The sequence below is a fragment of the Microbacterium sp. Ld4 genome (assembly GCF_045066555.1).
In the GTDB taxonomy this organism is placed as follows: domain Bacteria; phylum Actinomycetota; class Actinomycetes; order Actinomycetales; family Microbacteriaceae; genus Microbacterium.
Map to the genome: position 1 here is coordinate 1 of NZ_JBISHE010000003.1, position 44626 is coordinate 44626.

The window sequence follows — 44626 nt, forward strand, 5'->3', positions numbered from 1 at the left end:
ATGGGGACCACTCCCCATTGGCGGATGGGGCGGGGTGCGGTTGACTCTTGGTATCGGCCCGGTCGGGTCGGGTTTCTTTATCTAACGGAGGTGTGGACGATGGCCGATTTCGGTGCGTCTTACGGAGAGATGGAGCAGGTTGCGTCGTCGCTGTCGCAGGCTCGTGATGACATTCAGGGCCAGCTGGACACGCTGAAGTCGCAGGTCGACACTCTTCTGGGTGATGACTTCAAGACGCAGCACGCGTCGGGCAAGTTCGGTGAGGGTTATGGCGAACTCACCACGGGTCTGAAGAATGCGGTCGATGGCATCAACGACATGTCTGAGGCTCTCCTCGGCATGATGCGTGCGATCCAGGACCTCGACCAGCAGCTCGCCGGCGGCTGATCCGTCGCGCACAGCTTCTTCTCGAGAGGGTCGGCCTGAGGGCCGGCCCTCTCTGTCGTTGCCGGGCGGGGTGACAGGGTGCCTCCGTTCTGGACGGACGTCCCATGGGGCATGGGGAGAGGGTTTGTCAAGTGGGGACCACTCCCCATTGGCGGATGGGGCGGGGTGCGGTTGACTCTTGGTATCGGCCCGGTCGGGTCGGGTTTCTTTATCTAACGGAGGTGTGGACGATGGCCGATTTCGGTGCGTCTTACGGAGAGATGGAGCAGGTTGCGTCGTCGCTGTCGCAGGCTCGTGATGACATTCAGGGCCAGCTGGACACGCTGAAGTCGCAGGTCGACACTCTTCTGGGTGATGACTTCAAGACGCAGCACGCGTCGGGCAAGTTCGGTGAGGGTTATGGCGAACTCACCACGGGTCTGAAGAATGCGGTCGATGGCATCAACGACATGTCTGAGGCTCTCCTCGGCATGATGCGTGCGATCCAGGACCTCGACCAGCAGCTCGCCGGCGGCTGATCCGCAGGACGGCGATGAGGGCGGGTGCCATGACGGCATCCGCCCTCATCGGGCTCCGGGCCGCAGGCTCCGGAGATCGACAGCGTGGGTTTCGCGGATGAGTGTCAGGGAGGGCACACGTGGGCAAGGACATCGACATCCCGATGAGCGACCTCGAGTCGCTCGACCGGGCACTGCGCAACATCATCACCGAGTTCGAGAACGCCGGTGGACGTGCCGACCAGCTGCAGGCGTGGATCGGGCGTCCCCACGGGGAGAGCGCGCTGCGCGATGAGATCGACCGTTTCGAGAGCGCGTGGAACGACAAGCGCGACACGTTGAAAGAAGACGTCGCGGCCGTTCAGGAGCAGGTCGCGGCGGTCGCGCAGGCGTGGGCGGACTTCGATTCCGAGGCCGCCGCGAGCATGGACAACACGACACGCACCCCGCAGGTAGAGAGCTGAGAGCGACGTGGACCGGACACCGAGCAAGAACTACGAGATCCTCGAGATCGAGGGAAGCGCCTTCGACATCGAGCGCCGCGGGATCGAGATCGAGACCCTCGGCGACGAGATGGTCGCCGCGGCAGACCTCCTCGACCGCATCAACCTCGGTGCGCAGTGCCGAGGCAAGAGCCTCGACGCCATCAAAGACAAGGTCGGCGACATGACCGGCGACCTCCGCACCGCCGGAGAGCGCTACAGGCCCAGCGGAACCGCGATCCTCCAGTACGGTCGCGCGCTCGACGGCGTGCAATCCTCCCTTCGTGCGCTCATGCCCGACCTCGAAGAGGCGTGGCGCGAGTACGAATCGGTGCGGAGCGATTTCTCGAGCGACTCGCAGCTTCCGGAGCCGGAGGAAGGTGCGACCGACACCCGCACGAACGAGGGCGACGTCGACACCGCGCGCGAAGACTGGGAAGCCCTCGCCCTCCGGTACGAGGGCGTGTACGACACCTGGTGGAGCGCCTACGACGACGCTCGACAGGGAGTGAAGGACGCCAACGACGACGGTGTCGAGGACGGATGGCTCGACAATGCGATGCCGTTCCTCGAGGTCTTGGGCGACATCCTCTCCTACGCGGGCATCGTGCTCGCCATCGCCGCCTGCATCATCGGCGGTCCCTTCATCCTCGCCGCAGCCCTGGTCGGCCTCGCCGCACTCGCGGTGACCTGCCTCAAAGTGGCGGGCGGTCGCGGCACGGGTGTCGACATCCTCGTCGCCGCCATCGGCGTCTTCCCCTTCGGCAAGGCGTTCTCCGCGTTCAAGGCCGTGCGTGCGGCCAGTGGCGCCGGCCGGTTCAGCGAACTCGGCCAGGGCCTGCTGTCCATGGGCGGCGATGTCGTCGGAGCAGGATGGCGTAACGGCTCCCGCATCACCAGCGTTCTCGCCGACGGCCGTACCGCGCGTGTCTTCCACGATGCGGCGAGCACGCAGCTGAACAAGAACGGCAGCCGCGTCCTGCGGCAGTTCTTCAACGGGATCGACGGCCCGTCGATCGGCTCCCGTCTGCTCCGCGGCAACGAGGGGGCGATGACGCAGAACTTCACCGACGCGACATCCGCCCTGTCCGCGACGGCGCAGAGCAATCTGCGCCAGTTCCTCGGGCGCAACCCGAACGGGAGCCTGCTCTCCGACGGCGGCAACGCCGCGCTCGACTTCGCCGACAACCTCGGCAAGAGCGGCGCGGGCTTCGCGTACGACCGGGCCACCGGCGGCTGGGGCATCGGCGGCTGGGGCAACGGCTGATGCCGTCGACGGTGGAGATCACCCTCGACGACCGCTGGTTCCTGCCCATCCCCGGTGACGGTGACATCGCGCAGTGGGCGCGGGAGGCGGCGAGCACGCGGCAGCGCGAGCCCGACCTGGACGACGACGTCGACCAGGTGATCGCGGCCCTCGTCGGCTTCAGCGAGTTCGCCGACCCCGACGCGGCGGCCAACCTCCTGTTCTGTCCGGAAGGGCTCCCCGGACGCGCGATCGTCTCCGTCTTCGCCGGTCGCACCGACCTGTCGTCCCTCGACGATCTCGAGGACGACGCTCCCGCGGCGCTGCCGCGACAGGTGCTGCCGTTCGCCGACGACGACCCGGCCGTCGCTCGCACCGTGAGCACCGTCCGGCAGCTGCCCGACGGTGGCGTCCTCGGCGTCCTCCAGCTGCAGCGGCTGCACGAGGGAGTGCTCATCGAGACCGTCGCGATGAGCCCGAGCCTGCACCACCTCGGACTGGGGCTGCCCTGGTTCGAAGAACTCACATCTCGCGTCACCGTCGTCTCCGACGACGCTCGTCCGGAGGGGACCCATGTCCAGTCTGCGTAGCGAGATCCTCGGGCTCCCCGACGGCTCGCCCGCCTTCCGACTCCTGCTCCCCGAGGGCTGGACGGCGAACAAGATCTCCGAGGAGACCGCGGAGTCGTTCGAGGAGCAGGCGCGCGCGGTCTTCATGCGGGCCGGCCGCCCCGACCTCGACGGCGCCTTCGCGAGCATGATGCGACGCGGGATGCGGGACCTCGAGCGCTCCGGCGCGAGATACGTCCTCCTTCCCGGGGCATCGTCGGACGGCACGGTCCCCCCGATCTCCCTGATCGTGTCCGTCGTCTCCGGCGAGGGTGGAGCGACTCTCGACGGCTGGGTGTCCGCCCGCTTCCGCGAGGGTGCGCAGATGCTCGACGAAGGCGGCCGCATCGTCCACTGGCGCGCGCGGAAGCCCGGCACCGAGACCGGTGTCGAACAGGTCCAGTCCTCGTACGTCATCCCGATGCCCGAGACGAACCGCACCAAGGCGCTCATGCTGACCGGAACCGTCATGGTCGACGCCGATGCCACCGACGACGCCGACATCATCGTCGCGGGAGGCGCCGTCTTCGATGCGATCGCAGCCACGGTGACGTGGATGGCGCCCGTCGACACGTCTCCCGTGCGCTGATGGCGAGGCCGGTGCAGATCGTCGGAGACCACGGCGACGTCGCGCGGATCGTCGAGGCCGCCGTCGAGACCGTCCCCGCGGCGACCCGACGGGACTGGTTGTTCGACGTCGGAGGTGTCGTCACCACCCGGAGGCGGCCTGCGGCGGGCAGTCCGGCCGGGCGTCCCGATCGCCGCGGAGCGGCTGTCACCGCGCCGCAGGCACCGCATCCGACGGGATGGTGGGTGCTGGTCGTGGCCGCGGTCGCCGCGGTCTTCGCCGGGGCGACGGTCCTCCTTCCTCCGCGCAACGAGGGCAATCAAGACCCCGTCCTGGCGATGGCCGTCGCCGTGCCGGCCATCGTTCTCGGCGCCATCGCGCTCGTCGTCGTGACGGCGATCCGGCTTCCGGAACGTGCGAAGGGCAACATGACGGCGATCGGGTGTGCGGCGATCGCCCTGATCGCCGTGCTCGCCGGAGCGGTGTTCGCCGGCATCCGACGAGACATCCTTCTCGACGCGGCAGGCGCCGCCGCCTACACCGCATGGTGGATCGCGGCGATCGTCGCGGCTGCTGCCGCCGTGGGCCTCATCGTGCGGGTGCATCGGGCGCGTCCGGCATCGCCACCCGCCCCGCGCCGCACGCCCCAGGCGGACCCCGCGAGGGATGCCGCGCAGACGGCGGGCGCGGCCGCTCAGCGGAACCCGTACGGAGCGGAGCTCCGCACCCGGTGGCGGGCCGCGCTCGAGGGCCTCGCCCTGGACGACCCGCAGACGGCGGCTCAGGCCGAGAAGCTCGGGCCCTACGCGTACGTCGTCTGGGCCTACTACGACGGCGCGATCTCCCTGCCTGCCGTCGACGACCTGCTGTCGCGGAAGTGACCGATCACCGGGGCGGATGTCAAGAGGGGAGTCCTCTCCATCGACCATCCCCGCTCCGCTGGATAGCCTGACCACAGACAGAGAAACCCGTCACCGACGGGTTCACCGGGGAGGAGAAGTCGATGACGGATGCCGTCTGGATCAACTTTTCGACGCTGCAGCACACGAGCACGCGGCTGGAGAACATCGTCGGCGAGCTGGAGGATGCGGGCGATCTCGCCGACGAGCTCGCCGACGCGATCGGCTCGCCCTACGGCAAGGGCGCCCTCTCCGACAAGGTGAGCGACTTCGAGGGCCGCTGGAACGATCGGCGCAGCGACCTCGTGCGCGACATCACGAAGATCCAGGAGCACGTCCAGGGCGTGCTCGACGGATTCAAGGACTGGGATGCCGAGACGGCGGCCGAGATGGACATCGACGCCTCGGGCACGACGGATGCGACCCGCCCGAGCGCGGTCTGACAGCGGGGGAGACCATGGAGAGTTCACCGGCAGGACGCACGATCGAGAACCTCGAGGGAGAGGCATCCGTCATCAAGCGACGGGGCCTTCGCATCGAGTCCATCGGTCGCCAGATGATCTCGAGCGCCGATGTGCTCGAGCAGCTCGTCAGCGAGGGCGACGATCAGCGAGGCAAAGCGATCGAGAAGATCCGCGAGATCGTCGGCGACACCCACCAGGAACTCCGTCGCGCGGGACGCATGTACGAGCCCACCGGGCCCGTCATCCACACGTACGGGGTCGCCGTCGAGGAGTGCAAGCCCCGCATCCGCGCCGCCGTCGACGCGAGCGTGGAAGCGTGGATCCGTTACGACTCCGCACCAGGCCAGCGCTTCGAGCGCTTCGGACCGCCGCCGATCCTCGAGGACGCCGCCGAGCAGCAAGCCGAGGACGACGAGCAGAAGCGCGAGCTGTACGACGAGTGGGTGATCGAGGCGCGCGCGTTCGACCGTGAGTACGACACGTGGGAGGACGCATTCGACACCGCCGTCGACGGCATCGGCGACGTGCTCGACGGATCGATCGAAGACGGCTTCTGGGACAACGTCGACGGTGTCGTCGCGGTCGTCCTGCAGGTGCTCAGCGTCGTATCGATCATCGTCGCGATCGCCGGAATCATCATCGGCGGGCCGATCTTCGCTCTCATCGGCGCGGTCATCGGCGTCGCGACCCTGCTGCTCACCGCGTACCAGGTGCTGCGCGACGACGCGGGCATGGAGCAGCTGGTGATCGCCATCATCGGGGTGATCCCGTTCGGCAAGGTCGGCTCCCTGTTCCAGGGCAAGCCGGGCCTCGTCGCCTTCGGATCGGAGATGGTCACCGCGTTCCGGCCGTCGGCATGGTCGGCCGCGGCGGGCCAGGTGCGGTCGCTCTCGAGCGTGGCGACCTTGAGCGGCGGGGGCCTCCCCGGTCTCATGAACGCCGGCCGAGGGCTCTACACGATGAACAACCCCGCCGGTTTCGCCGACGCGATGACCCGGTTCATGTTCGGCAAGAACACGGTCGAGCTCACCGAGCTCGCCGGATCGGTGGCAGGATCGGCGAACGGGTGGTGCAACTCCACCGTGCTGTCGGCGGCGTGGGAAGGGACCTACATGATGGCTTCGGGCGCATGGGGTGTCGTCGACAACATCTCGTCGTGGACGGGCAACTCCGGCAACAAGTCGAGCGCGGCGATGCCGTGGATCGGAGCCTTCCTGTGACCGACCTCGCCGATGTGGATGCCGCGGCGCTCCCGACCGGGCCCACGATGCCCGAGGGGTGGGCGGCCGGGATGTGGCGGCTCACCGGTCACAGCGACGTCGGTGGATGGCTGCTGATCCCCGCCGCGGTGGACGACCCCGCGGCATGGGTCGAGGCGCAGCGATCCGAGATGCGCGCCGCGTGGGGCGAGGGGTGGGAGGACGAGTGGGCCGACGTGATCAGCGGCCTTCTCGCGGCCGGTCTCGAGGCGCGACCTGAAGACGCCGCGCTCGCCTTCCAGCTGTGGCCCGTGCCCGGTCCGCTCGTCGCACAGGTGAGTGCCTCTTTCGGCGCTCGTCCCGATGTCCTCCCGAGCGTGCTCGATGACGGCCAGCTGTACCGCACCGAGCGGCTCGGCGACGGCGTCCTCCTCGTTCGCACCGTCGACGACGAGGCGACCGGTATCCGGCTGTTCGGCACGGACATCCTGTTCGCCTCCGACGACGCGGTGGTTCTGGTCCGCCTCGAGCCGACCCTTCCGGAGCTCCACGCCATGCTGATCAGTCAGTTCCACGCCTTCGTCCACACGCTGCAGTTCGTGGGCCCCGACGGCACTCCGGTACGAGCGACCGCGCCCGAGGGCATGCTCGCCGCGCGATCCGACGCCGACTGGTCCGAGACCGCAGGAGCACGATGACATTTCCGCACGCCAGCGCCCAGGAATGGGCGGAAGATCACTCGCTCGCCGCCGATGTGCGATTCGGGCGACTCGAATCGATCGCCTTCCAGCGGCATCCCGACATCTTCCGGTGGTTCGGCGTCGACGGGGCGTCGGCCGCCGAACGCGTGTCGCGACCCGCACCGACGGCTCCCGGTCGGATCCTGGTGTGGCTGACCGCCGTCGCCGCCATCATCGGCATCATCGCGCCGATCGGCGCCGTGGCCGCGCTCGGCGGTGACCGCTTCAACTTCTTCCGGATGGATGCCGAGAGCTCCGTGCCCCTGGCCGGGGTGCTCTTCATCGTCGCGGCGCTGACGCAGGCGGTCGTCCTGGTCCTGTGGGCGGTCCGCGGGGCGCGATGGGATCCCCTCGTCACCGCGATCGTCGTCGTGGCACTGATCTTCTCGGGCTTCGGGCTCTTCGCGATGCCGAACAGCGCGGCCTACGACGGTTTCACCGGGTGGCAGGTCTGGTATCCGGCGGTGATCGCCTCGTTCGTCATCTCCCTCGTGTCGACCATCGCGATGTTCGTGCGGTTCCGGGTGCGGACTCCGGAGAAGGTCGCCGAGTCCGCGCCCACTCCGGCTGCGGGGGAGTCGTTGTCCTCGGCGGGAGCGGCCATCGACGCCCTGCCGACGGCCGAGCGCGACGCGATCCGGACCGATCGCGACAACGCACTCGAGATCCTCCACTCCCGAGGCATCATCGACGAGGCGATCCTCGAACGCGCGCTCGCGCACGACCTCGGCACCCTCTTCCTGCTCGACGACGCGACCTCTGGAGGTCCCCGATGACAGACCGCGACGACCTCCAGCCCGGACTCGAGCGGGTGAGCCTGCGCGCGCAGCTCGGCGGCCGCACCGACCCGTCCTTCGCGCTCGCGCTGCCGACCGGCTGGGTGCGCCGTGATGCCACGGCGGCCGAGGAGGAGAAGCTGACCGGCGAGGTGCGCCGGCGCCTTCTCGAGGCGCACCGCCCCGACCTCTTCGCCCGCATCCGTCCGATGCTCCAGGACGCGTTCACGCAGATGGCCGATGCCTCGGTCATCGCCTTCTTCGCCCCGGCGAGCGGCGACGACACCGCACTCGCGCTGCCCGCATCGCTCGTCGCGTCGCTGCGCACGCCCACGACCCCGGGGGACACCCTCGACTCGCTCGTGCAGGCCCTGATCCGTCAGGAGGGCGCGACGCCGCTCCTCGGCGACAAGCGGTTCCTCCGCTTCGAGCGCGACACCCGACAGGTGTTCGAGGACGCGCCGGTGCGGGTGACGCAGGTCGTCTACCTCACGCCGATCCCCGGGACCGGGCGACGCCGGGGGCTTCAGCTGACGGCATCCGTCATCCGTCCCGACGACGCTCCCGCCGACGACCGTCCGAACGTGCTCGTGAAGGGCCTGCTGGACATGTGCGTCTCGTCGCTGGAGTGGCGTGTGGAGCCCGCCGTCGTCTGAGCTGAGCTGAGCTGCACGGTGCAGGCCGCCGGGCCCGCGGGTGGGCCGTGACCTTCCGCTGTCGTGTCCGATTTCCGCGAGTCGGTGTCGGCGGCCCGTGACAGGCTGGAGGCATGACGATCGCGGCGATGACGTTCGACGAGCGGTACCGCGCGATCGACGCGCGCGACCGCCGCTTCGACGGTCAGTTCGTCACCGCCGTGCGCTCCACCGGCATCTACTGCCGGCCGAGCTGTCCGGCACGGACGCCTAAGGCCGCGAACGTGACCTTCTACCCGACGAGCGCCGCGGCGCACGAAGCCGGGTACCGCGCCTGCAAGCGCTGCCTGCCCGAGGCGACCCCGGGGTCGCCGGAATGGAACATCCGCAGCGACGTCGCCGCTCGGGCGATGCGCCTCATCGCCGACGGCGTGGTCGATCGCGAGGGCGTCCCCGGGCTCGCGGCGCGTCTCGGATACTCCTCGCGCCATCTGACCCGCCTTCTCGCCACCGAACTGGGTGCCGGGCCGCTCGCCTTGGCCCGCGCCCACCGCGCACACACCGCCCGGGCGCTGCTGGTCGACACCGACCTCCCGATCGCAGATGTGGCCTTCGGCGCGGGCTTCGCCAGCATCCGACAGTTCAACGACACGATGAGCGAGGTCTTCGCCGCACCTCCCGGGCAGCTCCGCGCGAGCAGGAGAGCGGGGCAGCGGCCGGCGGGGCGCATCGACCTCGTGCTCCCTGTTCGCGAGCCCTTCGACGCGGTAGGGCTGTTCGGCTGGATGCGGGCTCACGCGATCCCGGGGGTCGAATCCGGCGACGAACGGTCGTTCTCCCGGGTGATCCGGCTCGCCGGCGGACCGGCCTGGTTCGAGGTGCGGCAGGACGACGCCGGGCGGGTGCGCCTCCGCGCCGAGCTCGCGGCACTGTCCGATCTGTCGACCCTCATCGCGCGCGTGCGGCGTCTGTTCGACCTCGACGCCGATCCGCTCGCGATCGACGAAGCGCTCGCCGGGCATCCCGAGCTCGCGCCGCTCGTCGCCCGCATCCCCGGGGTACGTCTCCCGGCCGCGATGGACGCCGACGAGATGCTGATCCGCGCGATGATCGGCCAGCAGATCAGCGTCGCCTCCGCACGCACCGTGATGGGGCGACTCGCCGCCGAACTCGGCGAGGTCGTGCCGACGTCGGCGGGCAGCGCGACGCTCTTCCCGACGCCGGAGGCGATCGCCGAGCGCGGGGGCGACGTGCTCCGGGGGCCGGGCGCGCGCATCAGGGCGATCGTCGGCGCAGCGACCGCCCTCGCCGGCGGCACCCTCCGGCTCTCGCTGGGTGATGACACGCACGAGCAGCGAGCGGCCCTCCTGGCGCTGCCGGGCATCGGGCCGTGGACCGCCGATTACGTGCGGATGCGAGTGCTGGGCGACCCCGACGTGCTGCTGCCCGGCGACGTGGCCGCGCGCGCCGGCGCCGCAGCAGCCGGCATCCCCTCGGCCCCTGCCGACCTCGTCTCATGGGCGGAACGCGTCTCGCCATGGCGCAGCTACGTCATGGCGCACCTCTGGTACGCCGCGCCCGTCACCCAATCCTGGCGGGAGAGCCCGCCGAACCCGGCCGATCCGACCCCGAGCCCTGCAGATCCGACCCCGAGGAGCCGACCATGACCGCGGTCATCCAGACCATCGCCACGCCCGACGGCCCCTTCACGATCCTCGAGGCCGACGACGGGCACGTGCTGTCCTCCGGATGGAGCGACGACCGTGACGCCATCGTCGCGAGGCTTCGCCCGGCCGCCCGACCGGATGGCATCCGGCTCGGGGAGGCCCAGGCGGCCCCGGCGGTCGCGTCCTTCTACGCGGGAGATCTGTCGGCGATCGACGCCGTGCCCGTGCGCCAGTCGGGCAGCGTGCTGCAGCTCGCGGGGTGGTCCGCGCTCCGTCGGATCCTCCCGGGGCAGCCGCTCACCTACACCGAGTTCGCCGACGCCCTCGGGTCGCCTCGGGCGGTGCGCGCCGCGGCATCCATCTGCGCCCGGAACGCCCCCGCGCTGTTCGTCCCCTGTCACCGGGTGCTCCGCACCGGGGGAGCGCTCGGCGGGTTCGCGTGGGGCGTCGAGGTCAAGCGCAGTCTGCTCGCCCGCGAAGCCGCCCGCTGAGCAGTCCGATATCCAGAAAGCGCTTGCACACAGCGAACCCACAGGGATACTCTGGAAGGCTCCCGCGCACGATGCGGGCGCCACGTCCGGCCCCATCAAGGAGGAAGCCATGTACCCGGAGATCATCATCACGGAGTCCGTCGCCGACCTTGCCGCCGGACGCCCCGCCCGACAGGGGTAGTGCCGCGCGGAAGGTTCCCGCGCTCTTCCACGTTCTCCCTCCGTGGGCCGTTCCGGTCCCGTTCTCCCGCGCCCTGCTGCGCTCCTCGCCGCCTCGGCATCCGCTCCCCACCTCTGCAGGAACATGACTTCATCGACGCGTCCCCGTCTGTCCACCGCCCGCTCGCTCGCCCGGCTCATCCCGTTCGCGCGCCCCGTGCTGCCCCGCCTCGGCCTCGGTGCCCTCAGCGCCCTGGTCGCCAGCCTCCTCGGCCTGAGCATCCCGCTCGTCCTCGAGCGGATCGTCGGCGAGAACGGCCCGATCGCCTCGGGTGAACCCTGGCTCATCGCGCTCGGCGCCGGTGTCGTGCTCGTCCTCGGCCTGCTCGAGGCGCTCATGGTCTGGGCGCGCCGGTGGTTCGTCCTCGCACCGGCCACGGCTGTCGAATACGAGCTGCGCACCGACTTCTTCTCGCGCCTGCAGCGCCTGCCGGTGTCGTTCCACGACCGGTGGCAGTCGGGGCAGCTGCTGAGCCGCATGATGCAGGACATCAGCCTCATCCGCCGCTGGCTCGCCTTCGGTGTCGTGCTGCTCGTCGTCAACGCGATCACGATCGTCGTCGGGTCGGCCATCCTGTTCAGCTGGCACTGGCTGCTCGGCACGATCTTCGTCGTCGTCTCGGCGCCGCTGTGGATCGCGGGCTACATCTTCGAGAACCGCTACGGCGCGCTGTCGCGCCAGAGCCAGGACCAGGCGGGCGACCTCGCGACCTCCGTCGAGGAGTCGGTGCACGGCATCCGTGTCCTCAAGGCGTTCGGACGCGGCGCGCACGCGCTGAAGAAGTTCACCCGCCAGGCCGAGACCCTCCGCGAGACCGAGATCAACAAGGCCCGCGCGGTGGGCTGGATCTGGTTCTGGCTGGTGCTCCTTCCCGACATCGCCTTCGCGCTGTGCCTCGGTGCCGGCATCTTCCTCGCCCAGGCCGGCGAGATCGACACCGCGGCCCTGATCGCCTTCTTCGCGATGGCGACCATCCTGCGGTGGCCGGTCGAGTCGATCGGCTTCCTGTTCTCCTTCCTCGTCGACGCGCGGACGGCGACCGACCGCCTCTTCGAGGTGTTCGACGAGCAGAACACGATCGTCGACCCCGCCGAGCCGGTCACGATCGACAGCCCCCGGGGCGAGCTCGTCTTCGAGGACGCCCACTTCCGGTATCAGGATGCCGCGGACTCCGAGCCCGATCTGCTCGACGGCATCGATCTCGCCCTCCGCCCGGGCGAGACGATGGCGCTCGTCGGGCTCACCGGCTCGGGCAAGACCACCCTGACGACCCTTCCCGGCCGGCTCTACGACGTCACCGGCGGGCGCGTGCTGCTCGATGGCGTCGACATCCGCAACCTGTCGCTGCGCGATCTGCGTCGCCACATCGGCATGGCCTTCGAAGATGCGACGCTCTTCTCGCAGACCGTGCGCGAGAACGTCCTCCTCGGACGCGAAGACCTCGAGCGTGGCAGCGAGGAGGCCGAGCGCGTGCTTCGCGAAGCGCTCGACGTCGCCCAGGCCGGGTTCGTCGAAGACCTGCCGAACGGCGTGGACACCGTCATCGGCGAAGAGGGGCTCAGCCTGTCGGGCGGCCAGCGCCAGCGTCTCGCCCTCGCTCGCGCCGTCGCGGCGCGACCGGCCGTGCTGGTGCTCGACGATCCGCTGTCCGCGCTCGACGTCGACACCGAGGCGCTCGTCGAAGATGCGCTCCGCCTGGTCATGGCCGAGACCACCGCGCTCATCGTCGCTCACCGCCCCTCGACGGTCACCCTGGCCGACCGGGTCGCCCTGCTGCAGGACGGCCGGGTCACCGCCGTCGGCACCCACTCGGAGCTGCTCCGCACCAACGAGCACTACCGACACGTCATCTCGAGCCTCGAAGACGAGGAAGAACGTCAGCACCAGAGGGAGGTGTCCCTGTGAGCACCGTCACCGGGACCAGCGGCGAGGACCGCTCCGATTACACCCGCGACGAAAGCCGTGAGATCCGCCGACGCTCGCTGCGCCTGCTCGGCTCGCTCGTCACGCCGCTGCGCATGCAGCTCGTGCTCGCCGCGATCGTGCTCGTCATCTCGACCGCGATGCGCGTCGCCGGTCCGGCGCTCGTCGGCTGGGGCATCGCCAACGCACTCCCCGCGATCCAGCAGGAAGCCGATTGGATGCCGACGATCATCGTCGTCATCGTCTTCCTCGTCACGGCGATCGGCGGCGCAGCCCTCATCGGCTGGTACGCGGTCGTCGCCGCGCGGCTGACGCAGGCCGTGATGTTCGACCTGCGCAAGCGCATCTTCCTGCACACGCAGCGACTGAGCCTCGAGTTCCACGAGTCGTACACGTCGGGCCGCATCATCTCGCGCCAGACGAGCGACCTGGACACGATCCGCGAACTCCTCGACGGCGGGTTGAACGAGCTCGTCTCGGGCCTCCTCTACGGCGGGTTCACCCTGATCGCGCTGATGCTGCTCGACTGGCAGTCGGGCCTCATCCTCGCCGCGATGGGCCTCCCGCTCTTCTTCCTGATGCGCTGGTTCTACCTCCGCTCGCAGGTCGTCTACCGCGAGTCGCGCGTCATCAGCGCGAAGGTCATCGTGAAGTTCGTCGAGTCGATGACCGGCATCCGCGCGGTGAAGGCGTTCCGCAAGGAGCCGGCCAACGACGCGGAGTTCGGCGCCCTGTCGAGTGACTACCGCGACGTGAACATGCGGTCGATCCGCCTGTTCGGCACGTTCGAGCCGGGGATGATGGCGGTCTCGTCGCTCGCGCTCGCGCTCGTCGTGTTCTGGGGCGGCTTCCGGGTCGTCGACGGCACACTCGCCCTCGGGTTCCTGTTGTCGGCGGTCCTGTACGTGCGCAACTTCTTCGCGCCCATGCAGGAGGTGGCGTTCTTCCTGAACTCCTACCAGTCGGCGACAGCGGCCCTCGAGAAGGTGTCGGGAGTGCTCGAGGAATCGCCCACGGTTCCCGACCCCACCGACCCCGTCGACCTGCGCGAGGCGCGTGGTCACCTCCGGTTCGAGGACGTCACCTTCGGGTACTCCGACGACCGGACGATCCTGCCCGACTTCGCGCTCGACATCCCCGCCGGGCAGACGATCGCGCTCGTCGGGACCACGGGTGCGGGCAAGTCGACGCTCGCGAAGCTGATCGCGCGCTTCTACGACCCCACCCGGGGCAGGCTGACGCTCGACGACGTCGACCTCCGGCAGCTGCATCCGAAGGACCTGCGACGGGCGATCGTCATGGTCACCCAGGAGGCGTACCTGTTCAGCGGGACGGTCGCCGACAACATCGCGCTCGGCAAGCCCGACGCGACGATGGCCGAGATCGAGGCCTCCGCCCGCGCCGTCGGCGCGCACGCCTTCATCGAGAAGCTGCCCGACGGCTACGCCACCGACGTCAACAAGCGCGGGGGACGCGTGTCTGCGGGGCAGCGCCAGCTGATCTCGTTCGCGCGCGCCTTCCTCGCCGACCCGGCGGTGCTGATCCTCGACGAGGCGACGGCGTCGCTCGACATCCCCAGCGAACGTCAGATCCAGGAGGCGCTCAGCACCCTTCTCGCCGACCGGACCGCGATCATCATCGCGCACCGTCTGTCGACGGTCGCGATCGCCGACCGGGTGCTCGTCATGGAGCACGGGCGCATCATCGAGGACGACACCCCTGCCGCCCTCATCGCCGGCACCGGCAAGTTCTCCCAGCTGCACCGGGCCTGGCGCGAATCGCTGGTCTGACCGCCATCACGACGGATGCCGGGACCGAGCCATGTGCTCGGGTCCCGGCATCCGTCGTATCGGGCGCGGTGTCAGGTCAGCCGGTGACCTCGGCCAGGGAGACCTCGAACGTCTCCGACCGTCCCTCCGGCGTGGTCACCGTGACCTGCCGGTCGCCCTGCCCTCCCGAGAAAACCCGCAGCTGCAGGCCGTCGAGGTAGTCGTAGTCGGGGCGGTCGGTGCGAGCGCCCCACGGGATGACCGCCCCGGCCCGGGCGTACAGGGGCAGGGAGAACACGTCATGCTGCTCCCGCCGCCAGCGGCCCCCCTCGACGGTCTCGCCGGTGAGCAGGTGCGTCCAGGTGCCCTCGGGCAGGTAGACGTCGACCGTGCCGTCGGGTGACATCACCGGCGCGACCAGCAGCTCCCCGCCGAGCATGAACTGGCGGTCGAGGTGGAGGACGGCCGGATCGTCGGGGAACTCCAGCTGCATCGGACGGAACACCGGCACACCCGTGGCGGCAGCGTCGATCCCCACCTGGTAGAGGTACGGCATGAGCCGCATCTTCAGGTGGGTGAAGCGGCGGGTGACCTCCACGGCCTCCTCATCGAAGTTCCACGGCACCCGGTACGAGCTCGATCCGTGGAAGCGGCTGTGCGTGCTGAGCAGGCCGAAGGCCGTCCAGCGCTTGTAGACGGTCGGGTCGGGCGTTCCCTCGAACCCGCCGATGTCGTGACTCCAGTGGGCGAAGCCGCTGAACGCGAGTGACAGCCCGCCGCGGAGGGTCTCGGCCATCGAGGGGAAGGTCGAGGTGTTGTCGCCACCCCAGTGGACGGGCATCTGCTGTCCGCCCGCCGTGGCCGACCGGGCGAAGAGCACGGCATCGCCCTCACCGCGCGCGGCGACGAGGACGTCATGGACGGCGCGGTTGTAGAGCTGGGTGTAGAGGTTGTGCATCCGCTCCGGGTCGGACCCGTCGGCCCACACCACGTCGACCGGGATCCGCTCGCCGAAGTCGGTCTTGAAGCAGTCGACGCCCTGGTCGATCAGCGTCTGCAGCTTGCTCTGGTACCAGGAGGTGGCGTCGGGATTCGTGAAGTCGACGAGCCCCATGCCCGCCTGCCACTTGTCCCACTGCCACACGTCGCCGTCCGGACGGCGCACGAGGTACCCGGCCGCGGCCGCCTCTGCGAACAGCGGTGACCGCTGCGCGATGTAGGGGTTGATCCACACCGACACCCGCAAGTCCTTCGCATGGAGGCGCTCCAGCATCCCGTCGGGGTCGGGGAAGACGCGGGGGTCCCACTCGAAGTCGCACCAGTTGAACTCGCGCATCCAGAAGCAGTCGAAGTGGAACACCGACACCGGCAGCTCGCGCCGGGCCATCTCCTCGACGAAGCCGGTGACGGTCGCCTCGTCGTAGTCGGTCGTGAAGCTCGTCGACAGCCACAGACCGTACGACCAGGCGGGCACCACGGGCGGCCGTCCGGTGAGGCCGGTGTAGCGCGACAGCACGTCCTTGGGGGTGGGCCCCGCGAACACGAAGTACTCGAGCGCTTCGCCCGACACCGAGAACTGCACGCGCTCGACCGCCTCGGAGCCGACCTCGAACGACACGTGGCCGGGGTCGTTCACGAGCACGCCGTATCCGGCGCTCGAGAGGTAGAAGGGCACGTTCTTGTAGGCCTGCTCGCTGGAGGTGCCGCCGTCGGCGTTCCAGATCTCCACCGTCTGACCGTTCTTCACGAGCGGTCCGAAGCGCTCGCCGAGTCCGTAGACGAGCTCGCCCACTCCGAGGTCGAGCTGCTCGCGGACGTAGCTCGCCGCACGGGGGAGGTCCATGCCGGTCTCGCGCTCTCCGGCGATGCCGGAGTCGACCTGCGCGTCGTCCGCGACACCGAACCAGGCCGGTGCGCGGAAGCCGCTGCCGGTGATGCGCGTGCCGTCGACCTCGAACGCGAGGTCCCACGGGGCGCCCTCGGCGATGCGCGCGGTGAGCCCGCCCGTGACCAGGGTTCCCGCTCCGGCCGTGACGGATGCCTGTCCGGCGCCGCCGGGGACGGCACCGGGCAGGTCGAAACCGCTGTGCCCGCGGCGGCCGGTGTGGCGCTCGATCCGCACGCGCACGACACCGGCCAGCGGAGAGGAGAGGGTGGCCGTCAGCACGGGCCGGTTGAGGGTGTCGCCGCGCGAGGTGATCACGGCCGTCGTCGCCGTGACCACGATCGCCTCGCCGTCGAGCGGGTGGCTGCCGGTCTCGACGTCGTACGCCTCCTGGGCGAACAGAGGGCTGACGCCGGGGCGCAGCTGCCAGAAACCATCGGTGAACTTCATTTGACTGCTCCTGCGGTGATGCCGCGCGTGAGGGTGCGCTGGAAGATGAGGAAGAAGATGAGGGTGGGGATGATGCCGAGAAGCGCCGAGGCGCTCGTCGTGGTGACGTCCATGAGCCGGTCGCCCTGCAGCACGCTGATCGCGACCGGCACGGTCTGGTTGGCGTTGGAGGCGAGGAAGGTGAGCGGGATCAGGAACTCGTTCCAGGTCCAGATGAAGAAGAAGATGAGCAGCACCGAGAGCGTGGGCCGGCTGATGGGGAACACGACCCGCCAAAGGATCTGCCAGCGGCTCGCGCCGTCGAGGGATGCCGCTTCGAGGACCTCCTTGGGGAACGTGCCGTACACGGACGACAGCAGGTAGGTGCCGAACGCCGCCTGGATCACGGTGAAGATGATGATGACGGACCAGACGCTGTCGTAGAGCCCGATCTCCTTGAACATGTAATAGAGCGGGTAGAGCAGCGCCTCCTGGGGGAGCAGGTTCGCCAGCAGGAAGAGCAGGACGATCGATGTGCGCCCCCGCACGCGTCCGATGCCGATGGCGAACGCGTTCAGCATCGAGATCAGGACGGCGAGGACGGCCACGACGCCGGAGATGAGTATCGAGTTCCACACCTTCTCGGGGAAGTTCACCCGTTCCCAGAACTTCTGGATGCCGGTGAAGTCGAGCGCTTCGGGGAAGGCGAGCGGGCCCGAGGTGGCGTAGTCGACGGGCGACTTGAACGAGTTGACGAGCACGAGGTAGAACGGCGCGATCACCGCCAGCGCCCCGATGCCGACGAGGCCGATCACGAGCCAGTCGCGGCCCGTCTTCCGGGTCATCCCGCCGCGCGGGCGCGCGGTGCGTGCCGAGGCGGGAGGAAGCAGCGTGGTCGCCATCACAGGCCCGCCCTTTCTTTGCGTTCGAGGGAGTTCTGCACGCGGACGAACACGATGGACACGATCACGACGACGATCGTGAGGACCGTCGCGATGGTGGCGCCGTAGCCCACGTTCCGCTTGGTGAAGAACTCCTGGTAGGCGTAGTAGGCGGGGACGAGGGTCGCGCCCGCCGGCCCGCCGCGGGTGATGACGTACACCGGGCCGAAGACTTTGAGCGCCGCGATCGTGCACGTGAGTGTCACGACGAAGATCTCGGGTCGGATGATGCTCATCGTGATCGCGGTGAACCGCTGGCCCCAGTTGGCTCCGTCGAGCTCGGCGGCCTCGTACAGCTCGGGGTCGACGCGCTGGAGGGCCGCCATGAACACGACGACGGGATAGCCGATCTGCACCCAGACGAGCACCGCCATCAGCACGAGCAGAGCCGACGGCATCTGACCGAGCCAGTCGACGGGACCGAGCCCGACGGACGCGAGCATCTGGTTGAGGGCGCCGTCTCCGCCGGGGCGCACGATCCAGCCGATCACGATGCCGGCGACGGCGACGGGGAGGATCTGCGGCAGGTAGTAGGTGGCGCGGAGGAAGCTGGCGATGCGACCGCCGAACTTGCGTCCGATGACGTCGAAGAGCGCCGCCGCGACGAACAGTCCGATGAGCGTGGGCAGGACGACCATCGCGAGGACCATCCACACCGAGTTGGCGAACGACGTCCAGAAGTCGTCGTCGGTGAGGATCTTCGCCCAGTTCTCGAGCCCGACGATCTCGGGATCGCCGACGCCGCGCCAGTCGGTGAAGGTGAGGAAGAGGTTCCAGATCAGGGGGACGATGACGATCACCAGGAGCAGCACGAATCCCGGCAGGAGGTACAGCCAGTACCCGGCTGTCCCTTTCCCCCGTTGGGGGATCGAGGGCTCTTCGGGGGGAAGAGCGATGCGCAGTGCGCGCGTGGCGGTGACGGTCATGTCAGGGGCTCCAGGGGTGGGGGAGGGGCGGCGGTGATCGCCGCCCCTCCTGTCGGACCGAGAACGGGCGGGTCAGCGGAAGTCCGCAGTGCCCTCGTCGTACTGCTCGCCGAGTGCCGTCGCCGTCGCGGCGGCATCCTGCGCGCCGGTCACGAGGCCCTGCAGCTCCTGGACGAGGACGTCGTAGAAGCCGGGCGCGGGCCAGTCCGGGTAGAACGACAGACCGTCGTCCTCGAGGATCCCGTTGAATGTCTCGATGAGCTCGCTGCTCTTCTCGTCCGTGATGTCGGCGGGGTCCGCGGCGACGGGGACGCCGCCGCTGTTGCCGATGATGGCCTGGATCTCGGGGCGCATCGTGATGTCGATGAACTCGTAGGCGAGGTCGGCGTTCGCGGCGTTGGCCGGGACCACCCAGAGGTTGCCGGAGGATCCGAGCGAGAGAGTCGACTCGGGGAAGGCGCCGAGCGTCCAGTCGAATCCGGTCGCCTCCTCGACGAACCGGCCGTACCACCACGAACCCGACACGAAGATCGGCGAGGTGCCGTTGATGAACGACACTCCGGCATCCTCTGCCTTCACCGAGGAGACGTCCTTCGCGATGTAGCCCTTGTCGACGTAGTCGGCGAGCGTCTCGGTCGCGTAGGTGACCTCCGGTCCGCTCCAGTCGACCGGGTTCTCGTAGAGCTGGTAGTCGTCGACGAAGGAGCGGTCGGCCTGCGAGAGGGCGAGCTGGTACCAGAGCTGGCCGAGCGGGTACTCGGCGCCGGCCTCGGCCAACGGGGTCACGCCCTGAGCGACGAAAGCGTCGAGGACGTCGACGAACTCGTCGTAGGTGGTGGGGACCTCGAGGCCCGCCTCCTCGAATGCGTCGAGGTTGTAGTACACACCCACGAACTCGCCGTAGTTCGGGATGCCGTACCAGGTGTCCCCGCCCATGACGCCCTCGTCGCTGTACTTGGCGGTCGTCTGGAGCGACGGTGCGAGCTTGTCGGCCCAGCCGTGCTCCTCGACGGCGTCCGAGATGTCGGCGATCAGTCCGGTGCTCGCGAGGAATCCGGCGGTCGCGTTGCCCTTGTTGAACTCCATGAGGTCGGGGGCGGCATCCGTGTCGAGCACCTGGCTGGCGGTCTTCTGGATCTGCTCGAACGACTTCTCCTCGAACTCGACTGTGGCGCCCGTCTCCTCTTCGAAGATCGTGATGGCTTCGGCCCAGGCCTTCCCCATCGCGCTGTCGGCTCCCTCGTAGTGCCAGAGTCGGAGCGTCTCGCCGTCGCCACCCGATTCGGGGGACCCTCCTCCCGCGCACCCGCTCAATGCGAGCCCTGCGGCGGAGAGCGAGGCGACTGCGGTCAGAACCGCGGTGCGTCGTGTCATGCGTGCCATCGTCGGCACTCCTTTCTCAGTGACCAGGACGGTCGATTTCTCTTGTGGGCAAATCTGTCGAAGCGCTTCGACGGGCGGCCTGCGAAAGGCCGGATGTGACGGTCATGGCCGTGAACCGACCGATCCGACCGCGCGGTATTCGGGAGCCACCAGGTGGACGACCGGTTCCCGCGCCGGATCATCCAGGCGGGCGAGCGCGAGCTCGACCGCCACGTCGCACGAGGCGGAAGGGACCAGAGGGATGGTGTCGATCGGGATGCCGAGCCGCGACTCGTCGAAGCTCGTGGCGACGGAGATGAGCGACACATCGCGCCCGACGGTCAGGCCCCGGGAGGAGAGGACGGCCAGGACGGCCTCGTGCACGTCCTCGGCGGCGTGGATCAGGATGCCGGTGGCCCCGCCGTCGAGCGCAGCCGCGGCCGCGGCGGTCACCGCTGCCAGGTCTGTCGTCGTCTCGCCGCTGACGGCGAACGTCTGCGTGAGTCCGCGGGCGGCGGCCTGCGCCGCGACACCGGCGCGCAGACGCGGGGGGAAGTTGGAGGTGCGGTAGGTCAACGCCGCCTGCCCGATCACGGCGATCGAGGTGTGTCCGGCGTCGGCGAGGACATCGACGGCGCGCGCGGCGGCACCCTCGAAGTCGAGGTCGACGCAGTCGAGCCCGGCGTGGTCGTCGGGGATGCCGATGAATACTGTGGGAATGCGGATCGACCGCGCGATCTCGACCCGGGCGTCGTCGGGGGCGACATCGAGCACGAGGACGGCGTCGACGAGGTCGCTGGCCGCGACGCGGCGCATCCCCTTCGATGCCTCCTCGTCGGTCAGGAGCAGGATGTCGTAGTCGCGCCGACGGGCCGCGACCGACGCGGCGAGCACGAACGCCATGTGGGTCGGGGCGTGGGTGTCGGCGCGGAGCGGCTCGGTGAGCGCGAAGATCTGGGTGCGGCGTCCCGCGAGCGCCCGGGCGCCGGCGTGCGGCTCGTAGCCGAGCCGGGCTGCGGCGTCCTCCACGCGTTTACGCGTGTCGGGCGAGATCGAGCGCTTGCCGCTCAGGGCGTACGAGACGGTGCTGATGGAGACGCCGGCTGCTGCGGCCACCTCATCGATTCTCGCCATCTCAACCTCATCGTCGGATCGTCTGCGACTCGGCCGTCCGGGTCGAAACCCGTTCTCGAAGCGCTTCGACGCGAGCATAAGCCCGCGCTGTGTCGCCCCGCAAGACTTTTGTCGGAGATGTCAACAAACTGGTGCGCGTTCGTGCCCGGCCGCCTCGCGGATGACCGCCACGCCCCCCGGGGCAAGGGTGACGGTCGCGCCGGCATCGCCTCCGCCGACCAGGTCGACGCCCGTCGCGGGCACCTCGGCCGGGGCGTCCGAGTGGTTGATGAGGAAGAGCCACGATGCGTCGCTGCCGACGCGCCTCACGGCCTCCACGTCGGGGACGACGGGGACGTCGGCGTCGACGCCGGCGTCCGCGACGACCTGGTCCACGACGGCGGCGAAGCCTTCGGCGACGTCCGCCGACACGTACCAGGCGCTGCCCTCGCCGACGGCGCGTCTCGTGATGGCCGCGAGGCCGGTCAGCGGCCCCGACGCGTAGGCATCCTGAATCTCCGCGCTCGCCGGCCGCAGTCGCTCGGCCCAATCCGCCACGACCGCGCCGGACGTGAGCACCACCCGCTCGTCGGCGAGCAGGGGATGGAACTCCTCGCTCACGACCCCGAGCAGGTCACGGAAGGCGCCCGGGTACCCGCCGAGCCGGACGCGGTTCTCGGCGTCGACGATGCCCGACAGGTGCCCGACGACGACGGTCGCCCCTCGCTCCGCGGCCGCGTGCAGCCGAGGGGCGAAGGAGTCGTCCACGGCGTACAGGCCGGGCACGACGATCAGGTCGTACCCGTCGAGCTCGGTGCGAGCGGGCACCACATCGGGCACGAGGCCCCGGGAGGACAGCGCGTCGTGCCATCGACGTCCCGACCTCTCGATCGGGTAGCCGTTCAGGGGCTTCTGTCCCTCTTCCCAGGCCCAGTTGGCGGGGATGTCGGCGACGATCGCGGTGCGGCCCGGCGCCACGAGGCTCCCCGCCGTCTCGCGGATGCGTTCGAGGATGCCGCCCAGCTCGACGACCTCGCGCCACTGCCGGGTGTCCGCTCCGGCATGCGGGACCATCGCGGAGTGGAACTGCTCGGCGCCGGTGGCGGAGGCCCGCCACTGGAAGAAGAGCGCACCGTCGGAGCCGTGGGCGATGTGCTGCAGGCTGTGGCGGATCATCTCGCCGGGAGCCTTCGGCCGGTTCCGCTCCTGCCAGTTCACCGCGCCCGCGGCGTGCTCCATCAGCAGCCAGGGGCGGGTGCGGTCGAGCCCCCGCGCCCTCGAGGCGACGAAGGCGAGTTCGCGCTCCCGATGCGGGTCGGCCGCGTGGGTGTAGTGATCGATCGCGACGACGTCGAGGTCGGGAAGCCAATCGGCATAGTCGGCGACGCTGCCGCCCACCGTGAGCATCAGGTTGGTCGTGATGGGGGCCGTCGCCCCCGCCTCGCGGAGGGCGTCGCGCTCGCGACGGTACTGGTCGCCGAGGGCATCGGAAGAGAACCGGTCGAACGCGAGGAGGAGCGACGGGTTGTGCCCCGCCTCGCTCGCCGACGGCGCGGCGATGTCCTCGAAGTCTCGGTATCGCAGCCCCCAGAATGCCGTCCCCCAGGCGTGGTTCACAGCCTCGATGTCGTCGTACCGCTCACGGACCCATTCGCGGAATGCGGCGCTGGAATGCTCGCAGTAGCAGAGACGGTTGCCGCCGCCGAGTTCGTTGCCGACGTGCCACATCGTCACGGCAGGGTGCCGGCCGTATCGTGCGCCGAGGGCGCGCGCGATGCGCGTCGAGTACTCCTGCCACACCGGCACGCTCGGGCACCAGCCGAGACGTCCGCCGGGGAAGAAGCGGATGCCGCGACGGTCGACGGGGAGGATCTCGGGGTGGCGCTGCTGCAGCCATCGCGGGGGTGCGGCGGTGGGCGTCGCCAGGTCTATGCCGATACCGGCATCCGACAGCATCCCGATGACGCGGTCGAACCACTCCCAGTCCCACACGTCGTCGTCGACCTCGAGGAAGGCCCACGAGAACACCCCCAGGGTGACGGTCGTGACGTGGGCGTCGCGCATGAGCGTGATGTCGTCGCGCCAGACCGACTCGTCCCACTGCTCCGGGTTGTAGTCGCCGCCGAACAGGAGGCGCGCGGTCATGCGGCGCCCGCGCGGTGCACCGCCGAGCCGAGCGGGTGACCGACCGCGAGATCGGCGAGCGCGAGCGCCCCGTCGATCCCGACGCCGGACGGTGTGACGAGCCGGATGCCGCTCGTGCCCTCGTGCACCGCGGCGTCGAAGGCGGCGGCGAGCGCGGGGGAGCCGAAGACGCCGCCGATCGCGCACACCGCGAACTCCTCCTCATCGGTGCGGACCCGTTCGATCGCGGTGCGGGCGCTCCGGGCGAGCTCCCGCGCCGCGCGGGCCGAGATCTCGAGCGCGACGCCATCGCCGGCGGACGCCGCCGCGGCGACCTCGCGCGCGAGTCCGGCGACCACGCGGACCCGATCGTGGTCGGCCTGCAGGGCCATGTAGGCCTGCGACAGATCGGGCCAGCGTGAGAGCGCGGCAGCGGTCAGGGCCGTCGCAGGGCCGCGACCGTCGTACGCGCGCATGACCGCGTCGAGGGCCTCACGGCCGATCCAGTAGCCGCTGCCGGCATCGCCCATGATCCAGCCCCAGCCGTCGACCCGGGCGATCGCGCTGGCCCCGACCGCGAGCGTGACGACGCCCGTGCCGGCCGCGACGACTGCGCCGTGGCGGTCGCCGAGGGCGCCGAGGAACGATGTGGTCGAATCGTGCGCGAGCATCGTCGCCCGCACGCCGCGGTCGTCGACGAGCGAGAGCAGTTCGCCGGCATCCGAGTCTCGATCGGTCAGGCCTGAGATCCCCGCCGTCACGACATCGACCCCGTCGCCGGTGCGCTCGAGGGTGTCGCGGACGACCTGGGCGAGCTGGGGGAGCAGGGGCACGCCGGTGTGGATGCCGTGGAACGACAGGTCCCGGCGGTGACCGCCGGCATCCACTCGCACCTTGATGTCACTCTGGCCGGCATCGATGGCCAGCACGCGGCGCGCGCTCATCGTTCTCCTTCGGTGGCGGCGAGAGTGAGCGCGCGATAGTGCTCGCGCATCAGTGTCCCGGCGGGTTTCCCATAGGGACAGTAGTCGTCCGACGCGGCCGCGTCGGACGCGTCGTAGAGCCGGGCGGGCCAGTCCCAGAGGAAGAAGCCCGACACCCAGTCGCGGCCCGCGCAGGCGTCGAACATGGTCCGGTAGTACTCGAACTGAGCCTCGCCCGACGGTGCTCCGGCGAGCTGCCAGTCGTTCGGCCTCGCGGGCGACCCCTCGCGGGAGGGACAGCCCGCCTCGAGGAAGACGAAGGGCTTGCCCGTCGCGGTGACGACCGCCTCGATGCGGTCGAGGTTCTCCTCCCACCGGTCGATCGGGTAGTACCCGCTCGAGGAGACCACGTCGACGGCGTCCCACCAGGTCACGCGATCTTCCTGGTACTTGTCGCAGTTGTAGGTGACGAGGCCCGAGTAGACCTCGCGCACCTCGCGGATGAGATCACGCCAGTGCGAGTCCTGTCCGTCGGCGCGCACCATCTCGCACCCGACGCAGAGCATCGCGCAGCCCTCGGTCTCCGCGATGCGGGCGGCGTGCAGGATGAAGGCGCGGTACGAGGCGAACCAGTCGGTCCAGCTCGGCTCGCCCGGGACGTCCCAGTCGAAGAAGCCGATGAAGGCGCGCCAGGTGCCATCGGCCACGTTGACGACCGGCTTGAGGCACACCTTCATGCCGCGCTCGTGGGCGGCGCGGATCGCCCAGACGATCTCGTCGTCCGTGACGGTCGGCTCGGCATCGAAGGGGATCTCGGTGGAGAACGCGGTCGCCTGCACGGCGGCGTACGAGAGCGCCGTCCAGGTGACGGCGTGATCGGCCATCGCGTCGAGCGATGCGGATGCCTCCGGGGTCGCCCAGGTGCCGCGCACCCCTGTCCAGCCCCACGTCATGCCGCACACCGGTGCGGCGAATGCCGTCATCGGGTCACCAGCTGGTTCGCCGAGCGCAGCACCCGCGGATCCGAGAGCGCCGCGGCATCGAGCGGCGCTCCCGACGGATGCCGGACGACCACCGTGCGGCTCTCGCCGGGCAGCAGGGTCATCAGGCCCTCCTCCGCATGGGCGTCGGGATGCACCTTGTCGACCAGCAGGGTCACGTCGCGGGCGAGGCCTGCCGCCGTCAGCGTGACCTCGGTGCCGCCTGCGACCGCCCGGACCTCGAGCGTGAGCCCCGGATCGCCGAGCCCACTGTTTCGCGGTTCGGCGAAGTACCAGAGGCCTCGCGTGTCGCCGGCATCGGCGACGAGGACCTCCGTGGCGGGGTCACCGGTGACGGCGACCGATGCGTCGATCTCGACGGCGAGCGAACCGCGCGGCGGTACCGACACCGGGGCGGTCGTCTCGGCGCGGCTCTCGCCGGTGAAGCCGAGTCGGCGCACCCGGAGCGTGGTCTCCCATGCATCCGCGGTGTCGTTTCCCAGCACGGCGACGAGCACGTCACCGCGCGGCTGGATCGTCACGACCCGCGGTGCGAACGCGTTCCGCAGCGCGTGGAAGAGCGGCTTCGGCCGCTCTTCGCCGTCGATCGCCGCCCACGAGGTCACCGGCCAGCAGTCGTTCAGCTGCCAGACGATCGCCCCCATGGTGTGCGGTGCCCACGACCGGAAGTGATCGAGCGCCGCGCCCACCGCGAGCGCCTGGTTGAGCTGCATCGCCCAGTGCCACGTCTCCATGTCCTCGGGCTGACGGAAGTGGGGGAGCAGCCCATTGGACAGCTTGACGTTCCCCTCCATGGCCTTCTGGTGGACGATCATCCCCGGCGACTCGGGAGTCAGCGGGTCGTCGTCGAGCGCGTCGCGGAGGGTCGTCCAGGTGGGCGGCGCCTGCCAGCCGAACTCAGCGACGAACCGCGGCGTGTGGTCGCGGTAGGTCGGCCAGTCGAGCCGGTTCCACTGCTCCCACAGGTGCATGCTGCCGTGCTGCTCGTCGTTGGGGTGTGCGCCGGTCTGCTCACGAGTCCCGGCATCCCACCCCGCGCCAGGGCTGAACGGGCTCCCGGGCGAGTACGGCACGTGCGGGGCCACCTCGGCGACGATCGCCGGCAGCAGGTCGTAGTAGTAGGCGGCGCCCCACGTCTTGCCGTCGAGGCGGAGCTTCCAGCCCCAGTCCTCGTACCCCCACAGGTTCTCGTTGTTGCCGACCAGCTGCGCGAGCGAGGCGTGCGGAGCGAGGCGGACCGTGTTCTCCCTCGCCTCCGCGACGATCTCGGAACGGAGCGGCTCCTCCTCGGGGTACGCCGCGCAGGCGAAGAGGAAGTCCTGCCACACCAGCAGGCCGAGCTCATCGCAGAGGTCGTAGAAATCGTCGCTCTCGTAGATGCCGCCGCCCCAGACCCGGATCAGGTTGAGGTGCGCCGCGCGGGCCTGGCGGAGCCGCCGGCCGTAACGGCCCCGGTCGACGCGCACGGGCAGGGCGTCGTCGGGAATCCAGTTGGCGCCCTTGACGAAGACGGGCTGGTCGTTGACGACCAGGGTGTAGGGCGTGCCCGCCTCATCCGGCTCGGTGTCCCAGTGGAGGGTGCGGAAGCCCACGCGGCTTCCGGTCGCGTGGAGCGCAGCGCCGTCGGCGCCCTCGAGGACGACATCGACGACGTACAGCGGCTGCTCGCCGTAGCCGGCCGGCCACCACCGCTCGACGCTCGTCAGATCGAGCTCGATCCGCTGCTCGTCGCCGGTGACCGGCGCGCCGGCGACCTGCGACGGGTCGATCCCGGGGCCGCTGACGACGAGCCGCGCGCTCAGCGGCGCGGCACCGGCATCCGCTCGTTCGACGCGGAGATCGACACGGACCGTTCCGCCGGCGCCGTCGGGGGTGGCGACGACGCGTGCTTCCGCGATGCGGGCCGTCGACCACGACTCGAGGTGCACGGGCTTCCAGATGCCGCTCGTGTAGGTCGCGATGCCCCAGTCCCAGCCGAAGCTGCACGCGGACTTCCGGATCGCCTCGTAGGGCAGTCCGTACGGGCGGGGACGCACGCCGAGCTCCACGCTGGCCCCGTTCGCGTAGGGGACCGGTGCGCGGAAGGCGACCTCGAGGTCGTTGGACCCCTCCTGGAGCAGGGCGGTGACGTCGAAACGGTAGGAGCGGTGCTGATTGGCGACCTCTCCCACGACCTGGCCGTTCACGCGGATCGTGGCGACCGTGTCGAGACCGTCGAACACGAGGTCCTGGCGGTCGTGGCCGTCCGGGCTCCAGTCGAAGGTGGTCCGGTACGTCCAGTCGACGAGCCCGATCCAGGCCAGGAGGGCCTCGTTCACGCCCTGGTAGGGGTCGGGGATCAGATCCGCATCCAGCAGGTCGACGTGGACGCAGCCGGGCACGGCCGCGGGGATCACGGCCTCGGCTATGTCTGCGGGGGCCGGGCCGGAGGCGGCGCGGACGGTCCACCCCTCGGTCAGGGGGCGGCGGGAGAGGTGGGTCACTTGACTGCTCCTGAGGTGAGGCCCTGGTAGATCCATCGCTGCAGCAGCAGGAAGGCGACCAGCGTCGGGATGATGACGACCAGCGTCCCGGCGGCGATCACCTCCCACTGCGCGCCGAAGGGGCCCTTGAAACGGAAGAGGGAGGTGGAGATCATGCCCTCGGACGGCAGGTAGAGGAACGGCGCGTAGAACTCGTTGTAGACGGCGATCCCCTTGATGATCACGACCGTCGCGATCGCGGGACGCAGCAGCGGCAGCACGACCCGCCAGTAGATGGTCCACCGGTTCGCGCCGTCGATCATGGCCGCCTCGTCCAGCGAGATCGGGATCGACTGCATGAACTGGATGAAGAGGTAGATCGCGATGATGTCCGTGCCCATGAACAGCAGGATCAGCGCGGCCTTCGTGTCGTAGAGGCCGAGGCCGTTCACGAGCTGGAAGGTCGCCACCTGGCTGGTCACGCCCGGGATGAGCGTCGCGAGCAGGAACAGCGCCATGACGATCTTCTTGCCGCGGAACTCGAACCGGTCGAGGGCGTAGGCCGCCATCGTGCCGATCGCGATGGTCCCGACCAGCGAGACCGCCAGGACGATCGAGGTGTTGATGAACCCGTCGAGCATCTTGCCGCTCGTGAAGGCGGTCACGAAGTTGTCGAAATTGAGCCAGTTCGAGGGCGGGTCGAAGGGGCCCGTCGTCGCGTACTCGCTCGAGCTCTTCATGCTCGCGAAGACGAGCACCGACAGGGGGAGGAGGGTCACCACGGCGGCGATGACGAGGCTCGTGTACTTCGCGGTCGTGGCGCTCATGCTGCCGAAGCGCTGGAGCGGCGTGCGGCCGGAGACCCGGCGCGGGTGGCGCGGCGTCGTCGCCGGGCCCGTGGGGGCGAGTGTCGCGGTCATGTCAGGTCGACCTTCTCGTCGGGGAACACGCGCCGCTGGACGAAGGTGACCACCAGCACGATGAGGAGGAGCACGACGGCCATCGCCGAGGCGAGACCGACCTGCCGGAAGGAGAACGCGGTCTGCAGCGTCTGGATGACGAAGGTCGCCGAGCCGTTCGCGCCGCCGGTCATGATGAACGGCACCTCGAACACCGACAGGCTGCCGGCGATGGCGAGGATGAACGACAGTCCGATGATGCGGCGGATGCCGGGGGCGATGATCGACCAGAACTGCTGCCACTTGTTCGCGCCGTCGAGGTCGGCCGCTTCGTAGAGCTCCTTGGGGATCGACTGGATCGCGCCGAGGAAGAGCACGAAGTTGAGGCCGGTGTAGCGCCACACCGAGGTGCCGGCGAGAGACCAGTTGACGACGTCGGGGTCGCCCAGCCACTGCGGCGGGTCGGCGAGGCCGAACCACGACAGGGCGGTGTCGAGCGTGCCGCCGGGCTGGAAGAGGTAGAGGAAGACGAAGCCGATGGCCACGCCGTTGATGAGGTACGGGAAGAAGAGGATGCCGCGGAAGAGCGAGGAGAACCTCGTCGAGAAGCTCAGGAGCGTCGCGAAGTAGAGGGCGATGGCCATCTGCGCGAACGACGCGACGAAGTAGTAGAGGCTCACCCAGAACACGCTGAAGATGCGCGGATCGGTGAACACCTGGACGTAGTTGTCGAGGCCGACGAGGTTCTTCGTCAGGTCGATGCCGTCCCAGTCGGTGACCGAGTAGTAGAACAGGTTGACCGCAGGCCAGTAGGTGAACAGCAGCAGGAGACCGAGGGCTCCCGCGAGGAAGAACCACGGTGTGAGCCGCTGCAGGGTGCGGCGGCCGGCCCCCCGCGCCCCGGAGGCCGGGCGGCCGCCGGCCGCGCGGCGTGAGCCGCGCAGCCGACGGGCCCGGACGGGCGCGGACAGGACCGCTGGGGCATCCGCCGGAGCGGAGCCGGGAGTAGCGATCGCCATCGTCAGCGCCGTCCTCAGCCGAGCTTCTCGACCGATGCGCCCCAGCGCTCGTTCAGGTCGGCGAAGAAGCCCTCTTTGTCGCCGTCGGCGGCGCCGCGAGCGGTGTCGACGAGCTTCTGCCGGTAGATCGGGCCGTAGAGATCGATCTGCGAGTCGTCGGCGATCGAGTTGATGAGACCTTCCTTGCCCGCGGGGGCGGCGTTGATCTCCATCAGTTCGACACCGGCCTCGGTGAACCCGGCGAGGTTGTCGGGGAGCGGCTTGTCGATGACCGGTGAGATCATGCCCTGCGCCTCGGTGTACCCGGAGTCCGCGACGACCCATTCGATCCACGCCTTCGCGGCGGCCTTCGACGTCGAGTGCTTGCTGATCGCGAGGTTGTAGTCGCCGCCGACGACGGCGTACTGCGTCCCGTCGACGTTGGCGGGGAAGGCCATGTATCCGATGTCGTCCGCCGAGCCGCCGTTGTCCTCGGCCGCGGCCTGCATCTGCGAGATGGCCCACGATCCGAGGGTCATCGTCGCGATCTTGCCGGTGGCGAGGTCGACCTTGGACTGCTCCCAGTTGGTGGTGAGCGGGTCGGGCTCGGTCAAGCCGGCGGCGACCGATTCGTACAGCAGCGAGTCGATCGCGTACATGTCGGTGCCCTCGGTCCACGGCGCCTTGTCGCCGGCCATCGTGATCGGCGCGTCGGGGTCGTTGGTGACGACGCCGAGGTTGCCGAAGCTCTGCGTGAGCGGCCAGCCGTCTTTGTAGTTCGTGTAGAGCGGGACGGCGTCGGTTTCGTCGGCGATCGTCTGGAGGGTGTCGAGCCACTCGTCCTCGGTCGTGGGAAGGTCGGTGATCCCGGCCTCCTCGAACACGGCCTTGTTGTAGACGACGCCGTTGGCGTTGCCGCCGAAGGCGATGCCGTACTGGGTGCCCCCGAAGCTCGCCGCGGGCAGGAAGCGGTAGGTGTCCTCGAAGGACGAGGTCTCGCCCATCGGCTCGAGGAACTGCTCGTACTGCTCGGGCTTGATGGCCGGGATGCCGATCACGTCGCCGTAGTTGGTGGTCGACATGCGCGTCAGCATCTCGCCCGCGTAGTCGGTGATGCCCTCGAACGTCACGGTGACGTCGGGGTACTTCTTGTTGAACTCGTCGGCGTACTTCTGGAAGGTGCCGTCTTCGACCAGGTCGGTGCGCCAGGTGACGACCTTGATGTCGCCTGCCACTTCTCCGTCGATGGTGTTCTCGGCGGCGTTGTTCGCGCCACCGCCGGCGCAGCCGGCAAGGGCGATGCCGGCGACGGTCAATACCGCCGCGGCGGTGATGATCCGTGTGCGTGCCATGGGTGCCTCTCCTGTCAGGTTCGTCTTCGAAACCACTCGGGTGCGGGTCGGCGTCTTCGCCGATTGGCCTCACAGTAACCGCGTCACGGGGTGCTCACAAGAGCGCGATGTCAGCGCTGTCTCTCCCTGTCCTGATTCGCAGTTTCCTCATCGATATGTCGCTGATCTGGGTTTTCAGGTCCAACTGCGCTGCATGAGGTGACGGGGATGTCTCTGAAATGTCTATCGTCGTCATTTCCCTATCGCGGTGCTACTGTCGCAGGAGGGAGGGCCGATGACGGTTCAACAGCGCGCCACGCTCGACGATGTCGCTCGACTCGCGGGCGTCAGCTCGAAGACCGTCTCGCGCGTCTTCGCGCAGCGCGAACTGGTCGCTCCTCAGACGGTCGAGCGCGTGCTCGGGGCGGCCAAGCGCCTCAAGTTCCGCCCCAACAGTCTTGCGCAGGGACTGCGTCGCGGCGGAAGCCGGACGGTCGGCTTCATCATCGGCGAGCTGAGCAACCCGTTCTACTACAAGGTCGCGGCGGGCATCGAGAAAGAGCTCTCCGCGCACGGCTTCAGTCTCGTCGTCGCCACGACCGACGACACCGAAGAGGGCGAGGGCCGCGTGGCCGACGCGCTCCTCGCTCAGCGCGTCGGAGCGCTCCTGCTCATCCCGGTCGGAGAAGACCAGTCCTATCTCGAAGGCGAACGTCAGCTCGGCACCCCCGTCATCGCGATCGACCGGCCGGCCCGCAACCTCGTCGCCGATTCGATCGTCCTCGACAATCGCGCCGCCGTCCTCGAGGCGACGCGTCGGCTGATCGGCCGCGGCCACCGGAAGATCGCCTACGTCTGCAATCCCGCGTCCGTGTACACGCAGGCCGAGCGCCTGGCCGGCTACCGGCAGGCGATGGCGGAGATCGGCGTCGACACGGCGCCCTGGGAGATGCTCGGCGACGACCTCACCGTCTCGCCGACGGACCTCGTGAGCGAGTTGTGGCGCGATCGGTCGGCTCCGACCGCGATCATCGCGGGCAACAACCGCGTCACGATCGGCGCGCTCCGGGCGCTTCGCGAACGAGGCGACGGAGGCAGGACGGCACTGATCGGCTTCGATGACTTCGACACCGGTGATGTCCTGGGAGTGTCGGTGATCTCCTACGACCCCCTCGAGCTCGGTCGCCGGGCAGCTGCTCTCGCGATGGAGCGCGTCTCCGATCCGTCGGGGTTCGTGCAGCAGATCACGCTGCCGACCTGGATCATCGAGCGCGGCACGGGTGAGCGCCCGCCCGCGTTCGACTGACTCAGCTGCGCGCGGCCACGAACTCCGCCTGGTTCGCCCACTGGTAGGCCTGCCCACCCTCGTGCTCGTTGAAGGGGAACACCTCGATGGTCTTGTCCGAGCCGGCGTAGGCGTTGAAGGCCGCGAAGACCGTCGACGGCGGGCAGATCGGGTCGAGCAGGGCGACGGAGAAGAGCGATGCCGCGCGGGCCCGTGCGGCGAAGTTCACCCCGTCGAAGTACGAGAGCGTGTCGAAGACCCGCTCCTCCGCGCCGCGGTGCACCGAGAGATACCGCGCGACCTCCTCGTAGGGGTCGCGTCCGGTCATGCCGACGGCGCGTTCGAAATGGCAGAGGAAGGGCACATCCGGCATCGCGGCGATCAGCCCGTCCGAGAGGCCTGCCGCGGCCAGCACGATCCCGCCACCCTGGCTCCCCCCGACCACCGCGACGCGGTCGGCGTCGACCGAGGGAAGGCTGCGGACCGCGTCGATCGCGCGGACGGCATCCGTGTACACCCGCCGGTAGTAGTAGGTCTCGGGGGAATCGATGCCCCGCGTCATGAAGCCGGGAAAGGCCGGTCCCGATCCGTGAGGGTCGGGGGTGTCGCCGCCCGCGCCCCAGGCGCTGCCCTGCCCGCGGGTGTCCATGAGCAGATGCGCATATCCGGATGCCGCCCATCCGAGTCGCTCGGTGGGGAGCCCTCGGCCCCCGCCATAGCCGTTGTACTCCACCACGGCGGGAAGGGCTCCGTCGCGGTGCGCCGGGAGAAGCAGCCACGCCTTGACCGGGTCGCCGCCGTAGCCGGGGAACGTCACGTCGAACGCGTCGATCGTTCGCAGGGGCGTCGCGACCGGGGTCACGATGACGTCGCCACCCGCGCTCCGGGACGACGTCAGCGTCGTGGCCCAGAACTCGCCGAAGTCGGCGGGCTCGCGGACCTCCGGTCGGTAGTCGCGGAGGTCGGCGAGGGGCAGGTCGAAGCGCGGCACGCGCTCACACTACAACGCGGCGCGCCGTGATCCGGTCACCGCGGAGATATCTCGATATCGAGAGAAACGAGGGCTGTGCGATACGCTGAGGACCGATCCGCGACGCCCTTTTATTGGAGACGACACGTGCCCGACTCGACCATCATCTACACGTACACCGACGAGGCGCCGGCGCTGGCGACCGCGTCCTTCCTCCCCATCGTCGAAGGCTTCGCCCGCAAGGCCGGAGTCCACATCGACACGCGCGACATCTCGCTGGGAGGCCGCATCCTCGCCGCGTTCCCCGAGAAGCTGACCCCCGAGCAGCAGGTGGGCGATGCGCTCGCCGAGCTCGGCGGCCTGGCGACGCAGCCCGAGGCCAACATCATCAAGCTGCCGAACATCTCGGCATCCATCCCCCAGCTCAAGGCCGCCATCACCGAGCTGCAGTCGCAGGGCTACGACATCCCCGACTATCCCGATGAGCCGACCGACGCCGCGGCGAAGGACGCCCGCGCCCGGTACGACCGCATCAAGGGTTCCGCGGTCAACCCGGTGCTCCGCGAGGGCAACAGCGATCGCCGCGCCCCCCTGTCGGTGAAGAACTACGCACGCAAGCACCCGCACCGCAATAAGCCCTTCGCCGAGGGATCGAAGACGCGCGTCGCGACGCTCGGCCACGACGACTTCAAGGCGAACGAGACCTCGACGGTCCTCGACGAGGATGACGTCCTCTCGATCCGCTTCACCGCCGAAGACGGCACCGTCACCGATCTCAAGACCGGTCTCGCCGTGCTGGCCGGTGAGGTCGTCGATGCGACCTTCCTCTCGGCGGCGGCGCTCGACGCCTTCCTCGCCGACACCCTCGCTGAGGCGAAGAACGACGACGTCCTCTACTCCGTCCACCTCAAGGCGACGATGATGAAGGTCAGCGACCCGATCATCTTCGGTCACGTCGTGCGGGCGTTCTTCGCCGACGTGTTCGCGCGCTACGGAGACGAGCTGGCCGCGGCCGGTCTGACCGCCAACGACGGCCTCGGCGCGATCCTCGGCGGCCTGGCCGGCGTCTCCCGTGGCGACGAGATCCGTGCGGCGTTCGAGTCGGCGATCGCCGCCGGCCCCCGGCTGTCGTACGTCAACTCCGACAAGGGCATCACGAACCTGCACGTCCCCTCCGACGTCATCGTCGACGCGTCGATGCCGGCGCTGATCCGCAACGGCGGCAAGCTGTGGGGCGTCGACGGGGGAGAGGACGACACCATCGCCGTCATCCCCGACTCGTCCTACGCGGGCGTGTACCAGGCCACGATCGACGACGTCATCGCGCACGGTCCGCTCGACCCCGCGACGATCGGCTCGGTTCCGAACGTGGGCCTCATGGCGCAGGCCGCCGAGGAGTACGGCTCGCACGACAAGACGTTCGAGCTCTCCGCCGCCGGAACCGTGGACGTCGTCACTGCCGCCGGTGACGTGCTGCTCTCGCACACCGTTCAGGCAGGCGACATCTGGCGCGCGACGCAGACGAAGGACGTGGCGATCCGCGACTGGGTGAAGCTCGCCGTTACGCGAGCGCGCGCCACGGGCGTCCCCGCGGTCTTCTGGCTCGACGAGACGCGTGCACACGACGCGAACCTCATCGCGAAGGTGAAGACCTACCTCGCCGACCACGACACCGAGGGGCTCACGATCGAGATCCTCACCCCGGCCGAGGCGACGCGGTACTCGCTCGAGCGCATCCGCCGCGGCGAGGACACCATCTCGGTCACGGGCAACGTCCTGCGCGACTACCTGACCGACCTGTTCCCGATCCTCGAGGTCGGCACGAGCGCCAAGATGCTCTCGATCGTCCCGCTCCTCGCGGGTGGCGGACTCTTCGAGACCGGCGCCGGCGGATCCGCGCCCAAGCATGTCCAGCAGCTGGTCTCCGAGAACTACCTGCGCTGGGACTCACTCGGCGAGTTCTTCGCGCTGGCGGCATCCTTCGAGCACCTGTCGGACTACACCGGCAACGCTCACGCGAAGGTTCTCGCCGACACGCTCGACGCCGCCACCGGGACGTTCCTGGAGGAGGACAAGTCCCCGGGCCGTGCGCTGGGCACGATCGACAACCGTGGCAGCCACTTCTACCTCGCGACCTACTGGGCGCAGGAGCTCGCGGCCCAGACGGTCGACGCCGACCTCGCGGCGGCGTTCGCGCCCGTGGCGGAGGCCCTGACCTCGAACGAGGACGCGATCGTCGCAGAGCTCGTCGCCGTGCAGGGCTCGCCCGCGGAGATCGGCGGTTACTACCGCCCGAACCCCGAGCTGGTGACGGCTGTCATGCGCCCGTCGACGACGCTCAACGGGATCATCGACGGGCTCTGAGCCCGAACGCACGAATGCCCCGGCCGCGTTGCGGTCCGGGGCATTCGTGCGTTCGGGGGTGTCAGGTCAGAAGCGGATCTCGGCGACGACCTCGCCGTACTCCGTCTCGTCGACGGGCGTGAATCCCACCCGACGGAAGAAGGCGTCCGGGCCGTCCTCGCCCGCCTCGTAGATGACCTCGAGTCGGTCGAGGCCGCGGTTGCGGGCTTCCTCCACGAGCTTCTCGACGGCGAAGCGTCCGACGCCGCGGCCCTGGTCGTCGGCGTCGACGTTGATGCGCCACAGAACCGAGCGGAAATGCTCGTGGGGCGCCTCCGGGTCGAAGCCCGCGCTGACGAATCCGACGACTTCGTCGCCGTCGAGGATCACGCGCTGCCACGAGGTGGACGGATCCACGACGGTCGCGGCGATCGCGTAGCTCTCCGGCGCGATGAAGCGCTCCTGGCCGGGCTTGAGCGACAGGGTGTTCACGGCGACGATCGTCGACGCCGACAGTTCTTCCACGCGGAGGTCAGCCATGACCACAGGCTAACGGATGCCGCCTCGCAGCCGCACGGCTGGGTTCAGGAGTGGATCCACACGTCGGCGCCGTTGGGGAGCCAGTCGTAGAGCTTCTTGGCGAGGTTCGGGGGCATGTTCACGCATCCGGCGCTCATCTGGCTGCCGAAGTTGTTGTGCCAGTACGCACCGTGGAACGCCTGGTTGCCGTTGAAGTACATGACCCAGGGCACGTCGGGCTGCGTGTACTTCGAGCCGGTGTCGCGGGACGTGCCGCTCATGTCCTGGAGCGGGGTGCGCCAGCCGATGGAGTAGCGACCGGTGAAGGTGACCGCACCGTCGCGTCCGCTCGAGATGAGCCAGGTGTCGACGACCTTGTCGTTCTCGCGGAGGTAGATGCGCTGCTCGCTCAGGTCGACCTCGGCGAGACGCGTCGTGGCGGCCGTCTTGTGCGCGGTGACATCGACGGGGAGAGCGAAGGACGCGTTGCCGCCCGCGACCTGCGCCGCGTAGTCCTCGCCGAGCCCGGAGGTCTCACCGAGGACGCGCCCGTCCTGGCCGGCCGCGACGGTGACGAGCTCGGTTCCGGCCTGGTTCGTGATGACCTGGGCCGAAACGGGGTCCTGGTCGACCTTCTCCGCGAGTCCGTCGAGCGTCTTCTGGATGCTGGCCGCGTCGGCCGTGACCGCGAATGCGCCGGCGTCGTCGGTGTCGACCGTGACCCACTCCGCGAACTGCTTCGCGGAGACCGGGACCACGCGCTCGTCGCCGACGTAGAAGCCGGCCGCCTTCGCCATCGCGTTGAGGGAATCGGCGGTCGCGGTGGCGAGCTCGGTGGTCGTGGCGGAGGGAACGGCCTGCGGCTCCGCGGCGACGGTCGCGGTCGGTGAACCGTCGGCGAACGCGCTCTGGACGGCGGCGCGGACGGAATCGACATCGATGCCGCTGCCGTCGACCGCGGGAGCGACCTCGTAGCGCGAGCCGTCGAAGGTGACCGACGCCGGGGTGGGGTCGGTGTACGCCTCGGGCAGGGCGTCGCGGAGGGCGGCGGTGGCCTGCGCCGGGTCGAGCGAGACTTCGGCGCCGTCCATCTGTGCGAACCACGAGGTGACGTTCCACGTGGGGCTGGCGGCGAACGCCGCGTCGGCGAGGCTCGCGGCGTCGACCGACGCGCCGAGGTCGGCGGCGCTGACCGTGGGGCCGCCCTCGCCGAGCGACACGGAGATGCTCGACAGCTGCGACGAGATCGAGTCCGCGGCCATTCCGGCAGTCTGGAAGCCGACGGGAACGCCCGCGACGGCGGTGCCGGGGGCGATGAGGACGAGGGAGGCGGCGACCGCGCCGGCTGCGACGACGGCGACCGGGATGCCGATCTTCAGGCCGAGGTGCCGTCGACGAGGCGCCTCTTCAGCCGGTGCCCAGCGGACATCGGGCGATTCCGATGACCCGTCGGCGTCGTTCCGTGTGATGACTTCGGACATCGTTCTCCCCCGAGTTGCGTCCCAACGCTGCCGGGAGATCCCCCTCGCGTACAGGGAAATGGTACGCGACCTGGCCGGGAATGCGGTCAGGGACCGCAGAGCGTGGAGAACTCCGCTCCCGCGGCACCGATGGCATCCGTCACCTGGGTCAGCGTTCCGACGGCTGCGAGGTCACCCTGCGACACGGATTCCACCGCGACGCGGAGATCCTCGAACCCGGTGCCGAGGTCGGTGAGAACCGCGTCGAGGCGACCGTTGTCGATCTCGCTCCCGGCGGTGCGCAGCTGCTCGACGACCGATTCGAGCGCCTGACCTGCGGCAGCGGGGTCGGCCGGGTCGATCTTCTCGAAAGCCCGCATCGCGTCGTCGACCGATGCCGTCGCCGCCGCGCAGGCCTCGCCGAGGGGCTGCGAGCCGGCGACGTCGGAAGCGTCGGGCGATGGAGTGCATCCCGTGAGGAGGGCGACGGCCAGCGCGGCGATCGCGAGAAGACGGAGGTCGCGCACGGTGCTCCTTCTTGAGGACGGACCTCCAGCGTGTCATGCGCACCGCGTGAGAATGTGCTCACTCGCCGGGGGTCCGGCGACGGCGGACGACGCACGGGCATATGGTGTGGCCATGCAGCGCACAACGGTGTGGTCGTGGCTGGTCGGGGGAGTGCTCCTCGTCGGGCAGAGCGCCCTGACGCTCACGGGCGCCCCCGCGGCGGGTCTCGGAGCAGCGGTGTTCACCATGGGCGCATGCGTGGTCTACGCGTTCGGCCTGCGTCCGGACGAGAGCGCGGTGGGGCGGCGTCCCGGCGGGGTCGCGCTCCTTCTCGGACTCGGGGCGCTCGCGTTCCTGCAGGCGATCTGGTGGGTCGGCCCGAGCGGATTCCGGGTGGGCGAGCGCGCTGCGGTGACGGCCTCGCTCGGTAACGTCGCGATCTATCTGCTCGCCATCGCCGCCGCCGTGGCGATCGTCCGCGCCGGGGTGATCCCCGCGCCGTGGAGCTGGGTGCCGCTCGCGGCGGTCGCCTTCGGTCTCGGGCTCGCGGTCTTCTTCGCCGTCGTGGTCCCGGTGCTGGCCCCCGGGTCGCCCGCGGCGGGGACGGCCACTCTCCCCGCCACGGTGCCCGCAGTGGTCGGGATCGTCTCGATCGTGCTCGCCGTGACGACGCAGCCGGCGACGCCGCGGCCGCGCGTGTCGAGCGCCGCCGCGGTCCGTCACGGCTGAGGGTCGAACACCTTCCCCGGGTTGAGGATCCCGGTCGGGTCGAAGACGGCCTTGATGCCGCGCTGCAGGTCCCACTGGTCGGCGCCGAGCTCGTCGGCCAGCCACCGGCGCTTGAGCACACCGACGCCGTGCTCGCCGGTGAGGGTGCCGCCCAGGCGGATCGCCGACCGGAACAGGTCGTCGGCGGCCTGCCAGATCACCGCCGGCACCTCGTCGCCGTCGAAGATGAAATTCGGATGCAGATTGCCGTCGCCCGCGTGACAGACCACCGGGATGGTCAGACCGTAGGTCCGCTCGATGCGCTCGATCTCATCGAACATCGCGGGAAGAGCGCTACGCGGAACCGAGACGTCCTCGATGAGCGCCGTTCCGAGCGATTCCATCGCAGGATGCATCGCCCGGCGCACCCGCCAGAGCTGTGCCGCCTCGGCGTCATCCGCCGCGAGCCGGACGTACCCTCCCGCGCCCGCCAGCACATCGGCGATCGCCTGCTGCTCCAGCGCGGCGCCCGTGCCGTCGGTCTGCACCGTGAGCTGCGCAGCGGCCGGCCCCGGGTCGGGGAGCCCCAACAGGGCATGGACTGCCCGGAGGCTCGTCGCGTCCATGAGCTCCATGATCGACGGCTGCCACCCGGCCGCCGTCACCGCGGCGGCGCCCGCAGCGGCATCCCGGATGCTCGAGAAGGTCGCCGTCAGGGTGCGCGTCTCACCGGGGATGAGCCGCCGCAGCTTGAGGGTGGCGCCCACGACGACCCCGAGCGTTCCCTCGGAGCCGATCATGAGCGCGGTCAGGTCGTACCCGGTCACACCCTTCACGCTTCGGTGTCCGACGGAGATCAGCCGCCCGTCGGCGAGCACGACGTCGAGCCCGAGCACTGCGTCGCGCACGACGCCGTACTTCGCGCAGAGCAGGCCGCCCGCACCGGTGGCGATGTTGCCGCCGACGGTCGAGATGTCACGGCTCGCGGGGTCGGGAGCCCACCACAGCCCGTGGTCGGCGAGTCGGGAGTTGAGGTCCGCGTTCAGGATGCCGGGCTCGACGACGGCGAGCAGATCGTCGCTGCGCACCTCGAGGAGGCGATCCATCGCGCGGAGCGAGAGCGAGATCTCGCCGTCCCCGGTTCCCGCGCCGCCCGCGAGTCCCGTGCCTGCTCCCCGCACGACGACCGGGGTGCCGGTGTCGTGCGCGATCCGCATCGTCTCCTGCACATCGGCGACCGACCGGGCACGGACGACGGCGATCGGCGTCCCTGCGGCCCGGTGTCCCGACTTGTCGGCGCGAGCCTCGGCGAGCGACGGCGCGCTGGTGTCCACTCTCTCGCCGAGCGCGGCGACGAGCCGGGCGAGGACCGACGTCACAGCCGCTTGCGTCCCGCGAGAACGCCGATGACCACGGCGACCACGCCGAAACCGAGGCCGATCCAGGCCTGGCCGGCGCTCCACCAGATGATGGTCGCGGACACGAAGATCAGAAGCTCGATGAGGCCCCGGGCGAAGGGGTGCACGGGGAACACGGCGCGCGGCGACACGAACAGGCCCCACAGGACGAGCGTGACGAGCGGGGCGCCGATGCCGATGACGATGTTCCACGGGAGATCCCACGCGGTGAAACCCCAGACCGCCAGCGTGCCCACGGCGACGAGGGTGCACAGGAAGCTCAGGATGTCGAGCGCCGACAGTGGAGCGCGGACACCGGCGGGGATGCCCGGTTCGGCGGGCGTCGCGGGGCGCACGGTGGGGAGGTCGGACATGCCCCGATTCTACGCGGCACGCTCCCGCCGGCCGCCGCGCAGCGCGGGCTCCCTGCGCGAGGAATCCGGGTCAGACCCGGCCCACCATGACGCGGCGGACGTGGAGCGCCTCGTCGAGGAGCACCGCGTCGGCGGTCGACCCCACCGCGAGCGAGCCGAGCTCCGGGCGGCCGATCGCCCGCGCGGGCGTGCGCGTGAGAGAGGTGATGGCCTCGCCGAGCGGCACGCCGGCCGCCACGGCTGTCCGCAGCGCGGCATCCTGTGTGAGGGTCGATCCCGCGAGCACTCCGTCGGCCGCCCGTGCGACCCCGCCCGCCACGCGCACCGCTCGCCCGCCGAGCAGATGGTCGCCGTCGCCGTGACCAGCTGCCGCCATCGCGTCGGTGATCAGCGCCACGCGGCCCGGGGCGAGGCGGAAGGCCAACCGCACGATGTCGGGATCGAGATGGATGCCGTCGGCGATCAGCTCCCAGGTGACCCGCCCATCGGCGCTCGCCGCCCCGAGCGGCCCGGGAGCGCGGTGGTGCAGCCCGGGCATGGCATTGAAGGCGTGCGTGAGGATCGTCGCCCCCGCGTCGAAAGCGGCTCGCGTCGCCGCGGCGCCCGCACCGGTGTGGCCGACCGCGACCGTCACGCCGCGCTCGACCGCGTGGCGGATCGCATCCAGTGCGCCGGGGAGTTCGGGTGCCAGGGTGAGCTGCGCGACGGTCCCGCGCCCGGCATCCAGGAGCAGGTCGATCGCCGCGGCGTCGGGGTGGCGCAACAGATCGCTGCGGTGCGCGCCGCGGTGGGCCGGTTCGAGGAAGGGGCCCTCGAGGTGCGATCCCAGCACGGTCGGATCGCCGGCGACCGCGTCGGCGACCGCCGCGACGCGCTCGGCGAGTCGATCGAGCGGCGCCGTCACCAGTGAGAGCACTGCGCGCGTCGTGCCGTGGGCCAGATGTGCGCGGCGCGCCGTGACGATCGCCGCAAGACCGTCGTCGTACGAGGCGCCGCCGCCGCCGTGACCGTGGATGTCGATGAAGCCGGGCGCGAGCACCGCGCCCGGGCCGGCGACAGCCGCGGCGTCGATCGGTTGCGCTCCGGCATCCGCTCGCCAGGTGTCGCCGGTGCCGGATGCCGAGACCCGGCCGTCGTCGATCCGCACCCATGCGTCAGCCGTGTCGTTCCCGTCGGCGACGAGCCGCGCGGAGTGGATGACGGTGCCGTGCGGGGGCTCGAGGGGGCGGGTGAGGGGCATCGGGACCGCCGATCTGTCGGGGCTCGGGCGACGGGGATCGCGCCAGCGTAGCAACGCGGCATCCGATATGATCGGAGAGTCGCGACTGGCGTTGAGGTGGGCCACCACCGGGGAGCGATTGACACGGCATTCGACCGCGCGCCTGGGCCGATGCGAGATTCTCGTCCCGAAAGCCGTCGTCAGGAGATCGCTATGACCGATTCACTCTTCACCGCCCCGCTCGCCGAGGTCGACCCCGAGATCGCGGAGGTCCTGGAGCGCGAGCTCAACCGCCAGCGCGGATACCTCGAGATGATCGCCTCCGAGAACTTCGTCCCCGTCTCGATCCTGCAGTCGCAGGGGTCCGTGCTGACGAACAAGTACGCCGAGGGCTATCCCGGGCGCCGCTACTACGGCGGCTGCGAAGAGGTCGACGTCGCCGAGGAGCTCGCGATCTCTCGCGCCAAGTCCCTCTTCGGCGCCGAGTACGCCAACGTGCAGCCCCACTCGGGTGCATCGGCCAACGCCGCCGTCCTGCACGCGATCGCCCGCCCCGGCGACACTCTGCTCGGGCTGTCCCTCGACCACGGCGGTCACCTGACGCACGGCATGAAGATCAACTTCTCCGGCCGCCTCTACAACATCGTCGCCTACGGCGTCGATGCCGAGACGTCCCTCGTCGACATGGACGAGGTCCGCCGTCTCGCGCTCGAGCACAAGCCGAAGGTCATCATCGCCGGCTGGTCGGCGTACCCCCGTCAGCTCGACTTCGCCGCGTTCCGTGCGATCGCCGACGAGGTGGGCGCCCTCCTGTGGGTCGACATGGCGCACTTCGCGGGCCTTGTCGCCGCGGGCCTGCACCCGTCCCCGGTGCCGCACGCGCACGTCGTTTCCTCGACCGTGCACAAGACGATCGGCGGCCCGCGCTCGGGCTTCATTCTGAGCAACGACCCCGACATCGCGAAGAAGATCAACTCCGCCGTGTTCCCGGGTCAGCAGGGCGGCCCGCTCATGCACGTGATCGCGGCGAAGGCGACGGCGTTCAAGCTCGCGGCATCCGACGCCTTCAAGGAGCGTCAGCAGCGCACGATCAGCGGCGCGCAGATCCTCGCCGAGCGTCTGTCGCGGCAGGATGTGACGGATGCCGGTATCTCCGTCCGCTCGGGCGGCACCGACGTGCACCTCGTGCTCGTCGACCTCCGGGAGGCCGCGATCGACGGCAAGCAGGCCGAAGACCTCCTCCATGAGATCCGCATCACGGTCAACCGCAACGCGGTGCCGAACGACCCGCGCCCCCCGATGGTCACATCGGGGCTCCGCATCGGCACGCCCGCGCTCGCCACACGCGGGTTCGGCGATGCCGAGTTCACCGAGGTCGCCGACGTCATCGCGCTCGCGCTGCAGCCCGGAGCCGACCTGGAGGGCCTCCGTGCCCGGGTCGCCGCGCTCGCAGAGCGCTTCCCGCTGTACCCCGGTCTCCAGCAGTAATCGGCCCCCGACCACGGGTGGCCTCTCGGCTGCCCGTGGTCGCTCCCGGCGCGCTATCCGCGATCGACGAAGAGGAACGACATGACCGCGAAGATTCTCGACGGCAAGGCGGCATCGGCTGCGATCAAGACCGAGTTGGCCGAGCGGGTGGCAGCCCTCGCGGCGAAGGGCATCACCCCGGGCATCGCCACGGTGCTCGTGGGTGCCGATCCGGCATCCGAGCTCTATGTGGGGATGAAGCACCGGCAGTCCGAGGCGATCGGGATGAACTCGATCCAGCGGTCCCTTCCCGCGGATGCCTCGCAGGAGGAGGTCGAGGCGCTCATCGACGAGCTCAACGCCGACCCGACCTGCCACGGCTACATCGTGCAGTTGCCGCTCCCGAAGCACCTCGACACCGACCGGATCCTCGAGCGGATCGACCCGGACAAGGACGCCGACGGCCTCCACCCGACCAATCTCGGGCGACTGGTCCTGAACGTGAACACGCCGATCACGTCGCCGCTGCCGTGCACGCCGCGTGGAGTGATCGAGCTGCTTCTCCGAAACGGGTACGACCTGAACGGCGCGCATGTCGTCGTCGTCGGGCGCGGCGTCACGATCGGGCGCTCAATCGGGCTGCTGCTGACCCGTCGCGAGTACAACGCCACCGTCACCCTGACCCACACGGGGACCACCGACCTCGGTGCGCACCTGCGCCAGGCCGACGTCATCGTGGCAGCAGCAGGGGTCAAGCACATCGTCCGACCCGAGCACGTGAAGCCCGGTGCAGCGGTTCTCGATGTCGGTGTCACCCGCGAGGACGACCCGGCGACAGGCAAGAGCCGTGTCTACGGTGACGTGCACCCCGACGTGGCGTCGGTCGCCGGCTTCGTCTCTCCGAATCCCGGGGGAGTGGGACCCATGACGGTCGCCCTTCTGATGACGAACGTCATCGAAGCGGCCGAACGTCTCGCATCCGCGTGATTACGCGGTTCTCCGGCGCGACACGCCCGCGCGTCGCGCCGGATTTGCCCGTCTCCCCGGTCTGACGTAGATTCTTTCTTGTTCGCCCCACAGGGTAGAGCGAGAGGCCGAGAGGCCCGCCGCCCTCATGCTGGTGAACACCTCCACTACTGAGAAGAAACAGCCTTACGGCTGGGTCTGACCTCGTGTCTAGGTGATGGAGCAGGATGCCGTCCGAAACGGTCATTCGATGCGAAGATCCGGCTTCCGGGTCACGGCGTGTCGGATTTGACAAATTCGAGACACAGCCTACGATAGAGAAGTTGCCCCGCAGCGAAGCCCGAGAGGGTGGTGGTGGGAGTATCCGATCCTTGAGAACTCAACAGCGTGCACTTGTCAAATGCCAAATAACCTCGCCTCGGCTTTTTGCTGGGGATGAGATTCCT

General features: G+C 69.7%; 40 protein-coding genes and 1 riboswitch. Of the genes, 21 read left to right on the forward strand and 19 right to left on the reverse strand.

What is annotated here, in order from left to right; all coding sequences use genetic code 11:
- The 16 genes from ACJJV7_RS01025 to ACJJV7_RS01100 all read left to right on the forward strand — a co-directional run.
- Positions 1-387: WXG100 family type VII secretion target (locus ACJJV7_RS01025; protein WP_405373044.1), on the forward strand; the 387-nt coding region annotated here is incomplete at its 5' end.
- Positions 388-617: 230 nt separating this feature from the next.
- The gene (locus ACJJV7_RS01030) at positions 618-905 is read left to right on the forward strand and encodes a WXG100 family type VII secretion target (RefSeq protein WP_405373045.1); all 288 of its coding nucleotides are present in this window, start codon (positions 618-620) and stop codon (positions 903-905) included.
- Between the two features lie 119 nt (positions 906-1024).
- A complete protein-coding gene (locus ACJJV7_RS01035; protein WP_405373046.1) occupies positions 1025-1348 on the forward strand; it encodes a hypothetical protein in 324 nt (107 codons plus the stop codon).
- 7 nt (positions 1349-1355) lie between these two features.
- Positions 1356-2633 (forward strand): hypothetical protein, encoded by a 1278-nt coding sequence (locus ACJJV7_RS01040; protein ID WP_405373047.1) that lies wholly within the window; start codon positions 1356-1358, stop codon positions 2631-2633.
- The gene (locus ACJJV7_RS01045) at positions 2633-3202 is read left to right on the forward strand and encodes a hypothetical protein (RefSeq protein WP_405373048.1); all 570 of its coding nucleotides are present in this window, start codon (positions 2633-2635) and stop codon (positions 3200-3202) included. Before ACJJV7_RS01040 ends, ACJJV7_RS01045 begins: the two co-directional genes overlap by 1 nt.
- The gene (locus tag ACJJV7_RS01050; RefSeq protein ID WP_405373049.1) at positions 3186-3809 is read left to right on the forward strand and encodes a hypothetical protein; all 624 of its coding nucleotides are present in this window, start codon (positions 3186-3188) and stop codon (positions 3807-3809) included. Before ACJJV7_RS01045 ends, ACJJV7_RS01050 begins: the two co-directional genes overlap by 17 nt.
- Positions 3809-4669, forward strand: coding sequence for a hypothetical protein (locus ACJJV7_RS01055; protein ID WP_405373050.1), 861 nt, complete (start codon positions 3809-3811; stop codon positions 4667-4669). Before ACJJV7_RS01050 ends, ACJJV7_RS01055 begins: the two co-directional genes overlap by 1 nt.
- A 122-nt stretch (positions 4670-4791) precedes the next feature.
- Positions 4792-5130, forward strand: a complete 339-nt coding sequence (locus tag ACJJV7_RS01060) for a hypothetical protein (RefSeq protein ID WP_405373051.1) — start codon at positions 4792-4794, stop codon at positions 5128-5130.
- Between the two features lie 14 nt (positions 5131-5144).
- Positions 5145-6371 carry a hypothetical protein gene (locus ACJJV7_RS01065; protein WP_405373052.1) on the forward strand — a complete coding sequence of 409 codons (1227 nt, stop codon included), beginning with the start codon at positions 5145-5147 and terminating at the stop codon, positions 6369-6371.
- Positions 6368-7048, forward strand: coding sequence for a hypothetical protein (locus ACJJV7_RS01070; RefSeq protein ID WP_405373053.1), 681 nt, complete (start codon positions 6368-6370; stop codon positions 7046-7048). The genes ACJJV7_RS01065 and ACJJV7_RS01070 overlap by 4 nt, the downstream gene beginning before the upstream one ends.
- Positions 7045-7866, forward strand: a complete 822-nt coding sequence (locus tag ACJJV7_RS01075) for a hypothetical protein (protein ID WP_405373054.1) — start codon at positions 7045-7047, stop codon at positions 7864-7866. Before ACJJV7_RS01070 ends, ACJJV7_RS01075 begins: the two co-directional genes overlap by 4 nt.
- Entirely contained in the window at positions 7863-8522 is a 660-nt protein-coding gene (locus ACJJV7_RS01080; RefSeq protein ID WP_405373055.1) for a hypothetical protein, read from the forward strand. Before ACJJV7_RS01075 ends, ACJJV7_RS01080 begins: the two co-directional genes overlap by 4 nt.
- A 113-nt stretch (positions 8523-8635) precedes the next feature.
- Positions 8636-10168, forward strand: a complete 1533-nt coding sequence (locus ACJJV7_RS01085; protein WP_405373056.1) for an AlkA N-terminal domain-containing protein — start codon at positions 8636-8638, stop codon at positions 10166-10168.
- A complete protein-coding gene (locus ACJJV7_RS01090) occupies positions 10165-10659 on the forward strand; it encodes a methylated-DNA--[protein]-cysteine S-methyltransferase (protein WP_405373057.1) in 495 nt (164 codons plus the stop codon). Before ACJJV7_RS01085 ends, ACJJV7_RS01090 begins: the two co-directional genes overlap by 4 nt.
- A gap of 304 nt (positions 10660-10963) precedes the next feature.
- Positions 10964-12784, forward strand: coding sequence for an ABC transporter ATP-binding protein (locus tag ACJJV7_RS01095; protein WP_405373058.1), 1821 nt, complete (start codon positions 10964-10966; stop codon positions 12782-12784).
- Positions 12781-14592 (forward strand): ABC transporter ATP-binding protein, encoded by a 1812-nt coding sequence (locus ACJJV7_RS01100; RefSeq protein WP_405373059.1) that lies wholly within the window; start codon positions 12781-12783, stop codon positions 14590-14592. Before ACJJV7_RS01095 ends, ACJJV7_RS01100 begins: the two co-directional genes overlap by 4 nt.
- Positions 14593-14668: 76 nt before the next feature.
- On the opposite strand, the gene yicI is transcribed toward ACJJV7_RS01100, so the two are convergent.
- The 12 genes from yicI to ACJJV7_RS01160 form a co-directional block, all read right to left on the reverse strand.
- Entirely contained in the window at positions 14669-16906 is a 2238-nt protein-coding gene (gene yicI, locus ACJJV7_RS01105; RefSeq protein WP_405373060.1) for an alpha-xylosidase, read from the reverse strand.
- Entirely contained in the window at positions 16903-17787 is an 885-nt protein-coding gene (locus ACJJV7_RS01110; protein WP_405373083.1) for a carbohydrate ABC transporter permease, read from the reverse strand. The genes yicI and ACJJV7_RS01110 overlap by 4 nt, the downstream gene beginning before the upstream one ends.
- Positions 17787-18752 carry a carbohydrate ABC transporter permease gene (locus ACJJV7_RS01115; protein ID WP_405373061.1) on the reverse strand — a complete coding sequence of 322 codons (966 nt, stop codon included), beginning with the start codon at positions 18750-18752 and terminating at the stop codon, positions 17787-17789. Before ACJJV7_RS01115 ends, ACJJV7_RS01110 begins: the two co-directional genes overlap by 1 nt.
- Positions 18753-18824: 72 nt before the next feature.
- A complete protein-coding gene (locus ACJJV7_RS01120; RefSeq protein ID WP_405373062.1) occupies positions 18825-20135 on the reverse strand; it encodes an ABC transporter substrate-binding protein in 1311 nt (436 codons plus the stop codon).
- A gap of 102 nt (positions 20136-20237) precedes the next feature.
- A complete protein-coding gene (locus ACJJV7_RS01125) occupies positions 20238-21248 on the reverse strand; it encodes a LacI family DNA-binding transcriptional regulator (RefSeq protein ID WP_405373063.1) in 1011 nt (336 codons plus the stop codon).
- A 120-nt stretch (positions 21249-21368) separates the two neighbouring features.
- The gene (locus ACJJV7_RS01130; protein WP_405373064.1) at positions 21369-23372 is read right to left on the reverse strand and encodes a beta-galactosidase; all 2004 of its coding nucleotides are present in this window, start codon (positions 23370-23372) and stop codon (positions 21369-21371) included.
- Positions 23369-24295 (reverse strand): N-acetylglucosamine kinase, encoded by a 927-nt coding sequence (locus tag ACJJV7_RS01135; RefSeq protein WP_405373065.1) that lies wholly within the window; start codon positions 24293-24295, stop codon positions 23369-23371. The genes ACJJV7_RS01130 and ACJJV7_RS01135 overlap by 4 nt, the downstream gene beginning before the upstream one ends.
- Complete coding sequence (locus tag ACJJV7_RS01140) at positions 24292-25257, reverse strand: glycoside hydrolase family 113 (protein ID WP_405373066.1); 966 nt, start codon at positions 25255-25257, stop codon at positions 24292-24294. The genes ACJJV7_RS01135 and ACJJV7_RS01140 overlap by 4 nt, the downstream gene beginning before the upstream one ends.
- Entirely contained in the window at positions 25254-27758 is a 2505-nt protein-coding gene (locus ACJJV7_RS01145) for a glycosyl hydrolase 2 galactose-binding domain-containing protein (RefSeq protein ID WP_405373067.1), read from the reverse strand. Before ACJJV7_RS01145 ends, ACJJV7_RS01140 begins: the two co-directional genes overlap by 4 nt.
- A complete protein-coding gene (locus ACJJV7_RS01150) occupies positions 27755-28657 on the reverse strand; it encodes a carbohydrate ABC transporter permease (RefSeq protein ID WP_405373068.1) in 903 nt (300 codons plus the stop codon). Before ACJJV7_RS01150 ends, ACJJV7_RS01145 begins: the two co-directional genes overlap by 4 nt.
- Positions 28654-29655, reverse strand: coding sequence for a carbohydrate ABC transporter permease (locus tag ACJJV7_RS01155; RefSeq protein WP_405373069.1), 1002 nt, complete (start codon positions 29653-29655; stop codon positions 28654-28656). The genes ACJJV7_RS01150 and ACJJV7_RS01155 overlap by 4 nt, the downstream gene beginning before the upstream one ends.
- A 14-nt stretch (positions 29656-29669) precedes the next feature.
- On the reverse strand, positions 29670-30986 hold the full coding sequence (locus ACJJV7_RS01160) for an ABC transporter substrate-binding protein (RefSeq protein ID WP_405373070.1): 1317 nt from the start codon (positions 30984-30986) through the stop codon (positions 29670-29672).
- Between the two features lie 274 nt (positions 30987-31260).
- On the opposite strand from ACJJV7_RS01160, the gene ACJJV7_RS01165 reads away from it, so the two are divergent.
- Entirely contained in the window at positions 31261-32271 is a 1011-nt protein-coding gene (locus ACJJV7_RS01165; protein WP_405373071.1) for a LacI family DNA-binding transcriptional regulator, read from the forward strand.
- A gap of 1 nt (position 32272) precedes the next feature.
- Here ACJJV7_RS01165 and ACJJV7_RS01170 read toward each other — a convergent pair whose 3' ends face one another.
- The gene (locus ACJJV7_RS01170) at positions 32273-33241 is read right to left on the reverse strand and encodes an acetylxylan esterase (RefSeq protein ID WP_405373072.1); all 969 of its coding nucleotides are present in this window, start codon (positions 33239-33241) and stop codon (positions 32273-32275) included.
- A 126-nt stretch (positions 33242-33367) separates the two neighbouring features.
- Here ACJJV7_RS01170 and ACJJV7_RS01175 point away from each other — a divergent pair, with 126 nt between their 5' ends.
- Positions 33368-35584, forward strand: a complete 2217-nt coding sequence (locus ACJJV7_RS01175; protein ID WP_405373073.1) for an NADP-dependent isocitrate dehydrogenase — start codon at positions 33368-33370, stop codon at positions 35582-35584.
- Positions 35585-35650: 66 nt separating this feature from the next.
- Here the strand turns inward: ACJJV7_RS01175 and ACJJV7_RS01180 are convergent, their stop codons facing one another.
- The 3 genes from ACJJV7_RS01180 to ACJJV7_RS01190 all read right to left on the reverse strand — a co-directional run bounded on the left by ACJJV7_RS01180 (position 35651) and on the right by ACJJV7_RS01190 (position 38069).
- Positions 35651-36103 (reverse strand): GNAT family N-acetyltransferase, encoded by a 453-nt coding sequence (locus tag ACJJV7_RS01180; RefSeq protein WP_405373074.1) that lies wholly within the window; start codon positions 36101-36103, stop codon positions 35651-35653.
- A 44-nt stretch (positions 36104-36147) separates the two neighbouring features.
- Complete coding sequence (locus ACJJV7_RS01185; RefSeq protein WP_405373075.1) at positions 36148-37563, reverse strand: L,D-transpeptidase family protein; 1416 nt, start codon at positions 37561-37563, stop codon at positions 36148-36150.
- An 86-nt stretch (positions 37564-37649) separates the two neighbouring features.
- Complete coding sequence (locus ACJJV7_RS01190) at positions 37650-38069, reverse strand: hypothetical protein (protein ID WP_405373076.1); 420 nt, start codon at positions 38067-38069, stop codon at positions 37650-37652.
- A gap of 112 nt (positions 38070-38181) precedes the next feature.
- On the opposite strand from ACJJV7_RS01190, the gene ACJJV7_RS01195 reads away from it, so the two are divergent.
- Positions 38182-38778: a hypothetical protein gene (locus ACJJV7_RS01195; protein ID WP_405373077.1), complete on the forward strand. Its 597-nt coding sequence runs from the start codon at positions 38182-38184 to the stop codon at positions 38776-38778.
- Here ACJJV7_RS01195 and ACJJV7_RS01200 read toward each other — a convergent pair.
- The 3 genes from ACJJV7_RS01200 to nagA form a co-directional block, all read right to left on the reverse strand.
- Complete coding sequence (locus ACJJV7_RS01200) at positions 38769-40136, reverse strand: FAD-binding oxidoreductase (protein ID WP_405373078.1); 1368 nt, start codon at positions 40134-40136, stop codon at positions 38769-38771. The two genes, ACJJV7_RS01195 and ACJJV7_RS01200, sit on opposite strands and share 10 nt — an antisense overlap.
- Entirely contained in the window at positions 40133-40528 is a 396-nt protein-coding gene (locus tag ACJJV7_RS01205; RefSeq protein WP_405373079.1) for a YrdB family protein, read from the reverse strand. The genes ACJJV7_RS01200 and ACJJV7_RS01205 overlap by 4 nt, the downstream gene beginning before the upstream one ends.
- A 70-nt stretch (positions 40529-40598) precedes the next feature.
- Positions 40599-41768 (reverse strand): N-acetylglucosamine-6-phosphate deacetylase, encoded by a 1170-nt coding sequence (gene nagA, locus ACJJV7_RS01210; protein ID WP_405373080.1) that lies wholly within the window; start codon positions 41766-41768, stop codon positions 40599-40601.
- A gap of 71 nt (positions 41769-41839) precedes the next feature.
- A riboswitch (ZMP/ZTP riboswitch) is annotated at positions 41840-41923 on the forward strand.
- Between the two features lie 37 nt (positions 41924-41960).
- On the opposite strand from nagA, the gene glyA reads away from it, so the two are divergent.
- A complete protein-coding gene (glyA, locus tag ACJJV7_RS01215; RefSeq protein WP_405373081.1) occupies positions 41961-43235 on the forward strand; it encodes a serine hydroxymethyltransferase in 1275 nt (424 codons plus the stop codon).
- Positions 43236-43316: 81 nt separating this feature from the next.
- Complete coding sequence (locus ACJJV7_RS01220; protein WP_405373082.1) at positions 43317-44201, forward strand: bifunctional methylenetetrahydrofolate dehydrogenase/methenyltetrahydrofolate cyclohydrolase; 885 nt, start codon at positions 43317-43319, stop codon at positions 44199-44201.
- Positions 44202-44626: the final 425 nt, after the last annotated feature.

Bases quoted from the DNA above. Each gene is read 5' to 3' on its own strand.
- ACJJV7_RS01045 (WP_405373048.1), top strand. From the start codon at position 2,633: ATGCCGTCGACGGTGGAGATCACCCTCGACGACCGCTGGTTCCTGCCC.
- ACJJV7_RS01115 (WP_405373061.1), bottom strand. From the start codon at position 18,752: ATGACCGTCACCGCCACGCGCGCACTGCGCATCGCTCTTCCCCCCGAA.
- ACJJV7_RS01085 (WP_405373056.1), top strand. From the start codon at position 8,636: ATGACGATCGCGGCGATGACGTTCGACGAGCGGTACCGCGCGATCGAC.
- ACJJV7_RS01205 (WP_405373079.1), bottom strand. From the start codon at position 40,528: ATGTCCGACCTCCCCACCGTGCGCCCCGCGACGCCCGCCGAACCGGGC.
- ACJJV7_RS01060 (WP_405373051.1), top strand. From the start codon at position 4,792: ATGACGGATGCCGTCTGGATCAACTTTTCGACGCTGCAGCACACGAGC.
- ACJJV7_RS01110 (WP_405373083.1), bottom strand. From the start codon at position 17,787: ATGGCGACCACGCTGCTTCCTCCCGCCTCGGCACGCACCGCGCGCCCG.
- ACJJV7_RS01055 (WP_405373050.1), top strand. From the start codon at position 3,809: ATGGCGAGGCCGGTGCAGATCGTCGGAGACCACGGCGACGTCGCGCGG.
- nagA (WP_405373080.1), bottom strand. From the start codon at position 41,768: ATGCCCCTCACCCGCCCCCTCGAGCCCCCGCACGGCACCGTCATCCAC.
- ACJJV7_RS01090 (WP_405373057.1), top strand. From the start codon at position 10,165: ATGACCGCGGTCATCCAGACCATCGCCACGCCCGACGGCCCCTTCACG.
- ACJJV7_RS01155 (WP_405373069.1), bottom strand. From the start codon at position 29,655: ATGGCGATCGCTACTCCCGGCTCCGCTCCGGCGGATGCCCCAGCGGTC.
- ACJJV7_RS01080 (WP_405373055.1), top strand. From the start codon at position 7,863: ATGACAGACCGCGACGACCTCCAGCCCGGACTCGAGCGGGTGAGCCTG.
- ACJJV7_RS01030 (WP_405373045.1), top strand. From the start codon at position 618: ATGGCCGATTTCGGTGCGTCTTACGGAGAGATGGAGCAGGTTGCGTCG.
- ACJJV7_RS01180 (WP_405373074.1), bottom strand. From the start codon at position 36,103: ATGGCTGACCTCCGCGTGGAAGAACTGTCGGCGTCGACGATCGTCGCC.
- ACJJV7_RS01140 (WP_405373066.1), bottom strand. From the start codon at position 25,257: ATGACGGCATTCGCCGCACCGGTGTGCGGCATGACGTGGGGCTGGACA.
- ACJJV7_RS01150 (WP_405373068.1), bottom strand. From the start codon at position 28,657: ATGACCGCGACACTCGCCCCCACGGGCCCGGCGACGACGCCGCGCCAC.
- ACJJV7_RS01130 (WP_405373064.1), bottom strand. From the start codon at position 23,372: ATGACCGCGCGCCTCCTGTTCGGCGGCGACTACAACCCGGAGCAGTGG.
- glyA (WP_405373081.1), top strand. From the start codon at position 41,961: ATGACCGATTCACTCTTCACCGCCCCGCTCGCCGAGGTCGACCCCGAG.
- ACJJV7_RS01195 (WP_405373077.1), top strand. From the start codon at position 38,182: ATGCAGCGCACAACGGTGTGGTCGTGGCTGGTCGGGGGAGTGCTCCTC.
- ACJJV7_RS01125 (WP_405373063.1), bottom strand. From the start codon at position 21,248: ATGGCGAGAATCGATGAGGTGGCCGCAGCAGCCGGCGTCTCCATCAGC.
- ACJJV7_RS01075 (WP_405373054.1), top strand. From the start codon at position 7,045: ATGACATTTCCGCACGCCAGCGCCCAGGAATGGGCGGAAGATCACTCG.
- ACJJV7_RS01160 (WP_405373070.1), bottom strand. From the start codon at position 30,986: ATGGCACGCACACGGATCATCACCGCCGCGGCGGTATTGACCGTCGCC.
- ACJJV7_RS01095 (WP_405373058.1), top strand. From the start codon at position 10,964: ATGACTTCATCGACGCGTCCCCGTCTGTCCACCGCCCGCTCGCTCGCC.
- ACJJV7_RS01185 (WP_405373075.1), bottom strand. From the start codon at position 37,563: ATGTCCGAAGTCATCACACGGAACGACGCCGACGGGTCATCGGAATCG.
- ACJJV7_RS01120 (WP_405373062.1), bottom strand. From the start codon at position 20,135: ATGGCACGCATGACACGACGCACCGCGGTTCTGACCGCAGTCGCCTCG.
- ACJJV7_RS01065 (WP_405373052.1), top strand. From the start codon at position 5,145: ATGGAGAGTTCACCGGCAGGACGCACGATCGAGAACCTCGAGGGAGAG.
- ACJJV7_RS01165 (WP_405373071.1), top strand. From the start codon at position 31,261: ATGACGGTTCAACAGCGCGCCACGCTCGACGATGTCGCTCGACTCGCG.
- yicI (WP_405373060.1), bottom strand. From the start codon at position 16,906: ATGAAGTTCACCGATGGTTTCTGGCAGCTGCGCCCCGGCGTCAGCCCT.
- ACJJV7_RS01135 (WP_405373065.1), bottom strand. From the start codon at position 24,295: ATGAGCGCGCGCCGCGTGCTGGCCATCGATGCCGGCCAGAGTGACATC.
- ACJJV7_RS01050 (WP_405373049.1), top strand. From the start codon at position 3,186: ATGTCCAGTCTGCGTAGCGAGATCCTCGGGCTCCCCGACGGCTCGCCC.
- ACJJV7_RS01220 (WP_405373082.1), top strand. From the start codon at position 43,317: ATGACCGCGAAGATTCTCGACGGCAAGGCGGCATCGGCTGCGATCAAG.